The organism is Rhodococcus sp. NPDC060086 (assembly GCF_042730275.1).
Classification (GTDB): Bacteria; Actinomycetota; Actinomycetes; order Mycobacteriales; family Mycobacteriaceae; genus Rhodococcus.
Window position 1 is genome coordinate 1 of record NZ_JBHWWZ010000025.1, and the last position, 52,667, is coordinate 52,667.

A 52,667-nucleotide genomic window follows, 5' to 3' on the forward strand; every position below is an offset into this window, starting at 1 on the left:
GGGAGGTGGTTACGGGACCTGCTGCCGCGATTCCTGCTGCATAGTCAGGACAGGAGAAGAGATCACCGTCCTACACCACCTTCTGGGGCTTGACCGCACTCTGGGCAACGAAGCTGAACAACTCGCTTCGCACACCCGGTCCGTTGACAGACAGCGCGCCGCCGTTTCGGGCGAGGGCTGGATAGGAACTGCTAACCAAGCAGCAGACGACCGGATCGCTGACGTATGCACCCGTAGCCGGAAGCTGTCCATAGGGCTAGTCGAAGTCGCCGGCACCGTCGAGAGCGGGCTTTCGGAGTTGCACTACGCCCGCAGAGCGTTGCTTTCGGCGGTCGCCGACGCAGAGGCCGACGGATGCCGCGTCGCAGACGACTGGACTGTCACGATCATCGGGCCGCCGACCGACGAGTCCGAGGCCAAGGTCTTCGAATGGGCCGGTTATCTACGCTTCAAAGCTGCAGCTGTCCAGGAGGCCGACTCCCGTGCCGCCCAATCCATTGCAGACGCAGCGTCAGCCCTGACCTTCGGCTCCAACTCAGGAATTCACGGCTTCGTGCCGATCATCGCGCTCGGTGCTGTCGATCTGGCGCTCATGGCAGCCTTCGCCGCCGGTGCGATCTCGGCAGGCGCGATCCTCCTCTGGGTCTCTGAACACTTTCCGAGCATCGACCTGCAGCAGGTGCTCGATATCATGCCGTCGACCCTGACCAATGATGGTCCGGGACAGTGGGAGTACCCCAACCGTGGCGGCACCTCCGAACGTGCCGGTGCCTACGAGGAACAAGTCACCGGCAGCCCTGCCGGAGTTGAATATGCCATCCCTAAAGCGGACGGCTCGGGCAACGTCCTGTTCGACGGGTGGGACCCGGATGCCGGAGAGAGCGGTAGGCTCATCGAAGCCAAGGGGCCCGGCTACGAATGGATGGTCGGCGACGATGGCCAGTTCAAGCCCAACATGGGCGCAGCCAAATCTCTTCCCGACCAGCTTCGACGGCAATCCGAAGCTGCCGAAGCCACCGGGGCCGAGATCGAGTGGCGCGTCGCCGAGGAGCGAGTAGCTGAAGCCATCGAGGACATGATCGAAGAAGCCGGATACGAGAACATTACGGTCAAGTACGTCCCGCCGGAGTAGCAGGCAACCGCAGGTAGAGGGAGGAACACGGTGGTACTGGATTTCATTGGTGGCTGGGGCGGACGGGTCGAGTCGCCTCACGACGGCGCAGGTCGCTTGCAGCGCTCGCTGCAGGAGATGCCCGACCTGTCCCGGCTCTACTCTCCTTGGCTTCTCAACGGGGTCAAAGACGACGGCACTTTCGTGCATCTCCCGGGTGACATCGACGGTATCGAAGAGGTAGTGGCCGACTCGATCCTCCGGGGTGATGATGGTCTGGCCATGGTGAAGACCGGGTACACACCCGACTTGATCCGGATGTGCGAGGGCAGCTACCGCAAGTACTCGGTACGTGTGGGATTCGACGGGACAGGGTTGAAGAACCACGTCCACTTCTCCCTGGACGATCCCGAGGTTAATCCGTCCGGTGGCATCACCCCCGAGCTTGTCGCCGACCATTTCCGCATCCTCGTCCAGGCATGGGAACCTGATTACCTGTTTGTCAGCACCAAAAAGCACCGTCGGTCGATCGGCTGCAAACCCGGACAGATCTGCGCCGGCTGGATCACCTACGTCAAGGACAAGGTCCCCCTAGACGAAACGACACTCCGCGCCAACGCAATCGAGATCATCCCGGGAGACGGTGGCCGATACGTCCAGCTCAACGGAACCCCTACCGCCCCCGATGTCCACCAGGCCATCATTGTCCGACAAGCTTTGGGCTACTGACGAATGCAGCGCCTTCAGAAGCGCGTGGGGCGGTTGCCAGGACGACGCACGAGCGTCAGATTCAAAGTTTGCACGGGGAGTCAGGCCGGGCGGTGCGACGAGGAACGCGTCCGGTTCTCCACAGGATGGAACAAAGTCCGGTGCGCCGTCGCTCGATCCACTAATTTCGGGCAATGACGTTCTCTCGTGACTTCCTCGCAGAATTTCACGCTGGCGTGCACCCGGACGAGCCCCAGCTACTCGCCCGTATCTACGCGGCCGAGGGCGCTGTCGCCTATCTGGAGGCCTTGGAGCGCGTGACTGATCTGTTGCGCCAGTATGGACGGTCCAATTCCCGCAACCGTACTGAACCTCAGGTATGAACGCATCACTACAACCGATGGCTAGGGAACCTCCCCATCCAAGGGTGACTGTCGACAACCCTTGAATTCGAGGCCGATGCGACGGTGACCAAGACCGATCAGCCGAATAAATTATCGGTCGCGTAGCGTCAAAGATAACTTATACAGACAATCCCGTTCGTCTAGGCAGCTGGAGTGGATCACCTGCCAATACATCTGGCCGCAAGGCGGTGATCCTCACGTACCAGGGCAAAGGACGCAACATCGTGTCGTTTGAACGCACATTCGTGATCCCCTCCGACCGTTCCAGCCACTGAGTTCTGGTCTCGCGGCCGTCTCAGCTTCGCCCCACAACAGGACATACGTCAGGGCAACGAGCAACTACGCCTTCACTCTCCCGTACCCGACACAAAGGTACGAGTGGAGGTACGTGTGGAAGCCCGACATGGCCGTGCTTATCATGCCTTAGTCGGTCTTGTTCTTACCCGGCTGACCTGGGCCGATGCCGTTCATTCACTTTCCCAAGCTGAATACGCGGGTTCGATTCCCGTCATCGGCTCCCACACTCCCGATTCCCTCGGCAGGCGCACGAGCCCTACGATACGTTCCCGCTCATGAGTCGGTTCGGAACTGTCGTCGCAGACCACCATCAGTTCGTGCTGGGCTCGCCCAGCGGGGAGACCTACGAGCCCGAAGAAACGGGAAGCGTCGTGGAAGTCGGCCCCAACTTCGCCACTGTCATGACCGGCGTCGCCTACGGTCCTGTGACGCTCACCGTCGAGGTGCTCGACGACGAACCCTCCGACGTTGTCGATACCGAAGAATGGGGCATCGTCGAGGAAGCCACGGTCAACTTCACGAAGCCGGCGTATGTGCTCACCATGGACGGCGAGAAGGCGTCGGACTTCCCGAAACTGCCGATCGCACGAGGCCTGCACCGGTTTCGCGTGTTCGGCCGCGGACGCGACACCTACGCGGATGCTGCCGTCACCGAACCGACGGAGCATTACCTCGTTCAGATCTGGAAAACGACGCGGCCACGAGAGATGGTCCGACTGCACAAGATCGACGCCGCGTGGGATCAGAGCATCGTCACCCATCCGAAACGCAACTGGTGGGATCCCGATCCGGCCGGAGACGCCACTCTGTACCTGAAATACGGGTACGACCAGATGGCCCGATGGGCGAAGGACGAAGCGATCCGCTGGGGCGGTCGGCCGCCATCAGAGAAACTCCGCTCCAATTACTACGCAATGGGCCTCGCCGGTCTCGACCGACCGCTGGCCGATGCGATCACCCGAGCCCGAACCCCGAAGCTCCGTCGTATCGCGACATGGGCGGCACGCCGCGCGTACACAACCATAGGCATCGCGGAAATCCCATGGATCAGCGCGGGGTTGACAGCGTTGGACCGAGGCGACCCCCTGCCCCACCCGTTCGGCGAGCATGAGCATCTCGCACTCGAGCAGGCATTCCGCGATGAACCGACCATCGACACGACCATCACCGGAGATGCCGAGGACCGCAAGGTGCCCCCGGCACTTCGAGCCATCAGCGTCATCTCCACCGCGGCGAAGACGGATCCGTTGAACGCTGTGTTCCACTGCCTGCACATCGCGGCGAGAACCGACGATTCCGACTACACATCACTGATCGAGGATGTGCGACGGGAGTTCTTCCCGAAGCTGATGCCGGTGGAGCAGTACGAGCGGTGGATCTGACCACACTACTCGCGCATCGATCAGCGTAGACCTGCAACTTTCGTACACCGGGCCCCGATCGGCGACGGGTCCGCATTCATGCCGAAACAGATTTAGTTGACAGTTCAACTCCTTTCGATACAGTGGAAGTAGTTGATAACTCAACTACATTTGTGGGTACACGGATACTTCCGACCCGTCGACCAGGAAGGGACCGACATGACCAAGCTGTCGATCATCTACTACTCCGCCACCGGACACGGAAGCGCGATGGCAGAGCGCCTGACCAAGACCGCCGAGGCTGCAGGCGCCGACGTTCGCGTGCGCCACATCGCCGAAACCCGCGACCCCGTAACGTTCGCCGAGAACCCGGCATGGTCGACCAACTACGAGGCCACCAAGGATCTTCCGGCCGCCACCGGCGAAGACATCGTGTGGGCCAACGCCGTCATCTTCGGCTCGCCGACCCGTTTCGGCAGTACCGCCGCCCCGTTCCAGACCTTCATGGACTCGCTCGGGGGCCTGTGGGCGCAGGGCAAACTCGCCGACAAGGTCTACGCCGCCTACACCTCCAGCCAGACCGTGCACGGCGGCCAGGAAACCACCCTCACCGGCCTGTACACCTCGCTGATGCACTTCGGCGGCATCATCGTTCCGCCCGGCTACACCGATCCGCTCAAGTTCGCCGACGGCAACCCGTATGGCGTCGGGCACGTCACCGGGCCGAACAACCAGAACGAACTCGACGACGCCACGATCGCAGCCCTCGACCACATGGCCGAGCGCGTGGTCACCGTCGCATCCAAGATCGCGGTCTGAGACCACTTCTCACACACCGCGAAACTCGAAGATCGCAGGATCTCATGGCCGGCAAGACAACTCGATTCAGCGGCTCCATCGGGACGGTGGCGCAGAAGGGTATCCCGCAGGAGGTGGACGTCGTTGTCGTCGGCTCCGGCGGCGCCGGCCTGACGGCAGCACTCACTGCAGCCAAGGAGGGCGCACGGGTCCTCGTGGTCGAATCCCGCGAACTCGTCGGCGGCGCCACCGGCATATCCGCCGGTGCAGCATGGATTCCCAACCACGGCTTCTCCACCGATGACCTGAAGGTGAAGGACGACCTCGACCAGGCCCGTCGCTACATCTACGGCCAGGGGCGCGACAAGATCCTCGACCACGACATGATCGAGAAGTTCCTGGAGACCGGACCAGAGGTCGCCCGGTACATCGAGGACAACACGTCGTTCGGGTGGATCCCGACGATCTGGCCCGACTATCGCTCCGACATCGAGGGCGCGTCCGTGGGGCGCGCACTCTTCCCGGGCCCCCACTCGCCCGACGGGCTCGGCGAGGCAGCCCAGTACGTGCGCCCTGCGCTGACCACGGGCATGGCCAAGAACCCTCTACCCTTCTGGCTGCTCGGCGGTATCGGCATCGAGCAGATCTGGCTCGCCGGGCCTGCTCTGATCGGCGCGCTGCTCGAGGCGAGCCTGCGCAACGGCGTCGACGTGCGCGTCAAGGCCCCCGCGACCCGGCTCGTCGTCGAGGACTCGAAGGTCACCGGCATCGTCGTGATGGCCGGCGGCGCCCCGCACACGGTCCGCGCGACCAAGGGCGTCCTGCTCGCCAGCGGTGGCTACGAGAGCTCGCCGGAACTGACGACGACCCACCTCGGCGCACCGTTCGGTGTGCAGGTCTCCCCGAAGGGCCACGACGGCATCGCCATGCAGCTGGCCGAGGAAATGGGCGCAGACCTGACCGGCATAGACGACGCGTGGTGGATGCCCGGCGTGCAGCTGCCCGGCGAAGAGCTCGAGGGTCAGCCCCTCAGCCGTGTCTTCCTCGGCGAACGCGCACTGCCGCACAGCATCATGGTCAACAGCAAGGGCAAACGGTTCGCGGACGAAGCGCTGGCCTACGACCAGTTCGGGCAGATCATGCGCGAGGTGGATCCGGAGACCGGCACCATGCCCAACGTGACCGCATGGTTGATCTTCGACCAGCAGTACTGGACGAAGTTCGGCATCTTCGGCGCCACCCCCGGAGGCGACGTGCCCGAATGCCTGTTCCAGGCAGATACTCTCGCCGATCTTGCGAAGAAGATCGGCGTCGACGAGGTCGGGCTGCTGCGCACTATCGACCGGTTCAATCCGGATGCCGCTCGCAGCAACGACTCCCAGTTCCACCGCGGCGACACCCTGTTCGACCGCTACTTCGGTGCGTACTACCCACGGCTGGGCACGTTCTCACCCGACAACCGTTTCCCTGCCGCCACCGCGAAGGCCCGCACAGCACTTGCCAAGGTGATCGGACCGGTGGTCGACAAGCTCGCCGGACGGGTGGCGCGGAAGAACGATCCCGAACGCTTGCGTTCGCTCATCGTCGGTCCGCTCGCGAAGATCATCCGGCCGGTGCTGAAGAGCCCGAAGTCGAGTGTTCTCGGCCCCGTCGACACCGCGCCGTACTATGCGCTGAAGGTCGAAGCCAGCGCGCTCGGTACGGTCGGTGGTCCCAGGACCGACGCCGACGGACGAGCCCTGGACACCGACGGCAACGTCACCCCCGGTCTGTATGCGGCCGGAAACTCCGGTGGTGCAGCCACGAAGGGCTCCTACGGCGGTGCCGGCGGCACCATCTCACTCGGACTCGTGTTCGGCTACCTGGCCGGCCGGGACGCAGCCAACCAATCACCGGTTGAGTCTCACTCGCGCGAGATCCCGTCCTCCAAGTAGCGGTCGGGCTTGCTCATCTGCCATGCCCCGATCAGCATGGGAACCGCCGTCACGGCGTAGACGAGCAACGCGGGCTTCCAGCTCCCGGTGGCGGAATCGAGCCAGCCACCGAGGAGCGGGCCCAGCGTGCCGAACAGGTAACCGACACCCATCGCGAAACCGGCGAGACTCCCGGAGCCCTGTTCGGTCCGGGTGCGCCTGTTGAACATCGCGATGGCCAACGGGAACGCACCGCCGATGAAGCCGGTGAGCACCGCCCACAGCATCGGAATCCCCGGAGCCAGAGCCATTCCGAGGAATCCGATCGCGGGGAGAAGCGTGAGTGCGGCGGCGTACGGGAACGGGTTCCTCAGCTTCGATCCGACCAGCGGACTGACCAGAGCCATCGGTAACGTCAGGAATGTGAAGATCGAAAATGCTGTGGCAGCAACGGTTTCGTCGTGTCCAGAGTCCTGGAAAATCGTCGGCATCCAGGCCAGCATCGCGTAGGTATTGAGCGAGGCCATCGCATAGAACAGCGCAGTGCCGACCGCGATCGGGTTGCGCAGCAACTGTCCCATGCCGAGTCGGTTCTCCCCCTCGGCCGCGGCGGCCAGTCCGACCGGCCACGCGGTCGACGGGGTGCGCGACACCTTGATCAACTGCACGATCCACGGAACCGCGGCGACGGCGGAGAGCAGCGCCCAGGATCCGATCGAGAAGCGCCATCCTCCACCGGCATCCGCGAGCGGCAACGCCAGCATGGCGGGGATGGTCGCGCCGGCCTGCATCAACAGGGCGAAGGTCGTGAGCATCGGCGCCGGTCGGTCGGGGAAGTATTTCTTCACCAGTGGAGCACCGACGACGTTGCCCATCCCCATGCCGAACAACGCCACGGCAGACAGGATGAGGAACAGCGGGACGCCACCGACCACCGAACGTGCGAACAGGCCCACTGCAGCCAGGATCATCGCGACGCTCGCGGTGAGTTCCAAGCTGGTTCGTCGAATCAACACCGGCGCCGCGAAGCCCGCCGCACCGAAGAACAGGGTGGGCAGCATTCCGAGCAGTGTTGCGGCTGCCGCACCCATTCCGAGGTCCTCGCGGATCTCGGGGAGGAAAGGCGACATGCCGGTCACCGCGGACCGTAGCGAGATCCCCAGTAGGACGATGCCGACGATCAGCAGCAGCCGACCGCGCCACAGTGATCGAGGTTCGGATTCAGCGCTTCGAGAGTCCGCGGCCGAACCGTCGGACGGCACGGTCATTGTGCGGCCTTCGAATCCCCGTCGATGCTGATCTGCTGGCCGGAGATCGTGCGGGCGTGCGGCCCGGAGAGGAACACGGCGAGCGCCGCGATGTCGGCGGGATCGGTGAACGCCTTGATCGACTGGTTCTTCAGGGCGTCGGCCTTCTCCTCGTCGACCGACCTGCCGGACGTCTGCGCGCGGCCTTCGAACACCTTGTCCAGACGTGGGCCGATCACCGCTCCGGGATGGATAGAGTTCACGGTGATGCCGTGCGGGCCGAGTTCCTGCGACAGCGTCCTGGTGAACCCGACCAGCCCCCACTTGGTGGTGGAGTATCCGATGCGGTTGGGATATCCGAACCGGCCGGCCAGCGACGACATGATCAGCACGCTGCCCGAACCCGCTTCCTTCAGCAGCGGCACGAAGTGGCGGATGACGGTGAAGGTACCGTCCAGGTTCACCGTGACCACTGATTCCCAGGCATCCGGGTCGTAGTCCTCCACCGGCGCGGTGGGGCCCGCGATGCCGGCATTGCTCACCAGCACGTCGACTCCGCCGAGGTGCTCGCGTACGTCGGCGACGAGTTGCCGCACGTCGTCCGGCGAGGAGACGTCGCCGACACTGGCGTTTCCTCGGATTCCTGTGACATTAGACACAAGAACCCAACAGCTCCTCGAGTGAACAAAGGAAACTCCCATGACCGCTTTCGCCATCCCCGCAGCTCTGACCCGCCAGACCAAGGACCTGCCCTGGACACACGGAGTACTGGCCCCGGGACTGTCGATGCAGCTCTACGTCGCAGACGTGGAGAACGGGTTCTTCGTCGTCAAGACCCGATTCCAGCCGGACACCGTGATCCCGACCCACATGCACACCGGTGCCGTGCACGGCTTCACCGAATCGGGCAAGTGGTTCTACCGCGAGTACGGCGACGACTCCGTGAACGTGGCCGGCTCCTACATCTACGAACCGGCCGGCTCCACCCACACTCTGGAAGCTCCCGCGGAGAATACCGAGGTCACCGACGCCGTCTTCCTCATCCACGGCGCACTCATCAACTACGGCGCGGACGGCAACGTCGAGAGCGTCGTCGACGCGGCCGGCGCCCGCAGCCTGTACTTCTCCCTGCTCGAGCAGCAGGGCGACACGCTCCCGCAGATCATCCAGGGCGGCAACTGCACCTTCACCGACTGATTCCTGAGCCGAACCGAGTAGACGAGAACTCCAGACAGGAACGACGATGAACGAAAACATTTCCTCCGCCCTCGACCGCGCAGCTCGACTGTTCGGATCACGAGAAGCAGTGGTGGATGGAAACATCAGGTGGACCTACCGGGAACTCGGCCGGTACGTCTCGGCATTCGACGCCGCGCTCGACGGTTTCCGCCTCACCGAAGGTGACGTCGTGGCCGTGCTGGCCAAGAACAGTCGAGCACACCTCGTCGCCTGGCTGGGGGTTCCTCGCAGTGGCCGGGTCCTCAACGAACTCAACACCCGGCTGTCGACACCCGAGATCGAGCTCATCCTCGACGACTCCGCCTCCCGCGTACTGATCGTCGACGAGGATTTCGTCGACGTCGGCCGCGAGTTGGTCGAGACCGTCGAATCACTTGACACCCTCGTCTACGCAGGCACCGGTGAATGCCCTTCGGATTGTGTGTCTTTCGATGACATGATCATCTCCACTGCACAGCCTGCACCGAGAGAGATCGAAGGCAGCGCTGTCGCGGGGATCTTCTACACCGGCGGTACCACCGGCCGCCCGAAGGGCGTAATGCTCACGCACAACAATCTCGTCGCCAACGCCAAGCATGCTCTGATCTGCCTGGGTTACACCGAGAATGCCGTCTACCTGCACGCCGGCCCGATGTTCCACCTCGCCGACGGTGCGTCCACGGTCGCTCTCACCTGGGTCGGTGGCAAGCACGTGATCGTGCCGGGATTCGAGCGACGAAACTGGCTGGAAACAGTTGCGCAGGAGAAGGTCACGAGAGCAATGCTCGTGCCGACCATGGTCACGATGCTTCTGTCCGAACCGATCCCCGAGGACGTCGACATCTCGTCTCTCGAATCGGTACTCTACGGTGCTTCCCCCATGCCGCAGTCCGTCCTGAAATCGGCGATCGATGCGCTCGGATGCGATTGGTGCCAGGTGTACGGCATGACCGAAGGCGCGCCGATCATCACGTTCATGACCCACGACGACCACCGTCGGGGCGTCTCGGGTGCCGACCCCGACGCGGCAGCACGCTTGCGTTCGGCCGGCCGGCCTGTCGTCGGCGTGGATCTCGAAATACGCACCGAGACATCAGAGGTGTGTGAGCCCGGGCATGTGGGAGAGATCGTCGTCCGCGGCCCCAACATCATGCTCGGCTACCTCAACCGGCCCGACGAGACAGCAGCGGCGCTCGACGATCAGGGCTGGTACCGCACGGGTGACATGGGGTACATGGACGAGGACGGCTATCTCTACGTCGTCGATCGACTCAAGGACATGATCATCTCGGGCGGTGAGAACGTGTACTCCACCGAGGTCGAGAACTCGCTCTACCGGCATCCCGACGTACTCGAGGTCGCGGTGTTCGGGATCCCGGATCCCCGATGGGGCGAGGCCGTCCATGCCGCGGTGGTCCTGCGTGAGTCCGCGAAGACCACCGAGGATGAACTGCGTTCGCACACCCGCGAACTCATCGCAGGTTTCAAGGTCCCCAGAGTGGTACACATTCTCGACGGAGCACTGCCCAAGTCGGGGGCCGGGAAGATCCTCAAGCGGAATCTGCGCGATCGCTACGCGCCTGTAGCAACGTAGGACCTGCGGATCTGCCGTCTATTCTTGAACGACCAGATAGGTGACGCTGCCGCCGTCGACGGTGAGATTCCCGGCGCGGACGTCGAGCTCGCTGCCAGCGGCACGCACGAGGGGTTGTTCTACCGCCCCACGGTGCTGGCGGATCTGACTCCGGAGATGCCCGCGTGACGCGACGAGATCTTCATATGTACGTGATATGGCGGTTGGTGCTTGGATATTTCCTGACAGCAACCGTCATTTCGCGTATCTACTCCTCGGACGATAATCGCGACATGGCCAACTCCCCTTCCGGTGACTCCATGCTCGACCGGGTCGTGCGCATTCTCGAGTCCTTCGACCGCACCCAGCCGGCGCTGACAGTCAGCGCGCTCGCTCGTCGCGCCGACATCCCGCAGCCGACGATCTACCGGCTCATCGGCGAGATGGCCCAGCACGGGCTCGTCGCGCGGGAATCCGGCGGCAGGGTTCGGCTGGGGCTGCGACTGTGGGAACTCGCCGCGCGCAGTTCACCTGTCGAGGGCCTGAGCGAGACGGCGTTGCCCTTCCTTCAGGATGTGCAGTCGGTGGTGCATCAGCACACACACCTGGCGATTCTCAAAGAAGGCGAGGTGCTCGTCGTCGAGCGATTGTCGTCGTCGGGGTCGGTGATCAACCAGGCGACGGTGGCGGGCCGGATGGTCGCGCATGCCACGTCGATGGGGATGGTGCTACTCGCACAATCCCCCGTCGAGGTTCAGGTCGGGTACGAAAAAACACATCCAGACCTCGACAAGCTCTTCCCCACCACCTCAGGTTCGTTCCGCAGCACCCTCGCGGAGATCCGTCGGCGGGGTTACGCGAGTTTCGACGGGGTTCTGGACGACGGGACGACGGGCATCTCGGTGCCCGTCGTCGACCGGTCCGGCCATGCCCTGGCTGCGTTGGGGGTCGTAATCCCCACCGATGTCGAGCAGCGTCAGGCGATCATCGCTGTGCTCCTCACCGCTGCGCGCGGCATCGCCCGCGCTCTCGGTGAACACCCCGCAACGACCTCAGATTTTCTCATTGAACGATAACGACCCTCGCGCAGTGCCGTGCATCACAGGATGGTTGCAGGCATGAGCACAACCATCGTCTCCACGCAGGTCGGCATCCTCGGCGGCGGACCCGCCGGCCTCATGCTCTCCCACCTGCTCGCCCGCGCGGGGATCGACAACGTCGTCGTCGAGAAGCGCGACCACGCCACCATCAGCACCACCCACCGCGCCGGCATCCTCGAACACGGCTCCGTGCAGATGCTCGCCGAGACCGGCGTCGACGGTCGCGTCCTCACCGACGGCCACCGCCACGACGGCATCGACCTCCGCTTCGGCGGCGAAAGCCACCGCATCGACTTCCAGGATCTCGTCGGCGAATCGGTATGGCTGTATCCGCAGAACGAGGTGTTCGTCGACCTCGCCGCCGCCCGTGCTCGCGACTGTGGTGACGTCCGGTGCTCCGTCAGCGACACCGAGGTCCTCGACGTCGCCACCGATACCCCGAAGATCCGGTTCGCCGAAGCCGACGGCACCCGCGTCGAGGTCCGGTGTCGCATCCTCGTCGGCGCCGACGGTTCGCGGAGCATCTGCCGCCAGGCCGTCCCGGACCGCACCGATCACTTCATCGAGTATCCGTTCGCGTGGTTCGGGATCCTCACCGAAGCACCGCCGAGCGCACCCGAACTGATCTATGCGCGTTCCGAGCACGGTTTCGCACTGATCAGCCAGCGCAGCGACACCGTGCAGCGCATGTACTTCCAGTGCGATCCGGGTGAGGACGCCTCGAGTTGGAGCGAGGAACAGATCTGGGACGAGCTGCAGCGTCGCGTCGACGGAGCCGACGGCTTCGAACTCACGCGCGGCCGCATCTTCGAGCAGATGGTGCTGCCGTTTCGCTCGTACGTGTGCGAGCCGCTGCGCCACAGCAACTTGTTCCTCGTCGGGGACGCCGGGCACACTGTCCCCCCAACCGGAGCGAAGGGCCTCAACCTGGCACTGGCCGACGTGAAGGTCCTCGCCGAGGCACTGACGTCGTTCTTCGGCGACGGCTCGACCGCGCTTCTCGACGGCTACAGCGACACCGCACTGCGGCGGGTGTGGAAGGCACAAAACTTCTCGTACTGGATGACGTCGATGCTCCACACCCGCTCCGACGCCACGGCGTTCGAACGCAAGCGGGCACTCGGCGAGCTGGCCACTATCACCGAATCCCGTTACGGTCAGCAGTATCTCGCCGAGGGATACACCGGCTGGCCGTCGAAGTAGATTTCATCCGATTCCGCTGTCGACGACACGCACAGGGACCGGGCGACCGTCGACAAACAGCAAGATCAGTGAGGAGTTCAAACCCCATGACAACAGATCTCGATTCAACCGCCACTTTCGCCGGACAGCCGGTTTCCTCCCAGTTCATCGGAGGCGAGTGGCGTGAGGGACGCTCCGAACGCGTCCTGACCGACACCAATCCGTTCGACGACTCCGTGGTCGCCACGATCCGTCAGGCCACGGTGGAGGACGTCGACGACGCGTACACCGCAGCCCGGGAAGACCAGAAGAATTGGGCAGCAACCGGGCCCGCCGATCGGGCCGCGATCCTTCGCCGCGCCGCGCAGATCCTCGACGAACGTCGCAGCGAGATCGCCGACTGGCTGGTCGCCGAGTCCGGGTCCACCCGCATCAAGGCCGACATCGAAGTGTCCCTCGCCATCGGCATCACGCTGGAGGCGGCGTCGTTCCCGGCACGCGTCCACGGTCGGATCTTCGATTCGAACACTCCGAACCGCGAGATGCGGGTGTACAAGAAACCCATCGGAGTCGTCGGAGTCATCAGCCCGTGGAACTTCCCGCTGCACCTGTCGCAGCGGTCCGTCGCACCCGCCCTGGCGCTCGGCAATGCGGTCGTGATCAAGCCCGCGTCGGACACCCCGGTCACCGGCGGCCTGCTGATCGCCCGGATCTTCGAGGAAGCCGGCCTGCCCGCGGGCGTACTGTCCGTGGTGGTCGGTGCCGGTTCCGAGATCGGCGATTCGTTCGTCGAACATCCTGTACCGCGATTGATCTCGTTCACCGGATCGACGCCCGTCGGCAAACAGGTCGGTTCGGTCGCGACCAGCGGGAAGCACCTGAAGAAGGTCGCGCTCGAACTCGGCGGCAACGCGCCGCTCGTGGTACTCGACGACGCGAACCTCGACGCAGCCGTCGACGCCGCGGTGACCGGGTCGTTCCTGCATTCCGGCCAGATCTGTATGGCCGTGAACCGCATCATCGTGCAGGCGCCGGTGTATGACGAGTTCGTCGAACGATTCACCGCCGCTGCACAGTCCGTGCCGCACGGCGATCCGGCCGCCGAGGACACCCTGATCGGGCCGGTTGTCAACGATTCGCAGTTGAAGGGCCTGCAGGACAAGATCGACCAGGCCCGGCAGGACGGTGCGCGTGTCGCGGTCGGCGGCGAGATCACCGGCCGCGTGGTGCCGCCGCACGTGTTCGTCGACGTCACGCCGGGCATGGAGATCGCGCGCGAGGAGATTTTCGGGCCGATGGTCGCGGTGTTGCGTGCCGACGACGAAGCGCACGCCTTGGAGTTGGCGAACGATCACGAGTTCGGTCTGTCCAGCGCGGTGTTCACGCAGAACATCGACCGCGGTCTGCAGTTCGCTCAGCAGGTCGAGTCTAGCATGACGTTCATCAACGAGATGACGGTGCAGGACGAGGCGCACGTGGCATTCGGCGGCGAGCGCAATTCGGGCCTGGGCCGTTTCAACGGTGAGTGGGCGATCGAGGAGTTCACCACCGACCATACGATCGGTGTGACGCGCCTGGTGTAGGCCGGCGAGATCCGGTTGGTGTATGCACATGACGGTTGGTGTACGGATATTTCCGTACACCAACCGTCATCTCGTACACCTACGCGGCATCAGGTGCCCTTGACGTTGAGGACCTGACGCAGCTCGTGCACCACCTCGACGAGGTCGCCGGCGTCGGCCATCACGACGTCGATGTCCTTGTAGGCATCGGGGATCTCGTCGATCCACTGCGGGCCGTGCCGGTACTCGATACCCGTCATTCGGGCCGCGAGGTCGGCTTCGGTGAAGCGGCGCTTCGCTTCGGACCGGGAGAACCGGCGACCGGCACCGTGCGGTGCGGACTGCAGACCGACCTCGTTCCCCTTGCCGCGCACGATGTACGAGCGGGTACCCATGCTTCCCGGGATGATGCCGACGATGTTCTCGTGCGCGTCGATCGCACCCTTACGCGTCAGCCACACCGACTCGCCCAGGTGCTCCTCACGCTGGGTGTAGTTGTGGTGCGTGTTCACGCGCTCGACCTCGACGGTCTTCACGTCGACGCCGAGCCAGTTCGCAAACACCTGCAGGAACCGGTCCATCATCTCCGTGCGGTTCAGGTAGGCGAAGCGCTGCGCCCAGTGCAGTTCGGCGATGTAACTGTCGAACTCGGGCGTCTCCTCCGACAGATAGGCGTGGTCACGGTCCTCGAGGTGTATGGACCGCTCCCGGATCAGCTTCTGTGCGATCGCAATGTGCTTCTGCGCGATCTTGTTTCCGACGCCACGCGACCCGGAGTGCAGGAACAGCCACACCCGGTCGGCCTCGTCGAGGCACAGTTCGATGAAATGGTTTCCACCACCGAGGGATCCGAGCTGCTGACGCCACTTCGGCGAATGCGACAGGTCGACGTCGTGCTTCGCGGCAAGCTTCTCGAGCTCGTCGAGCTTCGTCACGGTGAACCGGAACCGGTTCAGCTTGTCGTTGTAGTTTCCGGGCGACAGCGGGATCGCATCCTCGACGGCCAGCCGCAGCTGCGCGAGCGAGCCGGTGAGATCGGCGAAGCTGTAGGCAGTGCGCACGGCAGACATTCCGCACCCGATGTCCACACCCACGGCAGCGGGGATCACCGCGCCGACGGTGGGGATGACCGTGCCGACCGACGACCCCTTGCCGACGTGGGCGTCGGGCATGAGCGCAACGTGTGGGCGCACGAACGGCAGCCGCGCCAGTGCCTCGGCCTGGCGACGGGTGCCGTCGTCGAGGATGGACGCAAAGTTCGCGATCCGCCGTTCGATTCGCGGGGACATCATTCAACTCCGTTTCGGTTTCCGAAGGCCGCAGACACTGTTGCGGGCCGCTACCTTCGAGGTCCCACAACGGTATCTGCCGCAGTCAACCGGTTATTTCTCCGAGAAGGACCCCGAGATTCGGCGCTCCCCGACCTGAGCCTCCGCGAGGACGAGGCGGCACGGATATCCGAGCCGAAAGTGCGCGGCGGCATGGCAGTTGATCGATCAGTACGTCGCGAACGCAGCGTTGTCGCACTCGGCCATACCGGATGCGGTGCATCGTGTAGGGCGGTGAGCCTGGATAATGGCGCTTATGGATGAACAGTCGATCGAATTCGGGATGACTCTGCGGACCACCCGCAACGGCTCTGTTGCCGTGCTCTCGGTCAGCGGTGAAGTGGATCTGGCCAGCGCTCCCCTCTTGGAGGAAGAAGCGCTCGGCTTGCTCGAGGAAAACCCGTCCGGTCTGATCATCGACCTCACCGACGTGCACTTTCTCTCCTCGATGGGCATGGCCCTCCTCATGGGGCTGTCCAAACGCACTCTCGACAACGTCGGCTTCGCAGTGGTTGCGCACGGAAATGCCACCGCCCGCCCCCTGGAACTGCTGGGGCTCAGCAAGATCCTGACCATCCATCCGCGTCTGGACGATGCGCTGGCGGCTCTCAGAGCCGCAGAGTAAGGATTATCCCGGACGCCCGCGCAAGACCTGAGGTCCACCTACATCGACTTCACACGCCGTCGAGCATGCCGATTGCGCCCGCGACACAGTGGCGGACTCTCCAGTCATGCACCCGTAAAAGTCGTGGCGATATCCAACAGCGTTGACCTCACTATGCCCCGTCATTATCGTCTGCCCCACAGAGCCGAAGGAGTAACGGGGATGACCGAGCGTTTCCTATCCCGCGCGGAGGTTGCCGAGATCATCGGGGTCAAGCCGACCTCGCTCGTCACCTACAACCTTCCCGAGCCGGACGTTCTGATCGCAAAAATCCGCGGATGGCGACCCGAGACGATCCGAGAATGGCAGTCCCGACGACCAGGCCGCGGAGCACGAACTGATCTTCGGTAGCGCCACCACAACCACATAAGAGGCCCGCCACGAGTTCGCACCTCGCGACGGGCCGGATAGTCCGACTGAAAAGGAGTCGAACCATGGGTCAGCATACCCATCTGTCCATCGAGGTGTTCTCGTGAGCACCATCGAACGTGGATACAGCCTTCCCACAGACAATTTCACCGTGATCCCGAACTCCTGGGTGCGCGATCGTCAACTATCACGTCGTGCACGCGGCCTGCTCGTCGAACTCATGTCCCACCGCGCCGGGTGGAGGACGTCCGTCGCGGCCCTTGCCAAGACCGGCGCCGAAGGGGAAGCGGCGATCAAATCTGCCATCAAGGAACTCGAGTCCCACAGGTACCTGCTGCGCGTCATCGTCACCGACGAACGAGGTCGGCGGACCGGGACACGCTACGTGATCACCGATCCCGCACAGCAGGAACCACCCAGCTCAGACCCATCAGGCGAAAATCAGCCGATGGACAACGAAGACGACGCACCATCAGGCGAAAATCGCCCCATGGATCACTCTGAAAACGGTGATTCTCCACTGGACGATTTCCCACCAGTGGATGATCCGCCCACTAAGAAGAACATCCTTCAAGAAGAACATCGTCAAGAAGACTTCGAAGAAGAAAACAACCGCCGCCGCGTCGTGAACGAAACTCACCACCGCGCGAACACGAGCGAAACCGCGGCGGCCGCAGATTCCACCGACAATGCAGACGACTTCGACACGATCAAGGCCGAGTGCGATACGGCTGCGGGCGGAGTCGAGAACACCGACGCACAGATGAACCTCGATCTGCTCGAGGCATCCCTCCGCGGCCGTCACCTGACCGCGAGTTTCCACAAGCTCACAGCCGATCACCGCGCCGAGATCTCCGAGCTTGTCGGGCGTCACGGTGCCGCCACGCTGGTCGAGTCCGCGCAGAACCAGCACCGCCCGGACTCCCCTGCTCGGTTCGTCCAGGCCTGGCTGCCCACGTGGCGCGAAATCCCCAGTGTGCGCATTTCGGAATCTCGTGTGCGTGTCAAGGCGTGCGCACACGGGTACGTCAGCGAGGACGAGTTCGGTCGCGCGGTCTTGTGTTCGTGCGGAGGAAGCGCGTAATGCCTGCACCCGTCTCGGTCATTTCACTCGGCATTGCACATCCGGGTTCATTCGATATCGAGGAATATCACAGACTTTTGACGAATCTGGTTCAGGCACTGGGAAACAGCGCACTCATTTCATCGATCTATTGCGTCACTGATGCACTGGCGATCTGCCTGCCTCACAACTGGGCCGCGAGTTTCGCAGCCAGATTGCCGCGATCCCCTACCACGACGCCGGAGAGCCCGAGCCAGTTCGCCATCGCGAGTAGCTCCGCCGCGAGTGCCTCTGCAACGGCGCCGACATCCGCTCCGTCCTCGACGAATGCACCCGGTACACACAGTGCATCAACTGCTCTGTCCGCCTTGAGATCTACGCGCGCAACGAGTTCGCCGCCCATGAGAAACGGGAAGACGTAGTACCCGTGCACACGTTTGTGCGCAGGCGTGTAGATCTCGATGCGGTACCGGAAGCCGAAGATGCGCTCGGTGCGGGGTCGATAGAACACCAGCGGGTCGAACGGGCTCAGAAGCGCGGTGCCTCGTGCGCGACGCGGCACTCGCGCCTCCGAGTGCAGATACGCGGGCTCGCCCCAACCTCGGACAGCGACCGGAACAAGTGTGCCCTCGTCCACGAGGTCTGCGATGGCGGGCCGTGCCTGGTCAGCAGAGAGTCGGTAGTAGTCGCGCAGGTCGGCGGCGGTCGCGACGCCGTGCGCTCGCGCAGATCTGCGAAGCAGCTCCCGGACTGCGTCGCCCTCGTCGATACGGGCGGCAAGCACGACGCCCGGCAGGACCCGTTCGGCGAGGTCGTAGTAGCGGATGAAACCGACCCGCCGATCTACCGACAACTCCCCCACCGCGAAGAGTTGCTCGCAGACCACTTTGACGTCGCTGCGGTCCCACCATGGCCCACGGCTGCCCGATGGCTCCACTCGGAGGTGCTTCTCGATCTCGCCCGCCGACGCAGCACCGACCGAGGTGATCACATCGAGGATGTCCCGGCTCATGGTCGGGTTGCGTTCGAGAACCCGTCGTTCGCCCTCCCACCGGCCCCCTTCGTAGCGGTGCATGCGCCACCTCATCAGCGACCAGTCTTCGACGGGGATCAGCGCCGCTTCGTGCGCCCAGTACTCGACAAGTGCGCGTGGCGTCCGTGGGCTGTGATGCCACGCCGCGGCGTCGAGGATGTCGCGCTCGTAGCCGCCGATTCTGCTGAATACCGGCATATAGTGCGCGCGAACTGCCACGGAGACCGAGTCGATCTGAAGTAGGGCCGTCCGATCGACGGTCTGCAGCACGCGCCGCCGAGTGACCGAGCCTGCCGGACGCCGGTCGGTGAAGCCCTGAGCGGCAACAGCGGTGCGTCGGGCCGCCGCGGCGGTCATCTCGAACATGGGCCAACCATGCCACCCACCCCCGACAGCGACGAGCTCGGATCTCGCGGGTGCGCGTGCCATCATCTTCAGGTGACGACGGAGAAACGGTGGTGCCGTAGGCCGGTTGTTGGGGGCGCAGTGTTCGGCCTCCTTGTTGTGATCGGAGTGTGGGCGGTGCAGCGGCTCAGCGACGGGCCGGCATTCGGCGCTGCCGAATGGGAGATGGATCCGATCGGGCGGGACGACCTGGCCGGATGAAGGAGTGTGCCCCCGACCGGAAACGGTCGGGAAGCCGCCGAACCGCACCGGGGATAACCGGCACGAAGTCTGGGTACTCCACCGGACATGGCAACCACATCGAGGGACCCTGGCGATCCGAACCCTGATTCCTCGGCGTCCTCGCACCGCAGCGACGTTCCCGCTCCCCCCTCGGGCGGCGCACCGGATCCGGACGCCGTCGATGAACTGCATCCCGACCTTGCCCGAGGTAAGGGCATCAGGCGCACCCGCACCGGCGCACTCTGGACTGCCCTGGTGACCGGTGCACTCATCCTGCTGTTGCTGTTGGTATTCATTCTGCAGAATCTCGACAGCATCACCCTCGAACTATTCGGATGGGACTTCTCGCTGCCACTGGGCGTGGCACTGCTGTTCGCTGCCATCGCCGGGGCGATCATCGTCGGAGCCGCCGGAGGCATACGGATCCTGCAGCTACGGCACGCCGCCAATAGGCAACGTTCACTCAGCACCGGCCCGCGAGGTCGATCCTGACGATGCGGCCGACGACGCCATGCTCGCCCTGGCCGCCGCGGTCGTCGACCGGGCTCGTCGGAGCTGGGTGCGACGAACAGAGTGCCACAGCCGATTACGGCAATCGAGCTCCTGGTAGGGGCAGGGGCGTAAGCACTTGCCGACCTACCAGGAGCTCGCCTGTATTCACTCGTCACACACCGACGCTCACCGAGTTCTCAGATGCATTCCGAAGACTGTCGTCCCGTGTGAACATCCTGCCTGGTTCCTCTACGAACCATTGTCAGGATGCCCACTCCAGGGCCCGGTCTCAGGAACTGATTTTTCCGATCACATCGGCACGACAGACAGCAACCAGGTGTAGGCCTCGACGAGCGGGGTGTGAATCGCCATGAATCCAGCTTCTACCAGTGCGCGCATGTTGCTGCTCCTTGTCATCGACATCCGGGCCGACACGATTCGGCTCGGCGACGGCCTTGCACCGTCTATGGGTACTTCGGCGCCGGAACTCACCCGGATGGGTGGCAATCCGGAGAAGATCACGGGCGCACATCAGGGCCGTACCGCGCCGTATAGGTCTATCTCGCGACCGGATACGCGAAGAGACGAGACAGACGCGAACGGTCGACCGTTCGCGTCTGCCTTTTTCCTTCGCTTCTGCTCCCGAGGGGTTGTTACGCGACAGAACTATGTCGTGTGGACGACATAGACATCGCACGATGCGTGCGCGGCCACATCCCGCGCGATGCTCCCCAGCACGCGAACCGGCCCCTGGACTCGCCGATTGCCGACGACGATCAACCCGGCGTCGAGATTGCCCGCGACACGCACCAGGGCTTCCCCGGGCTTTCCTTCCTCGGCAGACGTGCTGATCCGAGCCATCGGGATTTCTCCATGGAGGCGGGCGCTCACGGAGTCGGCGAGCTCCATGGCGCTCCGTTCGGTGGAGAGCAGGAACTCGTCACCGCCGACTTCCACTCGTTCCGCCTCGAACTTCCCGTAGGCCGACACCACCCGGAGTTCGGCGTCGAGTGCCACAGCAAGTTCGGCGGCACGTCGCGCGGCCGCAAAAGCGGACTCACTGTTGTCGACACCGGTGACGATCTGCTTGATCATGTTCAGGACTCCTGACAGCCGGAAAACGCGAATGTACTTACACGCCGAGATGATACGAAAACCTTCGCGTCCGGGCGTCCGATTGGCGCGCCGGCATTCGGGTGTAATGAAATTCGTTCGTCTCCCGATATGCGGGCCATGAAGTTTTCACATCGCATTACTTCAGTCGCCGCTGCTGGCTTCATGGGCACTGCACTGCTCGTCGCCGCGCCAGGCGTTGCCGGCGCCGCTGATCCATGTCAACTCGGGTGGTCGAATGTGGGACCACGAACCTGCGCCATGACGAACGTACAGATGCCTCCGGTGCTGACATTGGGGAACGGCATCTGCGCCGGCATCATGGTGCCGTCCGGAACGGCGTTCGACGGACCGCTGGCGCAGTACTCGTCGGCTCCGGGCGCCTCCCATGCGATCGAACTCCGTATTTCGCAGGGCTTCTCACCGCTCGGTGAGTGGGCACCGACCCTGTTGGCCTGCGACGTCACAGCGATCGTCGATTGGCACAATCTCGACACCGGCCGTAGCGGCTCGGTCAGTCAGTTCATTCCGGCACATCACACCAGCACGCGCCCCATGATCGTGCACGCATTCACGGGTCCGGGCCAGGTGCAACTCACCCTGCGGACCGACCGCCCGAGCATTCCGGTGTCGACTCAGGTCGCCGTCCCCTGACGGCAGCCACGATCGGGTGCCCGTATCCGGCACCCGATCGTGGGTTTCGCGTTGCATCTCGCCGCTGTTCAGGACGCCAGTAGTCCGTCGATCTGGCCGATCGCCGAGGACGCACCTTCGACGACACCCATGTCCAGCACCTTCTGCAGTGCATCGGCCGATTCGTACGTGCTCACGTACGTTGCTCGGGTGCCGCCGTCGCGCTCGACGAAGGTGAAGACGTTCTCCGAGACGGGCAATTCCGGATTCGGTGTGAAGTCCTCGTCGGAGAATCCGTCGGCGAACGAAAAGCTCCGCGGCGGGTCGACTGCCGTGACCTGCCAATATCCGGAGTACTTCTCATCTTCGGGGCCTGTCATGTAGTAGTTCGTCCTCCCACCCGGCCTCAGGTCGTGGTCGACCACGGTCGCGGGGTATCCCGGAGGGCCCCAGATTTTCTCCAGTTGGCGTGGGTCGGCGTAGACCTGCCACACCCGCTCCACAGGCGCGGCGAAATCGGCGGTGATGGTCAGGGTCAGGTTGTCGAGATCTTGTTCGACGTCGGTGACAGGCATGGTTCAGCCCTTCTTGGTCGAGTCCGATGCGATGAGTTCGTCGATGCGTGCGATACGACCACGCCACACCTGCTCCAGCTCGGTGAGCATGGACGCCACCGATCGCACCGCTTCCACGTCGCCGCTCGCCAACTGCTCGCGACCACTGCGTCGCTTGGTCAACAGACCGGCTTTCTCCAGCACGGCAACGTGCTTCTGAACCGCGGCGAAACTCATCTCGTATTTCGCCGCGAGTGCGGAAACCGAGCTCTCCCCTGCCAGCACCCGGCGCATGATGTCGCGTCGAGTTCGGTCGGCGAGGGCATGGAACAGGGCATCGGCCCGGTCCTCGTCGTCTCCGTTCACGACCCCAATATACAACCATTTGGTTGTACGTTGTCAAGGGTCAGGACCACCCTTTTCGGGGAGTGACGCAAACCTCAATTTTCGGGCGTAACACCACCCGACCCGGGCGGGATATTCAGCGGACGAAAGGACAAACAAGCCCATGATCACGCCGCCGCCCGGCTGGTACTCCGACCCCCAGACTCCCCGTCTCATCCGCTGGTGGGACGGCGAACGGTGGACCGCGCATACCCACCTCGCCACCAGCTCCGGACCCCCGGCAGCAGTGGCTGTTCAGTCGGAAGCTCCGCCTATCGCCGAGGACACTCCGCGGGGCTGGTTGATCACGACCGCGAAGATCGCGGGCGGGCTCTTCGTCATGCATCTGACTCTCGTCGCGTGCGACCGCCTCGCGCTCGGCCCGCTCACTCTTCCCTGACACCCCTGTCGCGCGACCGTCCCCGGGATTTACTGTGGCACCCATGGTCTCCATCGAGTCACTTGTCCTCGAGGTTCCCGACCCTTCCTCGGCCGAGGCGTTCTACGTCGACGCCTTCGACTTGGGTGATCGGGTACACGTCCGCGCGTCCGACGCGCCTTCGACCGGTTTCCGTGGGTTCACGCTGTCGCTCGTGGTGGCGCAGCCGAGCACCGTCGATCTCCTCGTCGCCGGTGCTCTCGACGCCGGTGCCACAGAGTTGAAGCCCGTCAAGAAGAGTCTCTGGGGTTACGGCGGCGTCGTGCAGGCTCCGGACGGCACGATCTGCACGCTGGCGGCCTCATCGAAGAAGGACACCGGCGTTGCAGACCGGAAGATCGACGACGTTGTGCTGCAACTCGGAGTCGAGGACGTCAAGACGAGCAAACAGTTCTATGCCGACCAGGGCCTGACCGTCGCCAAGAGCTTCGGTCGCAAGTACGTCGAATTCGATATGCCCGGCGCACCAGTGACATTGACACTGCTCGGACGCAGCGCACTTGCCAAGACCGCAGGCGTCTCCCCCGACGGCACTGGATCGCACCGGCTCACCATCCGCAGCCAGGCCGGCGCCTTCATCGACCCCGACGGGTTCACCTGGGAAGCCGCGTAGACGACGTTGCGCCTTCGTGACACCCGGCGTAACGGCAAGGACACCGCACCGACCGAGTGTTACGGATCCCTTGCAAAGCACCCGGTTTGCCACACCCGCCTCCGACGGAACCGCCCATGATGGACATCGGGTCGGAACCTCAGCCGCAATCGGAGGTACCTCGAATGGATGGCAGACGAGTCCGGCGCGCAGCAGTTGCTCTCGCAGCGCCGCTGGTACTACTGACGAGCTTGGCGCCGGCGGCGTCGGCGGATATCGAAACGACCGTGAGTTGGTCGGTCTTCACCAAAGAGGACTCGGTGCAGGTCCGGTTCAACTATCACCAACCCCCTGACAGGAGCTCGCCCTATACGTGCGTGGCGTCGATACTGAGTGCAGGCAGCAGAAGCATCGACTTCAACACGGTCACGTACGGCACCGTCGAATTCACGGGCGTCAGCGAAGGCACACACACCGTGAGTGCGACGTGCGAGAACAGCGATGGTATCCAGCAAAGCGTCGGGAGGATCCTCTTCCACCTGCCCGGCCCCGACCACTGGCACCTCGCCCGAACCCAACACGCCGTCATCGATTGATCGTCACGGAAGTTTCCTCTCCTCCCACGAGTTTCCCCACCCACACGACCAACGGAAACCCGCACGAGGGGAGGAAACTTTCATCGGCTCGACAGAAGTCGGAGGATCGTCGGTTACGTCCGAATATCGATCGATATCGGTTCGGCGGAACCGTGGTGGAATGCGCGTATCTGCGGTGGAATGGAGCGATGAACATCGCTGAAACGCCACCCACCGAACGACGCCGAAAGGCACTCCAGGCCATCAAGGACCTCGGGCGACAACGCAGCGATCATGCTGTCCTGAAAGTGCGATGCCCCAAGAGCCACACCGTGGCCGCCGTGTACAAGACCGAAGAAGGACCGGTGGTCGTGTGCGGAGTCGGACCGGGCGGCCACGGCTCCCGCGACCGTGAAGCCAACAATCGTGGCAACGACTCACTCGACGACAAGTTCATCGACACCGTCGAAGCCACCCAATTCGAGGACGACGAACTTCCGGCCGGTTGCGGTTGCGGGCCGCGCACGCTGTCCCGCAAGAAGCTGCAGGCCGCAGTCGCGGGCCACGAGCACATCGTGACCCTCACGTAGCTAATCCGGCCCGAGCGACTTCAGGTCCAGTTCATCCACCTTCGTCAGGAGGACGGCGCGTTCGCGTTCGTTCCCCGTCGCCTCGGCCGCGACGAGGAGCTCGGCCCGTGCCTCCTCGATGCGCCCCAGCTGCGCAAGGAGATCACCCCGCACGCTCGGAAGGAGGTGATATCCGGCGAGTTTGCCCGACGCCACGATCTTGTCGACGTACTCGAGCGCGGGCCCCGGCCCGTACGCCATCGAGACCGCCGCCGCATGGTTGAGATCCACCACCGGTGACGGTGCCAGACGCTGTAGCGCCTCGTAGAGCAGTACGATTCGCTTCCAATCCGTATCCGAGAACTCTGCGGCACGCGCATGACACTCCGCAATCGCAGCCTGCAAACCGTAAGGTCCGCGGCCACGACCGATCGCGTCGGCGCGGTCCAGCGCCGCGAGACCGCGGGTGATCTGCCCGCGGTCCCACCTTGTGCGGTCCTGGTCCGCCAGCAGAATCGGTTCCCCCGACGCCGTGGTTCGTGCGGGGAACCGCGATGCCGTGAGCTCCATGAGTGCGACCAGTCCGTGTGCTTCCGGCTCGTTCGGGACGAGTTCGGCGAGGATCCTCGCGATCCGCAGCGCCTCCGCGCTGATGTCCGGTCGCAGCCACTCGTCGCCCGAGCCGGCCGCATACCCTTCGTTGAACACCAGATACAGCACGCCGAGCACCGCGGAGAGTCTGTGCGCGAATTCGTCGCGGCCCGGCACCTCGAACACCGCTTTCGCGGCCGTGAGCGTCTTCTTCGCGCGGACGATACGCTGCTGCACCGTCGACGTCGGTGTCAGGAACGCCCTTCCGATCTGTTCGGTCGTCAAACCGCCGACGAGACGAAGTGTCAACGCCACTTGCGCTTTCCGTCCCAGCACCGGGTGGCACGACATGAACATCAGGCGCAGGACGTCGTCGTCGATGCGGTCGGGATCCCACGACGGATCGTCGAACTGCGACGCATCATTCTCGAGTTCCCGTGCCATGCGCGCATGTCGCTCGTCGAGGCGTTCCTGCCGTCGCCAGGTGTCGATAGCGCGGCGGGTGGCGACGGAGGTCAGCCACGCCGCAGGGTTACGGGGGACCCCGGCGGCAGGCCACTGCTCGATCGCTTCGAGCAGTGCCTGCCCTGCGAGATCCTCGGCGAAGTCGAGGTCTCCGACCTTGCGGGTGAGGGTCGCGAGGATCTTCGCCGACTCGATCCGCCACACCGCGTCCACTGCGCGTCGCGCGCGAAGTGTCGCGTCTTCGGTCATCACTCAGCCGACGACCGGGCGATCGGTTCCGAGCTCGTCACGCCAGACCTGCTCTTTCTGGATGTACTCGTTGTCCTGGTCGAAGTCCTCGTTCTCGTGCACACGGCGCACCTCGAGCTTGCTGCCCGGTCCGAGGGGGCACCGCTTGGCCCACTCGGCGGCTTCCTCCTTGGTGGAGGTCTGGATGATCCAGAAGCCGTTGAACAGCTCCTTCGTCTCGCCGTACGGGCCGTCGGTGACGAGCGGTGTCTCGGAGTCGAAATCGACGACGAACCCTTCTTCCGCCTCGGCGAGCCCCTCACCGGCGAGGAGGACGCCTGCCTTGACGAGCGATTCGTTGTACCGGCCCATGGCGTTGATGATTTCGTTGAAATCCATGTTCTTCGACGCTTCGATGGCTGCGTCGGTGGCGCGCATGATCAGCATGTACTTCATGAGATTCTCCGTTCGTAGACCCTGTATCCGCGGACCGCTTTTCGGTCCCTGATGTCTACACGTCGAACAACGCAGACTCCGATCGACACAACAGAGGAAAAATCTCGAGAAAATCTTCGGAGCACTCACACGCCGCGGCGGAGGAGGCGCCGGAACACGTCGAGCACCTCGTCGGCCCACCCGAGTATCGAGAGCGCACTGTCGATGTTCTGCGGCGGACTCTGCACGAGGCTGTCCTGGCGGACGAGGCGGTCGAAGTCGACCGTCGTGTCGGTGCGCACCGTCCCGTTCGGATGGCGGAACTCGACGCCCGCGCTCGCCATGATGCCGATGATTTCCTGCGCGAGGATTCCGTAGCCGACCGTGGTGGGGTGGACGCCGTCGAGTGAGAACAGGCCACCGGTCGCCCGTCCGCCTTTGCCATCGGCGGTGAGGAACCGGGTGTCGGGGACGGGATCGAGCGCCGCGAGCGCAGGCGGCAGCGGATACGGCGTCCACCACGCGGGTCTGGCCTGCAGGTCGTCGCGGTAGCGGCGGGCCGCGAGGCGTTCGAGCACGCCGGCGACATCGAGCAGGTACCAGTCACGTCCGTCGGCCCTGGCATCGGCGACGGCTTGCTGGATCGTGTTGTTGTAGTGGTCGATCGCGGTGTCGACCGCGTGTGCCTCCTCGCCGGTGATGTGTTCGTCGCGTGTCGCGTCGAAGTGCTGTTCGTCGATCCACGGGCGCGTGTAATAGGGGAAATAGCGTGAACCGCTCTTGTCGCCGAGGCCACGTGCGATCGGGGCGATGGTGACGTGCGGGATCGTGCACAGGATGACGTGCCGCGCGGAGATCCGGCGCACCTGCGCCACGATCTCCGCGAATTCCGCGTCGAAGTGCTCGGGCCTGAAGATCGTGTAGTCGCCCTTGCGGTCGAGGTCGCGGAAATCGTCGCCGCTCCACGCGACACGCAGTTGGGTGACGGTGCCGAGCGCGTTGTTGGAACCGAGGAACACGACGAGCGTCTCGATACCGCTGTCGGTGTCGTCGTCGTGATCGTCACCGAGGGCTGCGGCCGCGTCGAGCAACGTCATCGCTTCCTGCGTCGGCGCCCAGTGCGGGTAGACGTGCATGGCTGCGCGGTCGCCGTTGTTCTCGACGATCTGGTCGAGGAGGTTGTCGCTGGGTGTCGCGACACGTGCCTTGCAGTGCGCGGCGGTCTTCTCGAGGGCGTCGCGCAGGTCCCATCCGTAGCACGACAGATTGTGGTTGTAGGTGCCGATGATCGGCGCGATCGCGCCGGGGCCGCGTTCCCAGTAGTCCTCGACCTCGTCCATGAAGCCCCGAAGGGTGAACAGCGCGGCCGGAATCTCCCACGGCTTCAGTTGCGGGCCGTAGCGCTCTTCGAGGCGGCGCAGCATGAGTTCGACGTTCAGTGGCAGCCCGCCCGGTCCGCCGTAGCGGGGGTAGCGGAACGATTCGAGCACGCCGAGTTCGTACGCGACGATCGCGGGCACCGACACGTCGGTCCGGTAGACGGCCGCGCTCTGGAAGCCCTGCAGGAGCGAGTCGCCGATCGCCACGAACTTGTGTGGGGGTGTGCCGCGGGCCTCGACGTTCACCGTCACGCCGACGGTGGGATCGAATTCGGGCACACGCGGCGGCTCGGCCGCTTGTGCGACAACTTCTTTCGGTGTTCCCTCGGGAAGCCCCACCCCACGAGCCTGAGCCTGTGGGCCGGTGATGTCAACGGGCGATGTCACCGGGCGGTGGGCGGGCGATGTCACCGGGCGGTGGGCGGGCCGGCACCACGAGGACGGATCATGGTGTGGACACAGGAGGTGCAGACATGAGCGACGCCGACTTCGCCCACACCGATCGGGCGGAGAAGAACCGTCGGGACAAGGCCCTCGGGCTCGCACGGTTCGCGTGGCATCGGGGTATCACGGGCGCCGATCTGCTCGCGATGACCGACGACAACCGACGCCGATTGGCACGCGCCGCCGATGCGCATCCGCCGCGGTCGATGGAGACGTGGACGCTCGTGGCGTCGCTGCTCGACGAGAAGGCCGCGTGGGCGCAGACGCATGCGGATCATCCGTCTGCGGCCCGGGATCACGTGGACGAACGGATCATGTGGGTCAAGCCTCCGACCCGATCGTGGTTCACCTGATGTCCAATTTTTGCACTCTATAGAATTCGGGTGCAATATTGCACCCCGTGAGCGAAGGTGCAATATTGTCGGGCGGTCCGCGGAGTCGGCGTATGCAACGCACCTACGACGATCTCGTCGCGCAGGCGCGCACCCTCACGGCCGAGCGTGGGCTCGCAGGGTTCACGGTCGAGGAACTGTGCGACCGCGTCGGGATCTCGCGACGCACCTTCTTCAACTACTTCCCCACCAAGGAAGACGCGGTGTTCGGCGAATACGACACGGGTTTCCCGCAGAAGGAACAGGACGAGTTCGTCGCACGCGGCGCGGGCGACCATGCCGGCCTCTCCCCCACACTGCTCAGTGACATCGCGCGCCTCGTGATCACCCGAGCCCGCCACAACGACTTCACCCGGCAGCGACACCAGTTGTTCCGAGACATCATCCGCGCCGAGCCGCATCTGATGGCGAAACTCATGGCGGTCGGCGAATCCCAGCAGCGCGACTTCGCACGACTCGTGGCGACGCGGGAGGGATTGCCTCCGGACGATCCGCTGCCGAACGCGATCGTGGGCGTCACTCTGTCGCTCACCTTCCAGACCGTCGACGAGTTCTTCAGCGACGACAACGACCATTCCTTCGAAGAACTCCTGGAACGCAACATCGCGATCGCTCGACAATTCTTCGGCCAGCCCCTGCGCCTCTCCGATCCGACAGCCCGCCCCGATCCGACAGGAAGCCCGTGACCACCACCACCGACGAACCTTTGGTTCTGACCCAGAAACGCATCTGGATCATCTTCAGCGCGCTGATCGCGGGCATGCTCCTGGCCAGCCTCGACCAGACCATCGTCTCCACCGCCATGCCGACGATCGTCGGCCAGCTCGGTGGCGTCGAGCACCAGGCGTGGATCACCACCGCGTACCTGCTCGCCACCACGATCGTCATGCCCATCTACGGCAAGCTCGGCGACGTCTTCGGTCGCCGCCACCTGTTCCTCATCGCGATCGCGATCTTCACCCTCGCCTCGGTGGGCTGCGCGTTCACCGATGACTTCTGGACCTTCGTGGTGTTCCGTGCCATGCAGGGTCTCGGCGGCGGCGGCCTGATGATCTTGTCGCAGGCGATCATCGCCGACATCGTCCCGGCCAGCGAACGCGGCAAGTACATGGGCCCGCTGGGCGCGATCTTCGGTCTCGCAGCCGTCGGCGGACCGCTGCTCGGCGGATTCTTCGTCGACCACCTGTCGTGGGAGTGGTGCTTCTACATCAACATCCCGATCGGCATCATCGCGTTCCTCATCTCGTGGTTCATGCTGACCCTGCCGGTCAAGAAGCCCACCAAGAAGATCGACATCCCCGGCATCGTGGCGCTCTCCATCGCGACGACCTGCCTGATCTTCTTCACCGACTTCGGCGGCAGCGCCGATCGCGGCTGGTCCGATCCGATGACGTGGATGTTCGGCGCCGGACTCGTCATCGCAGTGTGCCTGTTCGTGCTCATCGAGTCTCGCGTACAGGACCCGATCATTCCGCTGTCGCTGTTCCGCAACTCGATCTTCGTCAACGCCACCGCGATCGGGTTCGTCCTCGGTCTCGGGATGTTCGCGGCGATCGCGTTCATGCCGACGTTCCTGCAGATGTCGTCCGGCACGTCGGCGGCGGTGTCCGGCCTGTTGCTGCTGCCGATGATGGCCGGCCTGATGCTCACGACGATCACCTCGGGCCTTCTCATCGCGAAGACCCAGCGGTACAAGATCTATCCGATCGTCGGCACCGCCGTCACCGTGGTCGGGATGCTGTGGATGACCACGCTGCAGGGCAACACTCCACTGTGGGTCGTCTGCGCGATGCTGTTCGTCTTCGGGTTCGGTCTCGGCCTGATCATGCAGGTCGTGGTGCTCGTCGTGCAGAACGCGGTACCCGTCGACGAGATCGGCACCGCCACCAGCACCAACAACTACTTCCGCGAGGTCGGTGGCGCGCTGGGTGTCGCGATCTTCGGCACGATCTTCACCAACAATCTCTCGGAGAACCTGACCACGGTGTTCACCGAGGGCGGTGCCGACCCCGAGCAGGCCGGTCAGGCCACCGCGACCCTGGACCCCGCCGTGATGAAGCAGCTCCCCGAGCCGATCCAGGACGGCATCGTCAACGCCTACGCCGACTCGCTGGCTCCGGTGTTCTGGTACCTGGTGCCGTTCCTGATCATCGCGTTCCTGCTCGCGTGGCTCGTCAAGGAGATCCCGCTGTCGGACGAAGCGGGCATGATCGCGCGCGGTGAGGCCGTGGCGGATCCGAACAAGGCCCCTGCCTCCGTTGATGCGGTGGATGCCGTGGTCTCGCAGGCCTCCGACGATGCGGATCTACCGGACCGCAGACCCTGACGTCCCGGTTGCCTGTGATCGAATAGTGCTTCGGTCACAGGCAACCAGCACAGGAGTCGACGATGGGTGAAGCGATCACACCGGTCCGTGTCAAAGGTGTGACGATCGGCGAGGGCGCCCCCACGGTGTTCGTGCCCATCACCGGATCCACACCGGAGGCACTTCGCGACCAGGTCGACGCCCTCGACGGACGGGCCGACCTCGTCGAGTGGCGCGTCGACTTCTTCACCGCCCTCGACGATCCGGATGCCGTCGTCACGCAGGCTCGCACCCTCGCGGAACAACTCGACGGTGTGCCGCTCCTGGCCACGTTCCGCACCGCACACGAGGGCGGGGAAGCGTCGATCGGCGACGGGAACTACGCCACCCTCTGTGTCGCGCTCGCAGCGTCGGGAGCGGTCGACCTCGTCGATGTCGAATACCGCCGCGACCCCGCCGCCGTGCGGCGGATCATCGAGGCCGCGCATGCTCACGGTGTCGCGGTGGTCGCGTCGAACCACGACTTCGACGGAACCCCCGCCCGCGACGACCTCGTCGCGCGGTTGCGCGCCATGCAGGAGTCGGGCGCCGACATCTGCAAGATCGCGGTGATGCCGAATTCCACCGCCGATGTCCTGACGTTGCTCGATGCCACCCGCGTCATGCACGAAGAACACGCGAGAGTCCCGATCATCACCATGTCGATGGGTGGGCGCGGCGTGATCTCACGGCTGGCCGGTCAGGTATTCGGTTCGGCCGCGACGTTCGGGATGGTGGGGACGCCGTCGGCACCCGGCCAGATCGATGCTGCCGAGCTCAAGACGGTGCTCGCTCTCCTCGACCGGTCGCAGTAGCACTACTGCTGCGCGTCGGCCTGGTCCCAGAGATCCAGAACGGTCGTCAGGATCTCCTCCGACGCACCGAGACCGCCGAGGTGGCTTTCGCCGTGCAGGTGATGGAACTCCGCGTTCGGCAGCAGATCCACCATGTGCAGGCCGTGTTCGAACGGGATGATGTGGTCGGTGTCGCCGTGCCACCATCGCACCGGCACCTTCACGTCCGGCACCCGGAATCCCCAGTCGCGTGTGAACACGACGATGTCGGCGAACGGCGCGCCCATCTGCTTGCGGCTGCCGTTGAGCAGATCGTCGAGGAACATCGCCTTGAACTCGGGGCGGGCCAGCAGCCGCCGATCGGCTTCCGGCGACAGCCGCCCGTACAGATCGATGATCGGTGACGCGAACGGTTTCACGACGCGGATCGCCGCACTCGTCGCCGCGCCGATCGGTATTCCTCCCCTGGCCAACAGCGGCGCGACGAGGGCTCCGAGCTGCATCAGACCACCCGAGATCGCGTCGGGGCCGACGACGGGCGGGACCCCGCCGAGCACCGCGGCACCCATGACGCGTTCGGGCATCGCGTAGGCGGATGCGAGGGTGTAGGGACCACCGCCGGAGAGCCCGACGATGCCCATCCGATCGATGCCGAGGGTGTCGGCGACGATCCGAAGGTCGTCGGCGAACGCCAGGACATTGTCGTAGGTATGTGCTGTCGACGAGCCGATCCCGGGACGGTCCAATCCGATCAGACGCACATTTCGACGATCGGCGAACTCACGGGCCTCCATCGGGATCTGCCGACGCGCTCCCGGCGTGCCGTGCAACCAGAACACCGTGCGACCCTGCGCAGATCCGAACTCGGCGAAGCCGAGCCTGCGTCCTCCCCCGACCGCGACAGTGCCTTCCAGTTTCGGACGTGCGACGTCGACCATGCGGGCCAGCATGACATGTTCCTCACGTAACGCGCGCGACCGGGGCGACCCTCGAATTCACTCCCGACAACTGTGACTGGCATTACAGTTATCTGACAACAGGGTATGTCAGATCCAACCGTGGAGTTCACCGTGACGAAGACGCTGGCCCCCGCCCCTCCCGGGCTCACGCCGGTCCCCGGCGACAAGGGACTGCCGTACATCGGGTACGCCCTCGACTACATGCGCAACCCGTTGAAGGCATACGACAAGCGCTACCGCGAACACGGACCCGTGTCGTGGTTCCAATTCGCCGGCAACTCGTGGGTGGTGCTCATCGGGCCCGACGCGTGCGGCGCCGCGCTGCAGAACCGCGACCGCGCACTCGTCAACGGCGGCGGATGGCGGGTACTCATCGGCCCGTTCTTCGACCGCGGCCTGATGCTGCTCGACGGGGACGAACACACCGCGCACCGGCGGATCATGTCGCAGGCCTTCACTCGCGATCGCATCGCCCGATACACCGAGTCCATGCACCCGGCGATCGAGAAGACCCTCGACACCTGGCGGCCCCGAGAAGGTTTCCGCGCGTATCCGGCCATCAAGGAACTCACCCTCGGTCTCGCCACCTCCATCTTCATGGGCGGCGCAGAGGGGTCGTCGGCGCGTGAGATGGACGAGGTCAACAAGGCATTCATCGGATGCGTCCAGGCATCGACTGCCATCCTGCGCCACCCGCTGCCCGGCACCCGATGGCGGCGAGGCGTGCAGGGCCGCGCGCGGCTCGAGGAGTTCTTCCGCCGCTACCTGCCCGCGCGGCGTGCACATGAGGGCGACGACCTGTTCTCGGTGCTGTGCCACGTCGAATCCGAAGACGGTGAACGATTCTCGGACGACGACGTCGTCAACCACATGATCTTCCTGATGATGGCAGCGCACGACACGTCGACGATCACGTTGTCCACCGCCATGCAGTACCTCGGGCAGTACCCCGAATGGCAGCAGGCGTGCCGCGACGAGTCGGAGGCACTCGGTACGAACACTCCGGCGTTCGAGCAACTCGACCAGCTCACCACACTCGATCTCGTCATCAAGGAATGCCAGCGACTCGTCACCCCGGTGCCCGGCATCGTGCGCCGCGCGGCCGCCGACACCGAGATCCTCGGGCATTTCATCCCGAAGGGCACGCTGATCAACGTCGGCCTGCACTACAGCCACCACATGGCCGATCTATGGCCCGATCCCGAACATTTCGATCCGGGGCGTTTCTCCCCCGAGCGCCGGGAGGACCGCGTGCACAAGTACGCATGGTCGCCGTTCGGTGGCGGTGCCCACCGATGCCTCGGCATGCATTTCTCCGGAGCGGAGATCAAGACGGTGCTCCATCACCTGTTGCTGCGCTACCGCTGGCACGTGCCTGCCGACTACGTGGCGCCGATGAACTTCACCTCGTTGCCTTTCCCGAACGACGGTCAGCCGATCGACCTCCGGGTGCGGTGACACCGAGGTACAACAGAGGACATGACGGCGGAGCCGCTCGACGACCACTTCCACACGGCGATCCGGGCCCTCCGGACGGGAACCCCCGACCGCAGGATCGACGACGCACTGCTGCTCGACTGTTTCGACGCGCAACTGCAGTCGCGTCACCTCGATTTCGCGGCACGGGAGATGCAACGTCGCGGCGAGGGTTTCTACACGATCGGCTCCGCGGGCCACGAATCGAATGCCGCACTGGGGCTACTCACTCGTGTGACCGATCCCGCTCTGCTGCATTACCGTTCGGGTGGCTTCTATGCTGCGCGCGCGTCACTGAAAGACGGCACCACGCCGATCCGCGACGTGCTCGCCGGGTGCGCCGCGTCGACCCTCGACCCGATCTCTGCGGGCCGTCACAAGGTGTTCGGCAATCCGGCGCTGAGCGTTCTGCCGCAGACCTCGACGATCGCGTCGCATCTTCCGCGTTCCGTCGGGCTCGCGCTGGCACTGGCCCGTATGCACAAGCTCGGACTCGACTGCACCTGGCCGTCGGATGCGGTGGTGGTGTGCAGTTTCGGCGACGCCTCGGCGAATCATTCGACGGCGGTGGGCTCGCTGAACGCCGCCGCGTACTGCACGTATCGCGGTCTGCCGGTGCCGCTGCTGCTGGTGTGCGAGGACAACGGTCTCGGAATCAGCGTGCGCAGTCCCGACGGCTGGATCGAGCAGGCACTCTCGCGGTATCCGGGCATCACGTACCGCTCGGTGGACGGCGACGACGCGGTCTCCACTCTCGTCACCACCGGTGAACTCGTCGAGCAGGTCCGCGCGACACGTTCCCCTGCGATCCTGCACCTGAAGACGGTCCGCTTCCTCGGTCATGCGGGGTCGGACGTCGAGAGCGCCTACCGCAGCCGCGACGAGATCATCGCCGACCATGCACGCGACCCGCTGCTCGCGACGGCCGCCGAACTCGTCGCCCGGGGTCGCTGCACCCCCGCCGAGATCATCGAACGCTACGAATCGGTACGCGCCGACGTCCGCGAGGTCGCCGACGCACTGCGTCATCCCCCGCGGCTCGAATCCGCCGCCCAGGTGATGCGCCCGCTGCACGTCCACGGCCGGGGGCATCCAGTCGACGACACACATCCGCTGCCACCGGATCCGCTGACGCTCGCGCAGGCCGTCAACCGCACTCTCGGACACATCCTCGAGGAGTTCCCGCAGGCCTGCGTGTTCGGTGAGGACGTGGGAGTCAAGGGCGGTGTGTACGGGGTGACGCGCGGCATGCAGGAGCACTTCGGCGCGCTCCGGGTGTTCGACACACTGCTCGACGAACAGACGATCCTGGGTACCGCGCTCGGTTTCGCGGTGGCAGGGATGCTTCCGATCCCCGAGATCCAATATCTCGCCTACCTGCACAATGCGCAGGATCAAGTGCGCGGAGAGGGCGCAACACTGAAGTTCTTCTCCGACAGCAATTTCGGTAATCCGATGGTGGTGCGCATTGCAGGCCTGCCGTATCAGCGCGGCTTCGGTGGCCACTTCCACAACGACAATTCCGTGGCGGCACTGCGCGATATCCCCGGATTGGTTCTCGCGGTCCCGTCCGATCCCGCGACGGCAGGTGGTCTGCTTCGCGCCTGTATTTCCTTGGCCCGCACCGAAGGCCGCGTGTGCGTGTTCGTGGAGCCGATCGCGCTCTACCACCAACGCGATCTCTACGACGAGGACGACGGACTGTGGCAGCAGTTCCCCGACCCCGCGCCGGTCGCGCCCGGCACGGTGCGTACCTACGGGCAGGGCCGGGACGTGCTGGTGGTGACCTTCGGCAACGGTGTGCGCATGAGCCTGCGCGCCGGCCGCCGCGCGCAACGGGTCGCGGCGACGGTGCTCGATCTGCAGTGGCTCGCACCGTTGCCGCTGACCGCGCTCACCGAGCACGCGATGCAGTTCCCGCGAGTGCTGGTCGTCGACGAGACACGCCGCAGCGGATCTGTCGCGGAGTCGGTGATCGCCGCGCTCGTCGACGCGGACTATCCGGGACGGATCGCCCGTGTCACGAGCCGCGACAGTTTCGTGCCGTTGGGTCCGGCAGCAGCGCATGTGCTCCTGTCGGAGGACGAGATCGTCGACGCGTTGCTCGCCTGACCAGGCCCCACGAAACGTGACACCCATCGCGAACATCGATCGTCCGCAATGGGTGTCAGAGGATTTACAGTCGGTCGGAGATCAGACCTGCACGGACGCCAATGCGTCGTTCAGCGTCTTGCTCGGCCGCATCACGGCGTCGACCTTCTCGCTGTCCAGCTGGTAGTAGCCACCGATGTCGACGGAGGCGCCCTGCACCTCGAGGAGCTCGCGCACGATGGTGTCCTCGTTCTCGGCCAAGGTCTGGGCGAGCGGCGCAAAGCGTGCCGCCAGTTCCTTGTCCTCGGTCTGCGCAGCGAGTTCCTGCGCCCAGTACAGCGCGAGGTAGAACTGGCTGCCCCGGTTGTCGAGCTCGCCGGTCTTGCGGGACGGGTTCTTGTTCTCGTCCAGCAGCTTGCCGGTCGCGGCGTCGAGAGCGTCGGCCAGGATCTTGGCGTGCTGGTTGTCGTTCTTGATGCCGAGATCCTCGAGGCTGACCGCCAACGCCAGGTACTCACCGAGTGAATCCCAGCGCAGGTGGTTCTCCTCGACCAGCTGCTTGACGTGCTTGGGGGCCGAGCCGCCCGCGCCCGTCTCGTACATGCCGCCGCCTGCCATCAGCGGGACGACGGAGAGCATCTTCGCGCTGGTGCCGAGTTCCAGGATCGGGAACAGGTCGGTGAGGTAGTCGCGCAGGATGTTGCCGGTCGCGGCGATGGTGTCCTTGCCGCGGATCAGGCGCTCGAGGGTGTAGCGCATCGAACGCACCTGCGACATGATCTGGATGTCGAGGCCCTCGGTGTCGTGGTCCTGCAGGTAGAGCTCGACCTTCTTGATCAGCTCGTTCTCGTGCGGGCGGTACGGGTCGAGCCAGAACAGGACCGGCATACCGGAGTTGCGTGCCCGGGTGACGGCGAGCTTGACCCAGTCGCGGATGGGTGCGTCCTTGACGGTGCACATGCGCCAGATGTCGCCGGCCTCGACCTGCTGGGTGAGCAGGACCTCACCGGTATCGGCATCGACGAAGTTGGCGGCGCCGGCCTGCGGGATTTCGAAGGTCTTGTCGTGCGAGCCGTATTCCTCGGCCTTCTGCGCCATCAGACCGACGTTGGGGACGGTGCCCATGGTGGTCGGGTCGAACGCGCCGTTGGTCTTACAGAAGTTGATGATCTCCTGGTAGATGCGCGCGAAGGTGGACTCCGGCATCACTGCCTTGGCGTCCTTGGTGCGTCCGTCGGCGCCGTACATCTTTCCGCCGAGGCGGATCATCGCGGGCATCGAGGCGTCGACGATGACGTCGCTGGGCGAATGGAAGTTCGAGATGCCGTTGGCGGAGTCGACCATCGCCAGCTCGGGACGGTGCTCGTGGCAGTTGTGCAGATCGTTGATGATCTCTTCGCGCTGCGTGCTGGGCAGCGTCTCGATCTTGTCGTAGAGGTCGACGAGGCCGTTGTTGACGTTGACGCCCAGCTCGTCGAACAGCGCCTGATGCTTGGCGAAGGCGTCCTTGTAGAAGGTCTTCACCGCGTGACCGAAGACGATGGGGTGCGAGACCTTCATCATCGTCGCCTTGACGTGCAGGGAGAACATCACGCCGGTCTTGCGCGCATCCTCCATCTGCTCCTCGTAGAACTCGAGCAGGGCCTTCTTGCTCATGAACATGCTGTCCACGATGTCGCCCGCGCCCAGCGACACCTCGGGCTTGAGAACGACCGTCTCGCCGCCGTCGGTGACGAGCTCCATGCGGATCTTGCGGGCCTTGTCGAGCGTCATCGACTTCTCGCCGTGGTAGAAGTCGCCGTGCTGCATGTGCGCGACGTGACTGCGCGACGCCATCGACCACTCGCCCATGCTGTGGGGGTGCTTGCGGGCGTATTCCTTCACAGCACGGGGTGCGCGCCGGTCGGAGTTTCCTTCACGCAGGACCGGGTTGACGGCACTGCCGAGGATCTTGCCGTAGCGCTCGCGGATGTCGCGTTCTTCGTCGGTCTTGGGGTCGTCCGGGAAATCCGGAATCGCGTAGCCCTTGCCCTGCAGCTCCTTGATCGCGGCGAGGAGCTGCGGTACGGACGCACTGATATTGGGCAGCTTGATGATGTTGGTCTCGGGAAGCTGCGTCAGACGCCCCAGCTCAGCGAGGGTGTCCGGCACGCGCTGCTCTTCGGTGAGGCGGTCTGGGAACGTGGCCAGGATCCGCGCCGACACCGAAATGTCGCTGGACTCGACCTCGATGCCCGCGGCACCGGCGAAGGTGCGCACGATCGGCAGGAAGGCGTGTGTCGCGAGTAGCGGCGCCTCGTCTGTCAACGTGTAGATGATTTTCGGTTTATCGGCGCTCATGGCGGTTCTCCCACGTCGTATCGGTCCGATTCCGAACAGCACCGGGTGTGGCCACCGGAATCGCGTCGCGTATCAGGTTACGTGCGACACAACGATGATATTCAAGAGTCACGAGCGTGGGTGAGGGCCCGTCTGTGCTCCACCGCACCGGGACCGATTCAGCAGGCCGCGAGGACCCTGGACATCGCGTCGTGTTCGGCGGGCGTGACCCACAGCTCGTAGACGGTTTTGACCTCGATCTGCTGCGCCACGTAGTCGCAGTGGTATCCCGGGTTGGGGGGAAGCCACTGCGCGGCGTCGGAGTCGCCTTTGGACTGATTGGTCGGACCGTCGACGGCAATCAGATTGCGCGGATCGTTCGCCAGGTCGCGGCGCTGCTGCTCATCGAGTTGCTGCGCGCCCGTCTTCCACGCGTTGGACAGGGCAACGACGTGGTCGATCTGCACCTGCGACGACGTGGCACTGCCGCGGCGGAAGAAGATCTCCGTGCCTGTGTACGGGTCGTGGAGCGTGCCCGTACGCACGGTGCAGTCCTTCGTGGCGGGTTCGAGAGAGATGTGCACCAGGTCGCGCTTGAGAATGTCGTTTCGGGTGTCGCAACCGTTCTTGCCGAACTCGACGGTGACGCTGTCGGTCCACGCGGAGCCGAACATCCCCCGTTCGTAGCCGCTCTGCGACGCGGCGTCGCGCACCGGAAGCATCGCGAGCGCCTGGAGTGCCGCCGAACCGCTGTAGGTCGGCGACGGGCCGGTACCGCCAGAAGAGGCGGCACCGGACGAGTCGGAGTCGTACGGCTCGAGGAGAACCACGGCCACGGAGACCACGACGAAACAGAGCAACCACAGCCACCGGGGCACCGGTGACTTCTTTGCACGTGCCATGGATCAGTGAGCCAGCGGCGGCATCTTGACGACCTGACCTGCATAGGACAGTCCCGCACCGAAGGCGAGCAGCAGCGCGGTGGCGCCGGGCTCGACCTGACCGGTGCGCAGCATCTTCTCCATGGCGAGCGGGATGGACGCCGCGGAGGTGTTGCCGGTCTCGATGATGTCGTCGGCGACCGCGACGGTGTCGGGCAGCTCGAGCTGTCGGACGATGACGTCGTTGATCCGCAGGTTCGCCTGGTGCGGCACGAACGCGTCGAGATCCGCGAGCGCGACACCGGCCTTGTCGGCGACCTGACGGACGTACTTGCTCATCTCGAAGGCCGCCCAGCGGAACACCGCGGTGCCTTCCATGATGATCCAGGGACGCGGCTGGGTGGGGTTCTGTGCGAAGTCGACCCAGTCGGGTTCCTGCCGGATCGCGTTGCCCTGGGAGCCGTCGGAGCCCCACACGGTGGGGCCGATGCCCACTTCGTCGGACGCGCCCACGACGACGGCGCCCGCGCCGTCACCGAAGATGAATCGCACGGAGCGGTCGGTGGGGTTGGTGGCATCGCTCATCCGCTCGACGCCGACGACGAGCACGTTCGTCGCCGAACCTGCCCGAACCAGATCGGAGGCCACACCGAGGGCGTAGCAGAAGCCTGCGCAGCCGGCCTGGATGTCGAGTGCAGCGGCGCCGCTCGTGCCGATCTTGTCGGCGACGAGCGCAGCGGCCTGCGGGGTCTGGAAACCGTAGGTGGAGCACGCGATGATCACGGTGTCGATCTGAGCGCCGGTGAGCTCGGCGGCTTCGAGCGCCTTCTCCGCGGCGCTGACCGACATGTCGACGATCGTCTCTTCGGGATGTGCCTTCGCGAATCGACGCTCCTTGATACCGGAACGCGACTGGATCCACTCGTCGCTCGAGTCGATCAGGCGGCAGATCTCTTCGTTCGTGACGACACGTTCGGGGCGGTGGACGCCCAGCCCGAGCAGCACGCTGTTCCGCAACGGCGTTGGAGCGGCGATCTGTGCACCCATCCGGCGAACTCCTCTACATCATCGTGGCGCTGCTGTCCTAGCAACGCCGTTCGGACACGTTATCGCGGGTCGAAACTACCCTCCGCGACACCCCTGTCGGAACTCGTTCCAGGGGACTCCAGAGGACATGGAGAGCTACCGTTCCCCCATGGACGCACAGGAATGGGACGAAAAGTACCGGGCGGCAGATCTGGTGTGGGGAGCTCCGCCGAACCCTGTCGTCGTCGAGTTCGCCACCGCCCTCCCGCACGGCCGCGCACTCGACCTCGGGTGCGGGGAGGGACGGCATTCCCTCTGGCTCGCGACCCGCGGTTGGGAAGTAATAGGTACCGACTTCTCCGAAGTGGCCCTGGACAAGGCGCGGCAGGTCGCGGCACAGGCGCCGAAACGGTCGCGCGACCGCCTGCAGTACGTACGGTCGGACGTGACTCAGGGCACATTTCCCGGCAACTATGATCTGATACTCGCCGTATTCCTGCACTTCCCCCCAGCAGAGCGTAGAACCCTGATCGAGAATGCGATCAATTCACTGAAACCTGAAGGAATCCTCATATTTCTGGGCCACGACAGGACAAATATCGAAGACGGGGTCGGCGGACCCCAGGACAGTGAAATCCTTTACACACCAACAGATATCGTCGAGGAAATCGACGGAAGGCTGGAAATCCGGGTGGCCGAGCGAAGATTCCGGGAAACAGTTTCCGGAACTGCCGTCGACGCACTCGTCGTTGCCCGTAAAATCGGCCTTGGCAGTTAGTTGCCTGACGAGTAACATAGAGATGTTACCGACGAGTAATAAACTTGGGCGGTACTAGGAAGACACCGGACCGCACTGGGAGACAGAGCACAGACATGGGCCATTACAAGAGCAACCTCCGCGACCTCGAGTTCAACCTGTTCGAGTTCCTGAAGATTCAGAAGGTCCTCGAAGCCGGCACGTTCGGCGACCTCGACGAAGAGACCGCACGCGGCATCCTCTCCGAGGTCAAGGCCCTCGCCGAGGGGCCGGCCGCCGAAGGCTTCGCCGACGCCGACCGCAACCCCCCGGTCTTCGATCCGGACACCCACACCGTGACCCTCCCGGAGCCGTTCAAGAAGTCCTTCCGCGCCTGGTGGGACGCCGGATACTGGTCCATGGGCATCCCCGAGGGGATCGGCGGCACCGCATCGCCGCGCAGCTTCCTGTGGGCGGTCAACGAGATGATGCTCGGCGCTCAGCCCGCAGCGTTCATGTACGCGGCAGGCCCCGCCTTCGCCGGTGTGCTGTTCGAGAACGGCACCGACGAGCAGAAGAAATGGGCCACCACCTGCGTCGAGCGCGGTTGGGGCGCCACCATGGTCCTCACCGAACCCGATGCAGGCTCCGATGTGGGCGCGGGCCGCACCAAGGCCATCAAGCAGGACGACGGCTCCTGGCACATCGAGGGCGTCAAGCGCTTCATCACCTCGGCCGACTCCGACGACCTGTTCGAGAACATCTTCCACCTCGTCCTTGCGCGCCCCGAGGGCGCCGGACCGGGCACCAAGGGCCTGTCCCTGTTCTTCGTCCCGAAGACCCACTTCGACTTCGAGAAGAACGAGATGGGCGAGCGCAACGGCGTCTTCGTCACCAACGTCGAGCACAAGATGGGCATCAAGGCCTCCGCGACCTGCGAACTCACCTTCGGCGGCCACGGCGTTCCCGCCAAGGGCTGGCTCGTCGGCGAGGTCCACAACGGCATCGCGCAGATGTTCGACGTCATCGAGCACGCCCGCATGATGGTGGGCACCAAGGCCATCGCGACCCTGTCGACCGGCTACCTCAACGCCCTCGACTACGCCAAGGAGCGCATCCAGGGCGCCGACCTGACCCAGATGTCCGACAAGGCCGCCCCGCGCGTGTCGATCATGCATCACCCGGACGTCCGCCGGTCGCTCGCGATGCAGAAGGCCTACTCCGAGGGCCTGCGCGCCGTGTACCTCTACACCGCCGCGCATCAGGACGACGTCGTCGCCGAGCAGGTCTCGGGCGCCGACGCCGGACTCGCGCACCGCATCAACGACCTGCTCCTGCCGGTTGTCAAGGGCTGCGGCTCCGAGCGGGCCTACCAGTACCTGACGGATTCGCTGCAGACCTTCGGTGGTTCGGGCTTCCTGCAGGACTACCCGATCGAGCAGTACATCCGCGACGCGAAGATCGACTCCCTGTACGAGGGCACCACCGCGATCCAGGCTCAGGACTTCTTCTTCCGCAAGATCGCCCGCGACCGCGGCGTGGCCCTCGCGCACGTCGCCGGGCAGGTCAAGAAGTTCCTCGATTCCGACACGGCCGACCAGCGCCTCAAGCCCGAGCGCGCACTCCTGGCCACGGCACTCGAAGACGCCCAGACGATGGTCGCGACCCTCACCCAGTTCCTCATGGGTGCGCAGGAGCAGCCTACCGAGCTGTACAAGGTGGGCCTCGGCTCCGTCCGCTTCCTCGAGTCGTTCGGCGACCTGCTCATCGGCTGGCTGCTCCTCGAGCACGCCGAGATCGCGCTGGCCGCGCTCGACGCGAACCCGGACGCGAAGGACAAGGCGTTCTACGAGGGCAAGGTCGCAGCGGCGTCCTTCTTCGCGAAGAACGTGCTGCCCACCCTGACCACGTCGCGGGGCATCATCGCCGACGTCGACCTCGACATCATGGAGCTCGACGAAGCCGCGTTCTGATGCCTGCGTAGGACTCGGACAAGACAGTGGCTCCCGCCGATTCGGCGGGAGCCACTTCCAGTCAGTACGCCAAGCTCGGGCGTACGTGCGCCCAATGGTGATGGATGCAGTGGAATTCCCTTACACCCATCACCATTCGGCGCGTCTACTCCTACCCGACCTCGACATCGGAGAAGTCCGGTACGAAATCTCCCGCAGACGGGCGAGACGCAGCAGGCTCCTCGGTTTGCGGTGCCGCCGGGGCTTCCGACTCGGTTTCTGCCGGTGCCGGTGCCGGTGCCGGTGCCGGTGCCGCACCATCACCAGGCGCCGAAGCGGGCGCTGACGGCCTGTCGTCGCCCGCCGGCCCGTCTTCGCCGGGCTTCGGTTCGGGGCTCACACACTTGACGACGGGCACCGGGTCGTAACGAACCGTCCGGGTCTTGTTCGAGATCTGCGTACCGGTCTTCGAGTCGGTGACGATGCGGGTGTCGGTGACGGTGAAGCCCTTCGCGCCGCTGGACGGGATACATGCCTCGCCCGCAGGCAGCGTGATCGTGTTCGGCGACGTGTAGTTGGTGCGGTCACCGGTGATGGACTGCACGTCGACCGTCTTGGTGCCCCACAGCCGGACCGTGACGTCGGACGGCGTCCAGATCGTCTGGATCAGCACGCCGGTCGTCTCCGACGGGTTGCGGAACGCCAGATCGATCGCACCCTCGTAGACCGTCGCCTCGCGCGCGGCCGGGTAGCGGGAGATGTAGTAGCTGTGCTCGGTGTGGTCGACGTCCTCCATGCCCGCGAAGTACGACGCGTTGTACAGAGTGGTCGCGAGCTGGCTGATGCCGCCACCCACTGCCTTGCCCGGACGGCCCGCTTCGATGATGCCGGACTCCACATAGCCTTCCGCCGCACCGCGCGGACCCGTGTAGCCGTTGAGCGAGAACGTCTCGCCCGGCTTCACGAGGGCACCGTTGATCTCGCCGGCTGCCAGCCGGATGTTCACACCGGATGCGTATTCGAATCCACCGGACGTGAACTCGCCGATCACCTCGTTGATCCCGAGCTTCTCGGCGGCCTCCGTGGTGAGCTTCGGATCGGCCGACTCGTACACGGCCTCGACGGTGCGTCCGTCCTCCGTCGCAAGCAGCTGCGGCAGCGACTCGAGTGTCTTCTCCCAGTCGACGAGATTGCCCTCGGTGCCCGGCACGACCGAGGGACGACCGCCGTCGAGGGTGATCTGCGCATCCTTCGGCTCCGTCTCCGTCGCCTCGAGCTGCGGCGCCAGAATGCCGATGGCGGCCTCGGGGTGGTACTGCGGATTCAGACCACCGGAGCCGTCCGGCGCGAAGGACAACACCGCGCCGATGTCCTGGCGCAGCAAGGTCGCCACAGCGCCGTCGAGGCCGGTGACCGTGAGGTCCGACGCCACGGCAGGCACCGCGATCTCGGCGAGCGCCCGATCGAGGCCCTCACGGGTGACGGTGACATCCACACTCTCGACCGGCAGCGACACGTCGCCGAAGGGCCAGCGCTCAACGAATACGTCCGACGCCGCTTCCGCATCGAGACGCTGGCCGGGCTGTGGGGTGACCGGGACGGGGGTGCCGTCCTCGAACACGATATTGCCTTCGCGCGGCTCGTGTGCGGCGGCAGCGGTCACCAGATCGATCGACGCGGCGAGCGCTGCGTCGTCGCGGGTGGACACCACGCCGACCTCGTCGTTGCCGAAGAACGACGCCAGGCGCGTGAACGGATTGAGAGGCTGCTCGCCCACGCGAGCGAGCGTGGCGTCCCAATCGATCGCCAGCCCGGCCTCCGACGGCACGATCTCTCCGCTGGTGTCTCCTGCGGTGACCGCGACGGGAGTGTCGAGCCGTGAACCCAATTCTTCACGCAGAGTCGCTTCGGCATCGCCGCGAGACTCACCGCCGATCTCGACACCGGCGACGGTGACGCCGCGCGGCACCTCTCCCGAACTCATTGCGAGATCTGCGACGTACAGGACGGCGAGGACAGCAGCGACACCACCGACGACGAGCGCAACCGTGCGCTTCGGGACATTCGACCACGGCTTGTCGGGGCCCGACGGTCCGCCCGGGCCACCCCCCGGTGGAGGTGCGACCGGTGGCGGTCCGGCAGGTGGCGGTGGTGCGGCCGGGGGCGACGCAGGTGGCATCGCGGTCGTAGCGGCCGACGCCGGCGGCATCTTGATCTGCGGCATCTGCTCGGTGGGAGCATCCGACGCGGGCGGATTCTGCTCTGAGGGTTTCTGTTCCGACGGCCTCTGCTCCGATGGCATCTGCTCCGACGGCATCTTCACGACCGGGATGACGGTGGTGGGCGCTTCCGACGCGGTATCGGTCGACGCGAGAGACACTGTGGGCGCAGAGGACTCATCGGCCCCTGATACCTCAGGCGTACCTGGAGCCTCAGCAGAGGCAGGAATCTCAGGGGTCTCGGCTGTGTCGGTGGATTCGACCGGACCGGTGGGTGCAGTTCGGAAAACCGGTGCCGTGGCTGCGTCGGGCCCGTCGGCAGCGCTCTTCCCTTCCGGGAGTGCCGCTTCGCTCTTTTCCCGTGTCGCAGCGCCTTCCTGCTCTGTGACAGCGTCGACCTCCGTCGCAGCGTCGGCCGGGTGAGCCTCGTGCGAGTGTGGTTCGGTCGGGAGAACGTCGTCGTGTGTAGCCTCGGGCTCGTTCGTCCCGTTGTTGCCGCTCACCGATGTCCCTTCAGACGGGGCACGCTCGTCGTACTCTGCGCGCCGGATACCGGTTCTCCAGGGTAACGCCCGGGGGTGAACGGTCTACGAGCGGAATACGCAGAGACCCCGCTGGGCTACCAGGTCGGGGGTCAGGTAGCCCAGCAGGGTCGTCTGTTCTATCGCCGTGTCGACGGGGGCGTTACACACTTTTCGAAGAATTTCTCGAATGTGAGCCACTCCCCCGGAGATCACGCCTCGAGGATTGCCGTCACACCCTGGCCACCCGCAGCGCAGATCGAGATGAGGCCACGAACGGGCTTGCCCGTCTCCTGCTTCTTCTCGTGCAGCATCTTCGCGAGTGCAGCGACGATGCGGCCGCCGGTCGCGGCGAAGGGATGACCCGCGGCGAGCGAGGATCCGTTGACATTGAGCTTGCTGCGGTCGATCGATCCGAGCGGAGCGTCGAGACCGAGACGCTGCGTGCAGTACTCCTCCGACTCGAACGCCTGCAGCGTGGCGAGAACCACCGACGCGAACGCCTCGTGGATCTCGTAGAAGTCGAAATCCTGCAGAGTGAGGCCGTTGCGCTGCAGCAGACGGGGAATGGCGTAGGTGGGAGCCATGAGCAGGCCGTCGCCACCGTGGACGTAGTCGACGGCGGCGGTCTCGGAGTCGACGAGGTACGCGAGGACCGGCAGGTTCCGCTCGGCCGCCCATTCCTCGGTCGACAACAGGGCTGCCGACGCGCCGTCGGTGAGCGGGGTGGAGTTGCCTGCCGTCATGGTGGCGTCGCCGAGCTCGGTGCCGAACACCGGCTTCAACGTCGACAGCTTCTCCACGGACGAATCGGGGCGCAGGTTGTCGTCGCGGGTGAGCCCGAGGAACGGGGTGACGAGATCGTCGAAGAATCCGCGGTCGTAGGCGGCGGCCATGTTGTGGTGGCTCGCGGCGGCGAGTTCGTCCTGGTCTTCGCGGCGGACCCCGAATTCCTTCGCGGTGATCGCAGCGTGCTCGCCCATCGACAGTCCGGTGCGCGGCTCGCCGTTGCGTGGGATCTCGATGCCGAGCATCGACGGGCGCACATTGCCGAGCAGTTTGACGCGAGCGGCCGTCGTGCGGGCGCGGTTGAGCGAGAGCAGGAACTCGCGCAGTGGGTTGCTCACCGCGATCGGGGCATCGGAGGTGGTATCGACGCCGCCGCCGATGCCTGCGTCGATGCGACCGGCGGCGATCGCGTCGCCCACCGAGACGATCGACTGCAGACCCGTGCCGCATGCCTGCTGCAGATCCCACGCGGGCGTGTAGGGGCTCAGTGCGCTACCGAGAACGCTTTCACGGACGAGATTGAAGTCGCGGCTGTGTTTGAGCACCGCGCCGCCGACGACTGCACCGAGGCGCTCGCCCTGCAGGTTGAAGCGGCTGACGAGACCGTCGAGGGTCGCGGTGAACATGTCCTGGTTGGACGCGCGTGCGTACGTGCGATCCGAACGTGCGAACGGGATCCGGTTGCCACCGAGAACGGCGACGCGACGCTGCTGCGAGGAACGAGCGATATGACGCTGCTGCGTGGTTCGGGCATTGGTGGTCACTGATATCTCCCGGATTCGGATGGACTGAACTGTGGCTACTATTCTTACTCAGGAGTAAGTTAGTTGTCGACCACAGCATCGACGACCGAATTCGAAGAAGGTGGAAACGTGGCTGACGCCAAGGGCGCCCCCAAGCTCTATTCCCAGCTCATCTCGTCCGCACCCGGCTCTTTCCTCGCGAAGCAGTTCGGTCTGCCACAGCCCGAGAAGCTTCGCCGCTACCAGCCCGGCGAGCCCGCGCTCCCCGGACCCGTCCTCGTCGGCGGCAACGGCCGCCTCGTGGAACCGATCCGCACACTGCTGAGCGACTACACGTTCGCAGACCCGGCCGACACCGTGTTCGGTGCCCTCGTGTTCGACGCTACCGGTATCAGTGACGCCGCGGGCCTGGAACAGCTCCTCACGTTCTTCCAGCCCGCGATCCGCAACCTCGCTCCGAGCGGACGCGTCGTCGTCCTCGGCACCACACCCGAGCAGGCGACGTCGGTCGACGAGCAGATCGCGCAGCGCGCGCTCGAAGGCTTCACGCGCAGTCTCGGCAAAGAACTGCGCCGCGGTGCCACCATCCAACTCGTGTACGTCTCACCGAAGGCCTCGACGGGGCTCTCCGGCGTCGAGTCGACACTGCGATTCCTGCTGTCCGCCAAATCGGCGTTCGTCGACGGCCAGGTCGTCCGCGTCGGCGACGGCGACGCCACCGCCCCCGCCTCGTGGACCAAGCCGCTCGAGGGCAAGGTCGCTGTCGTGACCGGCGCCGCGCGCGGCATCGGCGCGACGATCGCCGAGGTCCTCGCCCGCGACGGCGCCACCGTCATCGCAGCGGACGTACCGGCTGCCGGTGAGGCGCTGTCGCAGACCGCCAACCGCGTGGGTGGCACGTCCTTCCCGCTCGACGTCACCGCGGCCGACGCAGGCGACAAACTCGCTGCACATCTGCTCGAGCGACACGGCGGCGCCGACATCATCGTCCACAACGCAGGCATCACCCGCGACAAGCTGCTCGCCAACATGGACGGCAGCAAGTGGAACTCCGTGATGGCCGTGAACCTCATTGCCCCGCAGAAGATCACCGAGGTGCTCGTCGAGAAGGGGGCACTGAAGGAAGGCGGTCGCGTGATCGACGTGTCGTCGATCGCGGGTATCGCGGGCAACCGTGGCCAGACCAACTACGGCGCGTCCAAGGCAGGCGTCATCGGCCTCGTGCAGGCCACCGCGCCCGTGCTCGCGAAGAAGAACATCACCATCAACGCTGTCGCGCCGGGCTTCATCGAAACCGCGATGACCGCTGCGATCCCGCTCGCGACCCGCGAGGGCGGCCGCCTGATGAGCTCGCTGAGCCAGGGCGGCGAGACCGTCGACGTCGCCGAGACCGTGGCGTGGTTCGCGAGCCCCGCGTCGAGCGCCGTCACCGGGCAGGTCGTGCGTGTGTGCGGCCAGTCCATGCTGGGGGCTTGATGAGCGAGATCGAACTGTCGGCGAGCCCGTCGATCCTCGACGTCTACGGTCGCGCCGTGCTCTCGGCGCTGCCCGTCGTCGGCGCATCCGGCGATTCACTGCCCGACGACACGCTGGTACTCCGCGGGCTGCGGGTCGATCCCGACAATCTCGCCGAGTACGCGAAGGTGTGCGGGCTGCGTTTCGGCGACACGTTGCCGCTGACGTACCCGTTCATCCTCACGTTCCCGCTCGTGATGAAACTGATGGTGTCCAAGGGCTTTCCGTTCTCTGCGGTCGGTTCGGTGCACGCCGAGAACGTGATCGAGCAGCTGCGGCCGATCTCCACGACCGAGCCTCTCGATCTGCGTGTGCACGCCGAGAACATGCGTGAACACCGCAAGGGACTGCTCGTCGATCTCGTCACCGTCGTCAACGTGGGACGCGAGACGGTGTGGCGCCAGACGTCGACGTTCCTGCATCAGCAGCGCACATCGCTGTCCGGTGAGCCGAAGCCGGAGCCGAAGGACGACGAGATTCCGGCCGTCGCCACCTCCACGCTGCGCGTCGACCAGAAGACGATCGACAAGTACGCAGCGGTGTCGGGCGATCGCAATCCGATCCACGTGTCGTCGCTGGGCGCCAAGGCGTTCGGGTTCCCGAAGTCCATCGCGCACGGCATGTGGACCGCCGCGGCCACGCTGTCGATGGTGGAGGGCCGGATCCCCGAGAAGGTCACCTACTCGGTGCGGTTCGGCAAGCCGGTGCTCCTGCCGTCGTCGCTGAGCCTCTACGCGCAGCGCGAGGGTGACGGGTGGGATCTCGCGGTGCGGCACCCGAAGAAGCAGTACCCGCACCTCACGGCGACACTGCGCTGAATCTCGGTGTGCCGGGGCGCGATGGGGGCGTCCCGGCGCACTGTCCGGTGAAGAGGTCCGATCAGCCCTGCTGGTCGGACTTCTTCTTGCCCGCCAGACCGCGCCACGCAAGGTTCTCGAGCAGGTCGGCCGCCTTCTCGACCTCGATCTCGCCACCCGCGACACGGTCGGCGACAGCTTCGCCCGCACCGACGAGCGCGACGGCCATGATCTGGAAGTCGGTGCCGGGTTCCGGGTCGCGCGTGCTGGATTCGAGAAGGTGGGCGGTCAGCTCGATCAACTGATCACGGCTGTTCTGCACCTGTCCGGCGAACGCCTGCTGCCCGAATGCCTGGCGGTAGAGCACCATCCACGAGCTGCGGTGGGCGTCGACGAAACCGAGGAACGACTCCAGTGCCACGCGCAGCTGTTCGCGCGGCGACAGCGACAGGTCGCCTGCGGGCTTGAGCGCCTCGACGAACGCTTGCCCCTCGCGACTGATGCACGCGGCGAACAGTTCGTCCTTCGACCCGTAGTAGAGGTAGAGCATCGGCTTCGAAATCGACGCGCGCGCTGCGATCGAATCCATGGACGTGTCGTGAAATCCGTTCTCGGAGAACACATCCACTGCGGCGTCGAGCATCTGCTGCTCCCGTACCGCACGGGGCAGTCGCTTGGTACCGCCGGCCATGGCTCCTCCAACACCTACGTCTCGAACGTTTTCTTACTCTACGGTAGGTAGCCGGAGTTCACCGGACGAACCGGACTTGTCAGCACTCGAGCGCACCTTTGGCACGGGCCACCGTGCGCACGGACTCGTCGACCTGCGCCGCGGGCAGCTCACCCGAGACCACCGCGCGCTCGAGATGGTCAAGGACCGCCGGAACCTGATCGGTGGTCAGCCACAACGCCTGATCGACGCCCGCAACCAATGCCGCCTCGACGGCTTCGGTGATCGGATACGAGTCGGTGATCGCCTGCATCCCCGACAAGTCGTCGGTGAAGATCATGCCGTCGAAGGGACGCCCGCCGTAGCCGGTGCCGGTCCGAAGCAGATCCACCGCGGCGGGGCTGATACTCGCAGGCAGGCCCTCGGTCAGGCCGGGAACGTCGAGATGACCCAACATCACCGCGACGTCGGACGAGACGAGTTCCCGATACGGCACAAGGTCGGATGCCACGAGTTCCTGGATCGGCGGGGTCGTCACAGCACCGGTGTGCGAATCGCCGGACGCCGAACCGTGGCCGGGGAAGTGCTTGAGCACCGGCATGATGCCTGCATCCTGGAGACCGCGGGCGTAGGCACCTGCGTAGTCGGTGACGACTGCCGGATCGTCCGAGAAGGAACGGTCGCCGATCACGGAATTGTCGGGCTGGCTGCTCACGTCGACGTCGGGCGCGTAGTCGACGGTGATGCCGAGCTCACGCAACTCCCGGCCCCGCTCGAGTGCCATCTGATAGGTCTCGTCGACGGTCATCGTCTGCGCGGTGACGCGGGCCGACGGGTCGGGGCCGAGTAGTTCCCCCACCCGCGACACGCGGCCGCCCTCTTCGTCGATCGTCACCATCAGCGGCAGCGGACTCTGCGCCGCGACCCCGGGGATCTGACGCTCCGCGAGCATCGCGGGATCGGTCCAGCTCCCGACGAAGATGCCGCCGATCTGTTCTGCCCCGATCACGGCCAGCGCGTCGTCGGCGCCGGTGACCCCGACGTTGAGCAGCTGCGCCAATTTCTGACGCAGTGACAGCGACGCGAGCAGGTCGTCGCCGCACGCCTCGGCCGGGGGGGACGATGCAGCTGTCGCAGAGGACCGAGGTGCCGTCGACTGCGCGGTCGCGGACGGCTCCGATGTCGGGTCGTCGGCAGTGTCGTCGGCACCGCAGGCCGTAACCGCGAGTGCCGAGGCGAGGACAACGGCGAGGCTGTGTCGGATCCGCATGATGCTCGACGGTAGTCGACTCACACAGGGGCCTCCCCACCACCCGCGTAGCGAGGTATCGTGCACGCAACCATCACCGACATGAGAGCTTTCACGTACACGACCTGGAGGAGTGCACGTTGGCCGCAGACTTGATCCTCATCGCCTACGACGGATCCGAGAACTCCAAGCGCGCCGTGCAATACGCGGGTCGTTTCCTCGAGTCGTGCCGCGCCATCGTCGTCACCGCGTGGGAGCCGATGGTCCGCCAGGCTGCGCGGATGTCGGGGTTGTCGGGCGTGATGCAGCCCGAGTGGGTACCGGACGAGGACAACGAGGACGTGGCGCTCTCCGACGCGAAGGTCACCAACCGGGAGGGCCTCGAGCTTGCCAACTCGCTCGGCCTGCACGCCGAGGGCCGCACCGTCGAGGTCGTCAACGCGGTGTGGACGGCGATCGTCGAGGCCGCCGACGAACTGGATGTCGACATCATCGTCACAGGCACCCGCGGCACGACGGGGCTGCGTTCGCTGTTGCAGTCCTCGGTCGCCGACCACGTGCTCCGGCACAGCCACCGGCCCGTGCTGATCGTGCCGCCGGGCCGCTGACGCCTGCGTCTCCGGGTACTGACGCCTGCGTCTCCGGGCACTGACGCCTGCGTCTCCGGGCACTGACGCCTGCGTCTCCGGGCACTGACGCCTGCGTCTCCGGGCACTGACGCCTGCGTCTCCGGGCACTGACGC

At 65.1% G+C, this 52,667-nt stretch carries 50 protein-coding genes; 32 read left to right on the forward strand and 18 right to left on the reverse strand.

Going from position 1 to position 52,667, the window contains the following annotated elements:
* From ACFWB0_RS15250 to ACFWB0_RS15270, 5 genes are all read left to right on the forward strand, one after another.
* Positions 1 to 1,132: Tox-REase-5 domain-containing protein (locus tag ACFWB0_RS15250; protein ID WP_378491299.1), on the forward strand; the 1,132-nt coding region annotated here is incomplete at its 5' end.
* Between the two features lie 30 nt (positions 1,133 to 1,162).
* Positions 1,163 to 1,840, forward strand: a complete 678-nt coding sequence (locus ACFWB0_RS15255) for a hypothetical protein (RefSeq protein ID WP_169623140.1) — start codon at positions 1,163 to 1,165, stop codon at positions 1,838 to 1,840.
* Positions 1,841 to 2,795: 955 nt separating this feature from the next.
* On the forward strand, positions 2,796 to 3,902 hold the full coding sequence (locus ACFWB0_RS15260) for a transposase (RefSeq protein WP_378491300.1): 1,107 nt from the start codon (positions 2,796 to 2,798) through the stop codon (positions 3,900 to 3,902).
* 198 nt (positions 3,903 to 4,100) lie between these two features.
* The gene (gene wrbA / locus ACFWB0_RS15265) at positions 4,101 to 4,700 is read left to right on the forward strand and encodes an NAD(P)H:quinone oxidoreductase (protein WP_378491301.1); all 600 of its coding nucleotides are present in this window, start codon (positions 4,101 to 4,103) and stop codon (positions 4,698 to 4,700) included.
* A 44-nt stretch (positions 4,701 to 4,744) separates the two neighbouring features.
* Positions 4,745 to 6,613, forward strand: coding sequence for an FAD-dependent oxidoreductase (locus tag ACFWB0_RS15270; protein WP_378491302.1), 1,869 nt, complete (start codon positions 4,745 to 4,747; stop codon positions 6,611 to 6,613).
* On the opposite strand, the gene ACFWB0_RS15275 is transcribed toward ACFWB0_RS15270, so the two are convergent.
* Together ACFWB0_RS15275 and ACFWB0_RS15280 are read right to left on the reverse strand one after the other, a co-directional pair.
* On the reverse strand, positions 6,583 to 7,860 hold the full coding sequence (locus ACFWB0_RS15275) for a CynX/NimT family MFS transporter (protein ID WP_378491303.1): 1,278 nt from the start codon (positions 7,858 to 7,860) through the stop codon (positions 6,583 to 6,585). The two genes, ACFWB0_RS15270 and ACFWB0_RS15275, sit on opposite strands and share 31 nt — an antisense overlap.
* Positions 7,857 to 8,555 carry an SDR family oxidoreductase gene (locus tag ACFWB0_RS15280; RefSeq protein WP_378491304.1) on the reverse strand — a complete coding sequence of 233 codons (699 nt, stop codon included), beginning with the start codon at positions 8,553 to 8,555 and terminating at the stop codon, positions 7,857 to 7,859. Before ACFWB0_RS15280 ends, ACFWB0_RS15275 begins: the two co-directional genes overlap by 4 nt.
* Between ACFWB0_RS15280 and ACFWB0_RS15285 the strand changes: the two genes are divergently transcribed.
* From ACFWB0_RS15285 to ACFWB0_RS15310, 6 genes are all read left to right on the forward strand, one after another.
* Positions 8,539 to 9,036: a 2,4'-dihydroxyacetophenone dioxygenase family protein gene (locus ACFWB0_RS15285; protein ID WP_378491305.1), complete on the forward strand. Its 498-nt coding sequence runs from the start codon at positions 8,539 to 8,541 to the stop codon at positions 9,034 to 9,036. The genes ACFWB0_RS15280 and ACFWB0_RS15285 overlap by 17 nt on opposite strands.
* 46 nt (positions 9,037 to 9,082) lie before the next feature.
* Positions 9,083 to 10,651, forward strand: a complete 1,569-nt coding sequence (locus tag ACFWB0_RS15290; RefSeq protein ID WP_378491306.1) for a long-chain-fatty-acid--CoA ligase — start codon at positions 9,083 to 9,085, stop codon at positions 10,649 to 10,651.
* Positions 10,652 to 10,675: 24 nt separating this feature from the next.
* Entirely contained in the window at positions 10,676 to 10,819 is a 144-nt protein-coding gene (locus ACFWB0_RS15295; protein WP_378491307.1) for a hypothetical protein, read from the forward strand.
* Positions 10,820 to 10,923: 104 nt separating this feature from the next.
* Complete coding sequence (locus ACFWB0_RS15300) at positions 10,924 to 11,706, forward strand: IclR family transcriptional regulator (protein WP_378491308.1); 783 nt, start codon at positions 10,924 to 10,926, stop codon at positions 11,704 to 11,706.
* Between the two features lie 42 nt (positions 11,707 to 11,748).
* Positions 11,749 to 12,933, forward strand: coding sequence for a 4-hydroxybenzoate 3-monooxygenase (locus tag ACFWB0_RS15305; protein WP_378491309.1), 1,185 nt, complete (start codon positions 11,749 to 11,751; stop codon positions 12,931 to 12,933).
* An 86-nt stretch (positions 12,934 to 13,019) separates the two neighbouring features.
* Positions 13,020 to 14,495, forward strand: a complete 1,476-nt coding sequence (locus ACFWB0_RS15310; protein ID WP_378491310.1) for an aldehyde dehydrogenase family protein — start codon at positions 13,020 to 13,022, stop codon at positions 14,493 to 14,495.
* An 89-nt stretch (positions 14,496 to 14,584) separates the two neighbouring features.
* On the opposite strand, the gene ACFWB0_RS15315 is transcribed toward ACFWB0_RS15310, so the two are convergent.
* Positions 14,585 to 15,763, reverse strand: a complete 1,179-nt coding sequence (locus ACFWB0_RS15315) for an RtcB family protein (RefSeq protein WP_378491360.1) — start codon at positions 15,761 to 15,763, stop codon at positions 14,585 to 14,587.
* A 295-nt stretch (positions 15,764 to 16,058) separates the two neighbouring features.
* Between ACFWB0_RS15315 and ACFWB0_RS15320 the strand changes: the two genes are divergently transcribed.
* The 3 genes from ACFWB0_RS15320 to ACFWB0_RS15330 all read left to right on the forward strand — a co-directional run bounded on the left by ACFWB0_RS15320 (position 16,059) and on the right by ACFWB0_RS15330 (position 17,919).
* On the forward strand, positions 16,059 to 16,427 hold the full coding sequence (locus ACFWB0_RS15320) for an STAS domain-containing protein (RefSeq protein WP_378491311.1): 369 nt from the start codon (positions 16,059 to 16,061) through the stop codon (positions 16,425 to 16,427).
* 201 nt (positions 16,428 to 16,628) lie between these two features.
* Positions 16,629 to 16,817 (forward strand): XRE family transcriptional regulator, encoded by a 189-nt coding sequence (locus tag ACFWB0_RS15325; protein ID WP_378491312.1) that lies wholly within the window; start codon positions 16,629 to 16,631, stop codon positions 16,815 to 16,817.
* 121 nt (positions 16,818 to 16,938) lie between these two features.
* On the forward strand, positions 16,939 to 17,919 hold the full coding sequence (locus ACFWB0_RS15330) for a hypothetical protein (protein WP_378491313.1): 981 nt from the start codon (positions 16,939 to 16,941) through the stop codon (positions 17,917 to 17,919).
* A gap of 163 nt (positions 17,920 to 18,082) precedes the next feature.
* Here ACFWB0_RS15330 and ACFWB0_RS15335 read toward each other — a convergent pair whose 3' ends face one another.
* Complete coding sequence (locus ACFWB0_RS15335) at positions 18,083 to 19,297, reverse strand: winged helix-turn-helix domain-containing protein (protein ID WP_378491314.1); 1,215 nt, start codon at positions 19,295 to 19,297, stop codon at positions 18,083 to 18,085.
* A gap of 72 nt (positions 19,298 to 19,369) precedes the next feature.
* On the opposite strand from ACFWB0_RS15335, the gene ACFWB0_RS15340 reads away from it, so the two are divergent.
* Both ACFWB0_RS15340 and ACFWB0_RS15345 read left to right on the forward strand, forming a co-directional pair.
* Positions 19,370 to 19,537, forward strand: a complete 168-nt coding sequence (locus tag ACFWB0_RS15340) for a hypothetical protein (protein WP_378491315.1) — start codon at positions 19,370 to 19,372, stop codon at positions 19,535 to 19,537.
* Between the two features lie 87 nt (positions 19,538 to 19,624).
* Positions 19,625 to 20,050, forward strand: coding sequence for a lipopolysaccharide assembly LapA domain-containing protein (locus ACFWB0_RS15345; protein ID WP_378491316.1), 426 nt, complete (start codon positions 19,625 to 19,627; stop codon positions 20,048 to 20,050).
* Between the two features lie 666 nt (positions 20,051 to 20,716).
* Here the strand turns inward: ACFWB0_RS15345 and ACFWB0_RS15350 are convergent.
* Positions 20,717 to 21,145: a universal stress protein gene (locus ACFWB0_RS15350; protein WP_378491317.1), complete on the reverse strand. Its 429-nt coding sequence runs from the start codon at positions 21,143 to 21,145 to the stop codon at positions 20,717 to 20,719.
* A gap of 279 nt (positions 21,146 to 21,424) precedes the next feature.
* Here ACFWB0_RS15350 and ACFWB0_RS15355 point away from each other — a divergent pair, with 279 nt between their 5' ends.
* Complete coding sequence (locus ACFWB0_RS15355) at positions 21,425 to 21,817, forward strand: hypothetical protein (protein WP_378491318.1); 393 nt, start codon at positions 21,425 to 21,427, stop codon at positions 21,815 to 21,817.
* Positions 21,818 to 21,885: 68 nt separating this feature from the next.
* Here the strand turns inward: ACFWB0_RS15355 and ACFWB0_RS15360 are convergent, their stop codons facing one another.
* Together ACFWB0_RS15360 and ACFWB0_RS15365 are read right to left on the reverse strand one after the other, a co-directional pair.
* Positions 21,886 to 22,371: an SRPBCC domain-containing protein gene (locus ACFWB0_RS15360; RefSeq protein ID WP_378491319.1), complete on the reverse strand. Its 486-nt coding sequence runs from the start codon at positions 22,369 to 22,371 to the stop codon at positions 21,886 to 21,888.
* A 3-nt stretch (positions 22,372 to 22,374) separates the two neighbouring features.
* Complete coding sequence (locus ACFWB0_RS15365; RefSeq protein ID WP_378491320.1) at positions 22,375 to 22,716, reverse strand: ArsR/SmtB family transcription factor; 342 nt, start codon at positions 22,714 to 22,716, stop codon at positions 22,375 to 22,377.
* Between the two features lie 142 nt (positions 22,717 to 22,858).
* Between ACFWB0_RS15365 and ACFWB0_RS15370 the strand changes: the two genes are divergently transcribed.
* The 4 genes from ACFWB0_RS15370 (at position 22,859) to ACFWB0_RS15385 (ending at position 24,930) form a co-directional block, all read left to right on the forward strand.
* Positions 22,859 to 23,134, forward strand: coding sequence for a DUF2510 domain-containing protein (locus ACFWB0_RS15370; RefSeq protein ID WP_378491321.1), 276 nt, complete (start codon positions 22,859 to 22,861; stop codon positions 23,132 to 23,134).
* Positions 23,135 to 23,177: 43 nt separating this feature from the next.
* Positions 23,178 to 23,786: a glyoxalase gene (locus tag ACFWB0_RS15375; protein ID WP_378491322.1), complete on the forward strand. Its 609-nt coding sequence runs from the start codon at positions 23,178 to 23,180 to the stop codon at positions 23,784 to 23,786.
* A 164-nt stretch (positions 23,787 to 23,950) separates the two neighbouring features.
* Positions 23,951 to 24,361, forward strand: a complete 411-nt coding sequence (locus tag ACFWB0_RS15380) for a hypothetical protein (RefSeq protein ID WP_378491323.1) — start codon at positions 23,951 to 23,953, stop codon at positions 24,359 to 24,361.
* Between the two features lie 188 nt (positions 24,362 to 24,549).
* The gene (locus ACFWB0_RS15385; RefSeq protein WP_378491324.1) at positions 24,550 to 24,930 is read left to right on the forward strand and encodes a hypothetical protein; all 381 of its coding nucleotides are present in this window, start codon (positions 24,550 to 24,552) and stop codon (positions 24,928 to 24,930) included.
* Here ACFWB0_RS15385 and ACFWB0_RS15390 read toward each other — a convergent pair whose 3' ends face one another.
* The 3 genes from ACFWB0_RS15390 to ACFWB0_RS15400 form a co-directional block, all read right to left on the reverse strand.
* Entirely contained in the window at positions 24,931 to 26,214 is a 1,284-nt protein-coding gene (locus tag ACFWB0_RS15390) for an RNA polymerase sigma factor (RefSeq protein WP_378491325.1), read from the reverse strand.
* Between the two features lie 3 nt (positions 26,215 to 26,217).
* Positions 26,218 to 26,649, reverse strand: a complete 432-nt coding sequence (locus ACFWB0_RS15395) for a YciI family protein (RefSeq protein WP_378491326.1) — start codon at positions 26,647 to 26,649, stop codon at positions 26,218 to 26,220.
* Between the two features lie 125 nt (positions 26,650 to 26,774).
* Positions 26,775 to 28,346, reverse strand: a complete 1,572-nt coding sequence (locus ACFWB0_RS15400) for a hypothetical protein (RefSeq protein WP_378491327.1) — start codon at positions 28,344 to 28,346, stop codon at positions 26,775 to 26,777.
* A gap of 134 nt (positions 28,347 to 28,480) precedes the next feature.
* On the opposite strand from ACFWB0_RS15400, the gene ACFWB0_RS15405 reads away from it, so the two are divergent.
* From ACFWB0_RS15405 to aroD, 4 genes are all read left to right on the forward strand, one after another.
* The gene (locus ACFWB0_RS15405) at positions 28,481 to 28,804 is read left to right on the forward strand and encodes a hypothetical protein (RefSeq protein ID WP_378491328.1); all 324 of its coding nucleotides are present in this window, start codon (positions 28,481 to 28,483) and stop codon (positions 28,802 to 28,804) included.
* Positions 28,805 to 28,896: 92 nt separating this feature from the next.
* Positions 28,897 to 29,529, forward strand: a complete 633-nt coding sequence (locus tag ACFWB0_RS15410) for a TetR family transcriptional regulator (protein ID WP_378491329.1) — start codon at positions 28,897 to 28,899, stop codon at positions 29,527 to 29,529.
* A complete protein-coding gene (locus ACFWB0_RS15415) occupies positions 29,526 to 31,169 on the forward strand; it encodes an MDR family MFS transporter (protein WP_378491330.1) in 1,644 nt (547 codons plus the stop codon). Before ACFWB0_RS15410 ends, ACFWB0_RS15415 begins: the two co-directional genes overlap by 4 nt.
* Positions 31,170 to 31,231: 62 nt before the next feature.
* Positions 31,232 to 32,002 (forward strand): type I 3-dehydroquinate dehydratase, encoded by a 771-nt coding sequence (gene aroD / locus ACFWB0_RS15420; RefSeq protein WP_378491331.1) that lies wholly within the window; start codon positions 31,232 to 31,234, stop codon positions 32,000 to 32,002.
* A gap of 2 nt (positions 32,003 to 32,004) precedes the next feature.
* Here the strand turns inward: aroD and ACFWB0_RS15425 are convergent, their stop codons facing one another.
* The gene (locus ACFWB0_RS15425) at positions 32,005 to 32,931 is read right to left on the reverse strand and encodes an alpha/beta fold hydrolase (RefSeq protein WP_378491332.1); all 927 of its coding nucleotides are present in this window, start codon (positions 32,929 to 32,931) and stop codon (positions 32,005 to 32,007) included.
* 120 nt (positions 32,932 to 33,051) lie between these two features.
* Between ACFWB0_RS15425 and ACFWB0_RS15430 the strand changes: the two genes are divergently transcribed.
* Both ACFWB0_RS15430 and ACFWB0_RS15435 read left to right on the forward strand, forming a co-directional pair.
* Positions 33,052 to 34,398, forward strand: a complete 1,347-nt coding sequence (locus ACFWB0_RS15430; protein ID WP_378491333.1) for a cytochrome P450 — start codon at positions 33,052 to 33,054, stop codon at positions 34,396 to 34,398.
* 21 nt (positions 34,399 to 34,419) lie between these two features.
* Positions 34,420 to 36,528: a thiamine pyrophosphate-dependent enzyme gene (locus ACFWB0_RS15435; RefSeq protein WP_378491334.1), complete on the forward strand. Its 2,109-nt coding sequence runs from the start codon at positions 34,420 to 34,422 to the stop codon at positions 36,526 to 36,528.
* 81 nt (positions 36,529 to 36,609) lie between these two features.
* On the opposite strand, the gene ACFWB0_RS15440 is transcribed toward ACFWB0_RS15435, so the two are convergent.
* The 3 genes from ACFWB0_RS15440 to ACFWB0_RS15450 all read right to left on the reverse strand — a co-directional run bounded on the left by ACFWB0_RS15440 (position 36,610) and on the right by ACFWB0_RS15450 (position 40,754).
* A complete protein-coding gene (locus ACFWB0_RS15440) occupies positions 36,610 to 38,847 on the reverse strand; it encodes an NADP-dependent isocitrate dehydrogenase (RefSeq protein WP_378491335.1) in 2,238 nt (745 codons plus the stop codon).
* Between the two features lie 158 nt (positions 38,848 to 39,005).
* A complete protein-coding gene (locus ACFWB0_RS15445) occupies positions 39,006 to 39,704 on the reverse strand; it encodes an HNH endonuclease family protein (RefSeq protein WP_378491336.1) in 699 nt (232 codons plus the stop codon).
* A 27-nt stretch (positions 39,705 to 39,731) separates the two neighbouring features.
* Positions 39,732 to 40,754, reverse strand: a complete 1,023-nt coding sequence (locus ACFWB0_RS15450) for a beta-ketoacyl-ACP synthase III (protein ID WP_378491337.1) — start codon at positions 40,752 to 40,754, stop codon at positions 39,732 to 39,734.
* 148 nt (positions 40,755 to 40,902) lie between these two features.
* Here ACFWB0_RS15450 and ACFWB0_RS15455 point away from each other — a divergent pair, with 148 nt between their 5' ends.
* Both ACFWB0_RS15455 and ACFWB0_RS15460 read left to right on the forward strand, forming a co-directional pair.
* Positions 40,903 to 41,511 (forward strand): class I SAM-dependent methyltransferase, encoded by a 609-nt coding sequence (locus ACFWB0_RS15455; protein ID WP_378491338.1) that lies wholly within the window; start codon positions 40,903 to 40,905, stop codon positions 41,509 to 41,511.
* Positions 41,512 to 41,606: 95 nt separating this feature from the next.
* A complete protein-coding gene (locus ACFWB0_RS15460; protein ID WP_378491339.1) occupies positions 41,607 to 43,442 on the forward strand; it encodes an acyl-CoA dehydrogenase in 1,836 nt (611 codons plus the stop codon).
* 151 nt (positions 43,443 to 43,593) lie between these two features.
* Here ACFWB0_RS15460 and ACFWB0_RS15465 read toward each other — a convergent pair whose 3' ends face one another.
* Entirely contained in the window at positions 43,594 to 45,801 is a 2,208-nt protein-coding gene (locus tag ACFWB0_RS15465; RefSeq protein WP_378491340.1) for a VanW family protein, read from the reverse strand.
* A gap of 572 nt (positions 45,802 to 46,373) precedes the next feature.
* Positions 46,374 to 47,714, reverse strand: a complete 1,341-nt coding sequence (locus ACFWB0_RS15470) for an acetyl-CoA C-acetyltransferase (protein ID WP_378491341.1) — start codon at positions 47,712 to 47,714, stop codon at positions 46,374 to 46,376.
* A gap of 108 nt (positions 47,715 to 47,822) precedes the next feature.
* Between ACFWB0_RS15470 and ACFWB0_RS15475 the strand changes: the two genes are divergently transcribed.
* Positions 47,823 to 49,169, forward strand: coding sequence for a 3-oxoacyl-ACP reductase (locus tag ACFWB0_RS15475; RefSeq protein WP_378491342.1), 1,347 nt, complete (start codon positions 47,823 to 47,825; stop codon positions 49,167 to 49,169).
* Entirely contained in the window at positions 49,169 to 50,026 is an 858-nt protein-coding gene (locus tag ACFWB0_RS15480; RefSeq protein ID WP_378491343.1) for a MaoC/PaaZ C-terminal domain-containing protein, read from the forward strand. Before ACFWB0_RS15475 ends, ACFWB0_RS15480 begins: the two co-directional genes overlap by 1 nt.
* Before the next feature lie 61 nt (positions 50,027 to 50,087).
* Here the strand turns inward: ACFWB0_RS15480 and ACFWB0_RS15485 are convergent, their stop codons facing one another.
* Together ACFWB0_RS15485 and ACFWB0_RS15490 are read right to left on the reverse strand one after the other, a co-directional pair.
* Complete coding sequence (locus ACFWB0_RS15485; RefSeq protein ID WP_378491344.1) at positions 50,088 to 50,696, reverse strand: TetR/AcrR family transcriptional regulator; 609 nt, start codon at positions 50,694 to 50,696, stop codon at positions 50,088 to 50,090.
* A gap of 79 nt (positions 50,697 to 50,775) precedes the next feature.
* Positions 50,776 to 51,945 (reverse strand): glycoside hydrolase family 3 N-terminal domain-containing protein, encoded by a 1,170-nt coding sequence (locus ACFWB0_RS15490; protein WP_378491345.1) that lies wholly within the window; start codon positions 51,943 to 51,945, stop codon positions 50,776 to 50,778.
* A 119-nt stretch (positions 51,946 to 52,064) separates the two neighbouring features.
* Here ACFWB0_RS15490 and ACFWB0_RS15495 point away from each other — a divergent pair, with 119 nt between their 5' ends.
* Positions 52,065 to 52,532 carry a universal stress protein gene (locus ACFWB0_RS15495; protein ID WP_378491346.1) on the forward strand — a complete coding sequence of 156 codons (468 nt, stop codon included), beginning with the start codon at positions 52,065 to 52,067 and terminating at the stop codon, positions 52,530 to 52,532.
* Positions 52,533 to 52,667 lie beyond the last annotated feature (135 nt).

Excerpts from the sequence above, each read along its gene's own strand:
- ACFWB0_RS15260 (WP_378491300.1), top strand. The coding sequence starts at position 2,796 with ATGAGTCGGTTCGGAACTGTCGTCGCAGACCACCATCAGTTCGTGCTG.
- wrbA (WP_378491301.1), top strand. The coding sequence starts at position 4,101 with ATGACCAAGCTGTCGATCATCTACTACTCCGCCACCGGACACGGAAGC.
- ACFWB0_RS15270 (WP_378491302.1), top strand. The coding sequence starts at position 4,745 with ATGGCCGGCAAGACAACTCGATTCAGCGGCTCCATCGGGACGGTGGCG.
- ACFWB0_RS15275 (WP_378491303.1), bottom strand. The coding sequence starts at position 7,860 with ATGACCGTGCCGTCCGACGGTTCGGCCGCGGACTCTCGAAGCGCTGAA.
- ACFWB0_RS15285 (WP_378491305.1), top strand. The coding sequence starts at position 8,539 with ATGACCGCTTTCGCCATCCCCGCAGCTCTGACCCGCCAGACCAAGGAC.
- ACFWB0_RS15280 (WP_378491304.1), bottom strand. The coding sequence starts at position 8,555 with ATGGCGAAAGCGGTCATGGGAGTTTCCTTTGTTCACTCGAGGAGCTGT.
- ACFWB0_RS15290 (WP_378491306.1), top strand. The coding sequence starts at position 9,083 with ATGAACGAAAACATTTCCTCCGCCCTCGACCGCGCAGCTCGACTGTTC.
- ACFWB0_RS15300 (WP_378491308.1), top strand. The coding sequence starts at position 10,924 with ATGGCCAACTCCCCTTCCGGTGACTCCATGCTCGACCGGGTCGTGCGC.
- ACFWB0_RS15305 (WP_378491309.1), top strand. The coding sequence starts at position 11,749 with ATGAGCACAACCATCGTCTCCACGCAGGTCGGCATCCTCGGCGGCGGA.
- ACFWB0_RS15310 (WP_378491310.1), top strand. The coding sequence starts at position 13,020 with ATGACAACAGATCTCGATTCAACCGCCACTTTCGCCGGACAGCCGGTT.
- ACFWB0_RS15315 (WP_378491360.1), bottom strand. The coding sequence starts at position 15,763 with ATGTCCCCGCGAATCGAACGGCGGATCGCGAACTTTGCGTCCATCCTC.
- ACFWB0_RS15320 (WP_378491311.1), top strand. The coding sequence starts at position 16,059 with ATGGATGAACAGTCGATCGAATTCGGGATGACTCTGCGGACCACCCGC.
- ACFWB0_RS15325 (WP_378491312.1), top strand. The coding sequence starts at position 16,629 with ATGACCGAGCGTTTCCTATCCCGCGCGGAGGTTGCCGAGATCATCGGG.
- ACFWB0_RS15335 (WP_378491314.1), bottom strand. The coding sequence starts at position 19,297 with ATGTTCGAGATGACCGCCGCGGCGGCCCGACGCACCGCTGTTGCCGCT.
- ACFWB0_RS15345 (WP_378491316.1), top strand. The coding sequence starts at position 19,625 with ATGGCAACCACATCGAGGGACCCTGGCGATCCGAACCCTGATTCCTCG.
- ACFWB0_RS15350 (WP_378491317.1), bottom strand. The coding sequence starts at position 21,145 with ATGATCAAGCAGATCGTCACCGGTGTCGACAACAGTGAGTCCGCTTTT.
- ACFWB0_RS15355 (WP_378491318.1), top strand. The coding sequence starts at position 21,425 with ATGACGAACGTACAGATGCCTCCGGTGCTGACATTGGGGAACGGCATC.
- ACFWB0_RS15360 (WP_378491319.1), bottom strand. The coding sequence starts at position 22,371 with ATGCCTGTCACCGACGTCGAACAAGATCTCGACAACCTGACCCTGACC.
- ACFWB0_RS15370 (WP_378491321.1), top strand. The coding sequence starts at position 22,859 with ATGATCACGCCGCCGCCCGGCTGGTACTCCGACCCCCAGACTCCCCGT.
- ACFWB0_RS15375 (WP_378491322.1), top strand. The coding sequence starts at position 23,178 with ATGGTCTCCATCGAGTCACTTGTCCTCGAGGTTCCCGACCCTTCCTCG.
- ACFWB0_RS15380 (WP_378491323.1), top strand. The coding sequence starts at position 23,951 with ATGGATGGCAGACGAGTCCGGCGCGCAGCAGTTGCTCTCGCAGCGCCG.
- ACFWB0_RS15385 (WP_378491324.1), top strand. The coding sequence starts at position 24,550 with ATGAACATCGCTGAAACGCCACCCACCGAACGACGCCGAAAGGCACTC.
- ACFWB0_RS15390 (WP_378491325.1), bottom strand. The coding sequence starts at position 26,214 with ATGACCGAAGACGCGACACTTCGCGCGCGACGCGCAGTGGACGCGGTG.
- ACFWB0_RS15395 (WP_378491326.1), bottom strand. The coding sequence starts at position 26,649 with ATGAAGTACATGCTGATCATGCGCGCCACCGACGCAGCCATCGAAGCG.
- ACFWB0_RS15405 (WP_378491328.1), top strand. The coding sequence starts at position 28,481 with ATGAGCGACGCCGACTTCGCCCACACCGATCGGGCGGAGAAGAACCGT.
- ACFWB0_RS15410 (WP_378491329.1), top strand. The coding sequence starts at position 28,897 with ATGCAACGCACCTACGACGATCTCGTCGCGCAGGCGCGCACCCTCACG.
- aroD (WP_378491331.1), top strand. The coding sequence starts at position 31,232 with ATGGGTGAAGCGATCACACCGGTCCGTGTCAAAGGTGTGACGATCGGC.
- ACFWB0_RS15425 (WP_378491332.1), bottom strand. The coding sequence starts at position 32,931 with ATGCTGGCCCGCATGGTCGACGTCGCACGTCCGAAACTGGAAGGCACT.
- ACFWB0_RS15435 (WP_378491334.1), top strand. The coding sequence starts at position 34,420 with ATGACGGCGGAGCCGCTCGACGACCACTTCCACACGGCGATCCGGGCC.
- ACFWB0_RS15440 (WP_378491335.1), bottom strand. The coding sequence starts at position 38,847 with ATGAGCGCCGATAAACCGAAAATCATCTACACGTTGACAGACGAGGCG.
- ACFWB0_RS15450 (WP_378491337.1), bottom strand. The coding sequence starts at position 40,754 with ATGGGTGCACAGATCGCCGCTCCAACGCCGTTGCGGAACAGCGTGCTG.
- ACFWB0_RS15455 (WP_378491338.1), top strand. The coding sequence starts at position 40,903 with ATGGACGCACAGGAATGGGACGAAAAGTACCGGGCGGCAGATCTGGTG.
- ACFWB0_RS15460 (WP_378491339.1), top strand. The coding sequence starts at position 41,607 with ATGGGCCATTACAAGAGCAACCTCCGCGACCTCGAGTTCAACCTGTTC.
- ACFWB0_RS15480 (WP_378491343.1), top strand. The coding sequence starts at position 49,169 with ATGAGCGAGATCGAACTGTCGGCGAGCCCGTCGATCCTCGACGTCTAC.
- ACFWB0_RS15485 (WP_378491344.1), bottom strand. The coding sequence starts at position 50,696 with ATGGCCGGCGGTACCAAGCGACTGCCCCGTGCGGTACGGGAGCAGCAG.
- ACFWB0_RS15490 (WP_378491345.1), bottom strand. The coding sequence starts at position 51,945 with ATGCGGATCCGACACAGCCTCGCCGTTGTCCTCGCCTCGGCACTCGCG.